General features: G+C 66.1%; 45 protein-coding genes (1 of these 45 running past the window's edge). 19 read left to right on the plus strand and 26 right to left on the minus strand.

Features of this window, described 5'->3' with window-relative positions:
* Window positions 1–18 precede the first annotated feature (18 nt).
* From fhuE to H4O11_RS07315, 5 genes are all read right to left on the minus strand, one after another.
* A complete protein-coding gene (gene fhuE, locus H4O11_RS07295) occupies window positions 19–2,184 on the minus strand; it encodes a ferric-rhodotorulic acid/ferric-coprogen receptor FhuE (RefSeq protein ID WP_182338739.1) in 2,166 nt (721 codons plus the stop codon).
* 179 nt (window positions 2,185–2,363) lie between these two features.
* The gene (locus tag H4O11_RS07300) at window positions 2,364–3,101 is read right to left on the minus strand and encodes an endonuclease/exonuclease/phosphatase family protein (RefSeq protein ID WP_182338858.1); all 738 of its coding nucleotides are present in this window, start codon (window positions 3,099–3,101) and stop codon (window positions 2,364–2,366) included.
* Window positions 3,102–3,153: 52 nt separating this feature from the next.
* On the minus strand, window positions 3,154–3,984 hold the full coding sequence (locus H4O11_RS07305) for a thiol:disulfide interchange protein DsbA/DsbL (protein WP_182338740.1): 831 nt from the start codon (window positions 3,982–3,984) through the stop codon (window positions 3,154–3,156).
* Between the two features lie 100 nt (window positions 3,985–4,084).
* The gene (locus H4O11_RS07310; protein ID WP_182338741.1) at window positions 4,085–4,747 is read right to left on the minus strand and encodes a thiol:disulfide interchange protein DsbA/DsbL; all 663 of its coding nucleotides are present in this window, start codon (window positions 4,745–4,747) and stop codon (window positions 4,085–4,087) included.
* Window positions 4,748–4,849: 102 nt separating this feature from the next.
* Window positions 4,850–5,647: a c-type cytochrome gene (locus H4O11_RS07315; RefSeq protein WP_182338742.1), complete on the minus strand. Its 798-nt coding sequence runs from the start codon at window positions 5,645–5,647 to the stop codon at window positions 4,850–4,852.
* A 125-nt stretch (window positions 5,648–5,772) separates the two neighbouring features.
* On the opposite strand from H4O11_RS07315, the gene yihA reads away from it, so the two are divergent.
* Window positions 5,773–6,372 (plus strand): ribosome biogenesis GTP-binding protein YihA/YsxC, encoded by a 600-nt coding sequence (gene yihA / locus H4O11_RS07320; protein WP_182338743.1) that lies wholly within the window; start codon window positions 5,773–5,775, stop codon window positions 6,370–6,372.
* Between the two features lie 51 nt (window positions 6,373–6,423).
* Here the strand turns inward: yihA and H4O11_RS07325 are convergent, their stop codons facing one another.
* The 3 genes from H4O11_RS07325 to H4O11_RS07335 all read right to left on the minus strand — a co-directional run bounded on the left by H4O11_RS07325 (window position 6,424) and on the right by H4O11_RS07335 (window position 9,069).
* Window positions 6,424–7,395, minus strand: coding sequence for an MBL fold metallo-hydrolase (locus H4O11_RS07325; RefSeq protein ID WP_182338744.1), 972 nt, complete (start codon window positions 7,393–7,395; stop codon window positions 6,424–6,426).
* A gap of 141 nt (window positions 7,396–7,536) precedes the next feature.
* Window positions 7,537–8,364 (minus strand): helix-turn-helix domain-containing protein, encoded by an 828-nt coding sequence (locus H4O11_RS07330; protein ID WP_182338745.1) that lies wholly within the window; start codon window positions 8,362–8,364, stop codon window positions 7,537–7,539.
* 3 nt (window positions 8,365–8,367) lie between these two features.
* Window positions 8,368–9,069, minus strand: a complete 702-nt coding sequence (locus H4O11_RS07335) for a VIT1/CCC1 transporter family protein (protein WP_182338746.1) — start codon at window positions 9,067–9,069, stop codon at window positions 8,368–8,370.
* Window positions 9,070–9,222: 153 nt separating this feature from the next.
* On the opposite strand from H4O11_RS07335, the gene H4O11_RS07340 reads away from it, so the two are divergent.
* The gene (locus tag H4O11_RS07340; protein ID WP_182338747.1) at window positions 9,223–10,587 is read left to right on the plus strand and encodes a glutamate--cysteine ligase; all 1,365 of its coding nucleotides are present in this window, start codon (window positions 9,223–9,225) and stop codon (window positions 10,585–10,587) included.
* Between the two features lie 151 nt (window positions 10,588–10,738).
* Here the strand turns inward: H4O11_RS07340 and H4O11_RS07345 are convergent, their stop codons facing one another.
* Window positions 10,739–11,791 (minus strand): NAD(P)-dependent alcohol dehydrogenase, encoded by a 1,053-nt coding sequence (locus tag H4O11_RS07345; protein ID WP_182338748.1) that lies wholly within the window; start codon window positions 11,789–11,791, stop codon window positions 10,739–10,741.
* Window positions 11,792–11,894: 103 nt separating this feature from the next.
* Between H4O11_RS07345 and H4O11_RS07350 the strand changes: the two genes are divergently transcribed.
* A complete protein-coding gene (locus H4O11_RS07350) occupies window positions 11,895–12,782 on the plus strand; it encodes a LysR family transcriptional regulator (RefSeq protein WP_182338749.1) in 888 nt (295 codons plus the stop codon).
* A 174-nt stretch (window positions 12,783–12,956) separates the two neighbouring features.
* On the plus strand, window positions 12,957–13,661 hold the full coding sequence (locus H4O11_RS07355) for a DUF4097 family beta strand repeat-containing protein (protein WP_182338750.1): 705 nt from the start codon (window positions 12,957–12,959) through the stop codon (window positions 13,659–13,661).
* A gap of 333 nt (window positions 13,662–13,994) precedes the next feature.
* Here H4O11_RS07355 and H4O11_RS07360 read toward each other — a convergent pair whose 3' ends face one another.
* Window positions 13,995–22,649, minus strand: coding sequence for a glycoside hydrolase family 94 protein (locus tag H4O11_RS07360; RefSeq protein WP_246333333.1), 8,655 nt, complete (start codon window positions 22,647–22,649; stop codon window positions 13,995–13,997).
* A 238-nt stretch (window positions 22,650–22,887) separates the two neighbouring features.
* Here H4O11_RS07360 and H4O11_RS07365 point away from each other — a divergent pair, with 238 nt between their 5' ends.
* The 3 genes from H4O11_RS07365 to fghA all read left to right on the plus strand — a co-directional run bounded on the left by H4O11_RS07365 (window position 22,888) and on the right by fghA (window position 25,268).
* On the plus strand, window positions 22,888–23,163 hold the full coding sequence (locus H4O11_RS07365; RefSeq protein WP_182338751.1) for a metal/formaldehyde-sensitive transcriptional repressor: 276 nt from the start codon (window positions 22,888–22,890) through the stop codon (window positions 23,161–23,163).
* A 90-nt stretch (window positions 23,164–23,253) separates the two neighbouring features.
* Window positions 23,254–24,363 carry an S-(hydroxymethyl)glutathione dehydrogenase/class III alcohol dehydrogenase gene (locus H4O11_RS07370; protein ID WP_182338752.1) on the plus strand — a complete coding sequence of 370 codons (1,110 nt, stop codon included), beginning with the start codon at window positions 23,254–23,256 and terminating at the stop codon, window positions 24,361–24,363.
* Between the two features lie 80 nt (window positions 24,364–24,443).
* The gene (gene fghA / locus H4O11_RS07375) at window positions 24,444–25,268 is read left to right on the plus strand and encodes an S-formylglutathione hydrolase (protein ID WP_182338753.1); all 825 of its coding nucleotides are present in this window, start codon (window positions 24,444–24,446) and stop codon (window positions 25,266–25,268) included.
* A gap of 88 nt (window positions 25,269–25,356) precedes the next feature.
* Here the strand turns inward: fghA and H4O11_RS07380 are convergent, their stop codons facing one another.
* The 6 genes from H4O11_RS07380 to H4O11_RS07405 all read right to left on the minus strand — a co-directional run bounded on the left by H4O11_RS07380 (window position 25,357) and on the right by H4O11_RS07405 (window position 31,174).
* A complete protein-coding gene (locus H4O11_RS07380) occupies window positions 25,357–26,217 on the minus strand; it encodes a PA4780 family RIO1-like protein kinase (RefSeq protein WP_182338754.1) in 861 nt (286 codons plus the stop codon).
* A 132-nt stretch (window positions 26,218–26,349) separates the two neighbouring features.
* Window positions 26,350–26,685, minus strand: coding sequence for a hypothetical protein (locus H4O11_RS07385; RefSeq protein WP_182338755.1), 336 nt, complete (start codon window positions 26,683–26,685; stop codon window positions 26,350–26,352).
* A 127-nt stretch (window positions 26,686–26,812) separates the two neighbouring features.
* Window positions 26,813–27,754, minus strand: coding sequence for a DegV family protein (locus H4O11_RS07390; RefSeq protein WP_182338756.1), 942 nt, complete (start codon window positions 27,752–27,754; stop codon window positions 26,813–26,815).
* Between the two features lie 90 nt (window positions 27,755–27,844).
* Entirely contained in the window at window positions 27,845–28,474 is a 630-nt protein-coding gene (locus H4O11_RS07395; protein WP_182338757.1) for a 2-hydroxychromene-2-carboxylate isomerase, read from the minus strand.
* A 19-nt stretch (window positions 28,475–28,493) separates the two neighbouring features.
* Window positions 28,494–29,708 carry an amidohydrolase family protein gene (locus H4O11_RS07400; protein ID WP_425506018.1) on the minus strand — a complete coding sequence of 405 codons (1,215 nt, stop codon included), beginning with the start codon at window positions 29,706–29,708 and terminating at the stop codon, window positions 28,494–28,496.
* A gap of 62 nt (window positions 29,709–29,770) precedes the next feature.
* Window positions 29,771–31,174: an amidohydrolase gene (locus H4O11_RS07405; RefSeq protein ID WP_182338759.1), complete on the minus strand. Its 1,404-nt coding sequence runs from the start codon at window positions 31,172–31,174 to the stop codon at window positions 29,771–29,773.
* A gap of 229 nt (window positions 31,175–31,403) precedes the next feature.
* Between H4O11_RS07405 and H4O11_RS07410 the strand changes: the two genes are divergently transcribed.
* The 3 genes from H4O11_RS07410 to H4O11_RS07420 all read left to right on the plus strand — a co-directional run bounded on the left by H4O11_RS07410 (window position 31,404) and on the right by H4O11_RS07420 (window position 33,875).
* Complete coding sequence (locus H4O11_RS07410; protein WP_182338760.1) at window positions 31,404–32,444, plus strand: glycoside hydrolase family 43 protein; 1,041 nt, start codon at window positions 31,404–31,406, stop codon at window positions 32,442–32,444.
* A gap of 70 nt (window positions 32,445–32,514) precedes the next feature.
* The gene (locus H4O11_RS07415; protein WP_182338761.1) at window positions 32,515–33,291 is read left to right on the plus strand and encodes an AMP nucleosidase; all 777 of its coding nucleotides are present in this window, start codon (window positions 32,515–32,517) and stop codon (window positions 33,289–33,291) included.
* A 44-nt stretch (window positions 33,292–33,335) separates the two neighbouring features.
* Complete coding sequence (locus H4O11_RS07420) at window positions 33,336–33,875, plus strand: DUF924 family protein (protein ID WP_182338762.1); 540 nt, start codon at window positions 33,336–33,338, stop codon at window positions 33,873–33,875.
* A gap of 65 nt (window positions 33,876–33,940) precedes the next feature.
* On the opposite strand, the gene grxD is transcribed toward H4O11_RS07420, so the two are convergent.
* A complete protein-coding gene (gene grxD / locus H4O11_RS07425; RefSeq protein WP_182338763.1) occupies window positions 33,941–34,867 on the minus strand; it encodes a Grx4 family monothiol glutaredoxin in 927 nt (308 codons plus the stop codon).
* 59 nt (window positions 34,868–34,926) lie between these two features.
* Here grxD and H4O11_RS07430 point away from each other — a divergent pair, with 59 nt between their 5' ends.
* Entirely contained in the window at window positions 34,927–35,703 is a 777-nt protein-coding gene (locus tag H4O11_RS07430) for a polysaccharide deacetylase family protein (protein WP_182338764.1), read from the plus strand.
* A 53-nt stretch (window positions 35,704–35,756) separates the two neighbouring features.
* On the opposite strand, the gene H4O11_RS07435 is transcribed toward H4O11_RS07430, so the two are convergent.
* The 3 genes from H4O11_RS07435 to H4O11_RS07445 form a co-directional block, all read right to left on the minus strand.
* On the minus strand, window positions 35,757–36,401 hold the full coding sequence (locus H4O11_RS07435) for a methyltransferase domain-containing protein (protein WP_246333334.1): 645 nt from the start codon (window positions 36,399–36,401) through the stop codon (window positions 35,757–35,759).
* 70 nt (window positions 36,402–36,471) lie between these two features.
* Window positions 36,472–37,083, minus strand: a complete 612-nt coding sequence (locus H4O11_RS07440) for an SGNH/GDSL hydrolase family protein (protein ID WP_182338766.1) — start codon at window positions 37,081–37,083, stop codon at window positions 36,472–36,474.
* A 5-nt stretch (window positions 37,084–37,088) separates the two neighbouring features.
* A complete protein-coding gene (locus H4O11_RS07445) occupies window positions 37,089–38,366 on the minus strand; it encodes a pyridoxal phosphate-dependent aminotransferase (RefSeq protein ID WP_182338860.1) in 1,278 nt (425 codons plus the stop codon).
* A 120-nt stretch (window positions 38,367–38,486) separates the two neighbouring features.
* On the opposite strand from H4O11_RS07445, the gene rsgA reads away from it, so the two are divergent.
* The gene (gene rsgA, locus H4O11_RS07450) at window positions 38,487–39,584 is read left to right on the plus strand and encodes a ribosome small subunit-dependent GTPase A (RefSeq protein ID WP_246333335.1); all 1,098 of its coding nucleotides are present in this window, start codon (window positions 38,487–38,489) and stop codon (window positions 39,582–39,584) included.
* A gap of 78 nt (window positions 39,585–39,662) precedes the next feature.
* A complete protein-coding gene (locus H4O11_RS07455) occupies window positions 39,663–40,916 on the plus strand; it encodes a flavohemoglobin expression-modulating QEGLA motif protein (protein ID WP_182338768.1) in 1,254 nt (417 codons plus the stop codon).
* Between the two features lie 316 nt (window positions 40,917–41,232).
* Here the strand turns inward: H4O11_RS07455 and H4O11_RS07460 are convergent, their stop codons facing one another.
* The 4 genes from H4O11_RS07460 to H4O11_RS07475 all read right to left on the minus strand — a co-directional run bounded on the left by H4O11_RS07460 (window position 41,233) and on the right by H4O11_RS07475 (window position 47,089).
* Complete coding sequence (locus H4O11_RS07460; RefSeq protein WP_182338769.1) at window positions 41,233–43,542, minus strand: TonB-dependent receptor; 2,310 nt, start codon at window positions 43,540–43,542, stop codon at window positions 41,233–41,235.
* Between the two features lie 246 nt (window positions 43,543–43,788).
* A complete protein-coding gene (gene phbB, locus H4O11_RS07465; RefSeq protein ID WP_182338770.1) occupies window positions 43,789–44,529 on the minus strand; it encodes an acetoacetyl-CoA reductase in 741 nt (246 codons plus the stop codon).
* Window positions 44,530–44,559: 30 nt separating this feature from the next.
* A complete protein-coding gene (locus tag H4O11_RS07470; RefSeq protein WP_182338861.1) occupies window positions 44,560–45,888 on the minus strand; it encodes a CitMHS family transporter in 1,329 nt (442 codons plus the stop codon).
* Window positions 45,889–45,943: 55 nt separating this feature from the next.
* Entirely contained in the window at window positions 45,944–47,089 is a 1,146-nt protein-coding gene (locus tag H4O11_RS07475; protein WP_182338771.1) for an OprO/OprP family phosphate-selective porin, read from the minus strand.
* A gap of 315 nt (window positions 47,090–47,404) precedes the next feature.
* On the opposite strand from H4O11_RS07475, the gene H4O11_RS07480 reads away from it, so the two are divergent.
* The 4 genes from H4O11_RS07480 to H4O11_RS07495 all read left to right on the plus strand — a co-directional run bounded on the left by H4O11_RS07480 (window position 47,405) and on the right by H4O11_RS07495 (window position 51,265).
* Window positions 47,405–48,103, plus strand: a complete 699-nt coding sequence (locus tag H4O11_RS07480) for a response regulator transcription factor (RefSeq protein ID WP_182338772.1) — start codon at window positions 47,405–47,407, stop codon at window positions 48,101–48,103.
* Window positions 48,069–49,484, plus strand: coding sequence for a sensor histidine kinase (locus H4O11_RS07485; RefSeq protein ID WP_246333336.1), 1,416 nt, complete (start codon window positions 48,069–48,071; stop codon window positions 49,482–49,484). The genes H4O11_RS07480 and H4O11_RS07485 overlap by 35 nt, the downstream gene beginning before the upstream one ends.
* On the plus strand, window positions 49,484–50,536 hold the full coding sequence (locus H4O11_RS07490) for an ABC transporter substrate-binding protein (RefSeq protein ID WP_182338863.1): 1,053 nt from the start codon (window positions 49,484–49,486) through the stop codon (window positions 50,534–50,536). The genes H4O11_RS07485 and H4O11_RS07490 overlap by 1 nt, the downstream gene beginning before the upstream one ends.
* Window positions 50,537–50,611: 75 nt before the next feature.
* A complete protein-coding gene (locus H4O11_RS07495) occupies window positions 50,612–51,265 on the plus strand; it encodes a response regulator (protein WP_182338773.1) in 654 nt (217 codons plus the stop codon).
* Window positions 51,266–51,275: 10 nt separating this feature from the next.
* Here H4O11_RS07495 and H4O11_RS07500 read toward each other — a convergent pair whose 3' ends face one another.
* Window positions 51,276–53,921 carry a hybrid sensor histidine kinase/response regulator gene (locus tag H4O11_RS07500; RefSeq protein ID WP_182338774.1) on the minus strand — a complete coding sequence of 882 codons (2,646 nt, stop codon included), beginning with the start codon at window positions 53,919–53,921 and terminating at the stop codon, window positions 51,276–51,278.
* 102 nt (window positions 53,922–54,023) lie between these two features.
* Window positions 54,024–55,184 carry an OprO/OprP family phosphate-selective porin gene (locus H4O11_RS07505; protein ID WP_182338775.1) on the minus strand — a complete coding sequence of 387 codons (1,161 nt, stop codon included), beginning with the start codon at window positions 55,182–55,184 and terminating at the stop codon, window positions 54,024–54,026.
* Between the two features lie 208 nt (window positions 55,185–55,392).
* Between H4O11_RS07505 and H4O11_RS07510 the strand changes: the two genes are divergently transcribed.
* A complete protein-coding gene (locus tag H4O11_RS07510; protein ID WP_182338776.1) occupies window positions 55,393–56,736 on the plus strand; it encodes a dicarboxylate/amino acid:cation symporter in 1,344 nt (447 codons plus the stop codon).
* Between the two features lie 167 nt (window positions 56,737–56,903).
* Window positions 56,904–57,671: the 5' portion of an NADP-dependent malic enzyme gene (locus H4O11_RS07515; RefSeq protein ID WP_182338777.1), read on the plus strand. It continues 1,524 nt past the right edge of the window; the window shows 768 of its 2,292 coding nt (coding positions 1–768); the start codon lies at window positions 56,904–56,906; the stop codon falls past the right edge of the window.

Consider the following 57,671-nt stretch of genomic DNA (forward strand, 5'->3'; position numbering starts at 1 on the left):
TACCGGGCCCGCGTGGGGTCAGAAGCTGTAGGTGAACGTCAGCGAGCCATTGCGGCCGTCGCCGTACGCACCGTAGCCGGTGATCTGCGAGAGGTACTTCTTGTCCAGCAGGTTGTTGAGGTTGGCCTGCACGCTGAACTCCGGCGAGATGCGGTAGCGCATGAAGGCACTGACCAGTGCGTAGCCTTCCTGCTCGAAGCGGCCAATACCCGGGATCGGATAGTAGATGCGGTTCTGCCAGTTGGCGCCGCCACCGACGGTCAGATCCTGCAGTGACTGCGGGGTGTAGCTGGTGAACAGTTTGAGCGTGGTCTGCGGCAGGTTGGTGTTGATGTCCGCTCCGTCGATATCCTTGGCCACGTAGCGCGATGCACCGAAGGTCGCGTTCCAGCCCGGGGCCAGTTCACCGTTGAGCTCCAGCTCGACGCCACGGCTGACGGTGCCGCGCGCGGCGATGTACGCGGTTTCGAGTTCGTTGCCGTCGACCTTGTCCATCGTGGCCTGGCCGACGTTGTCCTGCTCGATGCGGAACACGGCCAGCGAGGCGTTCAGGCGGTTGTCGAACCACGCCCCCTTGACGCCGATTTCGTAGCTCTTGCCGTCGACCGGGTCCAGGTAGCTGCCCTGCTTGGTGCGCAGCGTCTGCGGCTGGAAGATTTCGGTATAGCTGGCGTAGGTGGAGTACGTGTCGTTGAGGTCATAGACCAGGCCGGCGTAGGGCGTGGTGACCTTGTGCGAACGGTCGGCGTCTTCGCCCTCGCTCTTCCAGTCGGTGTAACGGGCACCGAGGATCAGCTTCAACGGATCGGCCAATGAAAGGCGGGTCGCCGCGTAGCCGGCCTTCTGGGTGATGGTGCCCTGGCTGGCCAGGCTCAGCGGATTCCAGTCCGGTTCCGGGAAGTTGCCGGTCCAGTTGAGATAGTTGTCGATCGGGCCCCACGCTGTATCGGTGCCGCCGACCTGGAAGTCACCGTAGTTGGCGTACTCGCGCTTGTTGTAGCTCAGGCCGGCCATGAACTGGTGCTCGCGGCCGAACAGCTGGAACGGGCCTTCCACGAAGCCGTCCACGCCGTTGACCTTGCGCTCGGTGTTGTACAAGCCGGCCATCGGCGTGATGCCGCTGCCGGTCACCTTGTCGAAGGCGGTGTACGACGGGTAGAACAGCTTGTCGTTGGCGTTGGTCTTGTCGTGGGTCGCGCCGATCTTGACCTTCCAGTCATTGGCGAAGGCGTGTTCCAGCGTGGCGAACAGGCGCTTGCTGGTGGTATCCCAGTAAGTCCAGCCCGGGTTCGCACTGAAGGATTCGTCGTAAGGGGTCGGCGTGCCGTCGGAGTACCACATCGGGAAACCACCCCAGGTCGCGCCGTTGGCGCGCTTCTGCTGGTAGTCGTAGCCCACGCTCAGCTGGGTGTCCGGGGTCAGGTCGGCGTCGATCACCGCATAGCCCAGCGTCTTGTGCTGGTCGTAGCGGTCCATCTGCGATTCGGTGTCCAGGTAGCTGCCGATCACGCGCGCACGCACCGAGCCGCTGGCATTCAGCGGCGTGGTCACATCCACCGTGCTGCGGGTGCGCCCCCAACTGCCGACGTTCACCGACACGCTGCCGGTCAGCTCGGCACTGTCGGCATGCTTGCGGATCAGGTTGACCGACGCCGACGGGTTGCCGGCACCGCTGAGCAGGCCGGTGGCTCCGCGCACCACTTCCACGCGGTCGTACAGGGCCAGGTCCAGGCCGGAATCGCCGTAGCTCCAGTTCTGCACCATCTGCGTGGGCAGGCCGTCGAACTGGTAGCTGTCGATGTAGAAGCCGCGCGCGTAGAACTCGGTGCGCTCGGTATCGGACTGGGTGCTGCTGACGCCGGTGGTGTTGGCCAGCACGTCGATGATGTCGTCGAGGTTCTGGTCCTCGATGCGCTGGTGGCTGATGATGCTGATCGACTGCGGAATCTCGCGCGGCGCCAGGTCGAAACGCGTACCGGCGGACGTGCGGCGGACCGAGTAGCCTTCCGCGCGCTCGCCCTTGACCACGATGCCATCCAGCGTGGTGGCGCTGGCCGATCCTGCATCGGGCATGTCCTGCGCAGAAGCGGATGCGGCCGCCATGGTGCAAAGGGCCGCCAGCAGTGCCTGGGGCAGGCGGTGGGGTGCGGGAGAGCGGGACAGCAGCGTCGAAGAACGGTTCATGGTCATTACCGAAGCGCAAATGATAGAGGGGGCGTGTTTGCGCACGGCCCTGTGCGATCACGCTCCATTCATGATAATGGGAGTGATTCGCATTAGCAATGAAACGAAAAAGGGGACGGAGGGGATTAAGGCGTTTCTGGCATGGCCCGAAACGCCTTAATCCCCTCCGTCCCCTTTTTTCAGCGCAGGGCGCTTTCCGGGACGTCGATGGACATGGCCAGCGCGAGGTGGTCGGAGAAGGCGGCCGCCACGGCTTCGACGCTGCGTTGCTTCAGGTTGCTGCTGACCAGGATGTGGTCGATGGCACGGTCCGGCCGCCAGCTGGGGAAGGTCGGCACCACGCATCCCGGTGGCTGCAGGGTGGTCTTCTGGTACAGCACCTGCATTTCCGGGCGTTCGGCCAGGCAGTTGAAATCACCCATCAGCACGGCGTTCGGATGGTCCGACAGCATCTCGGCAATGAATGACAGCTGCGACAGCCGTGAGCCGGCTCCCAGCGACAGGTGCGCCACGGCCACTGCCAGTCCCTCGGCACCGTCGCCGAACTTGGCCAGCAGCACGCCACGCCCCCCAATGCGGCCGGGCAGGGCATGGTCCTGCACTTCCACCGGCTCCAGCTTGCTCAGCAGGCCGTTGGCCGAAGAGGCCACCCCGCCCATGCGCCGGTTCGGCTGGTGGCTCCAGTAGTTGAAGCCCGCGCGCTGCGCCAGGTAGTGGGTCTGGTTGGTGAAGCCCGAGCGCAGGCTGCCCGGATCGGCTTCCTGCAGGCCGACGATATCGTGGCCGCGGGCCAGCGTGGCGATGGCATCCAGGCTGCTGCGCTTGCGGCCCGCCGGCAGTGCATGCGACCAGCTGCGGGTCACATAGTCACTGTACCGGCGGGTGCTCGAGCCGGCCTGGATGTTGGCCGTCAGCAGGCGCAGGGTACGTGAGTGGGGGGAGGTCACGACGGTATGCGCGTTGCCAGTATCAGTTTCCGGCCTTGGCCGCACGCTCGCGCGCGATCAGGTGGTCGGCAATGCGCAGGTAGTCCTGGAACGACTTGCCCTTCACCAGGTACTTGCCATCGATGATGATCGACGGGGTGCCGGAGATCTGGCTGCGCTGGGCGAACTGCTTGGCGGCGTTGGTCTTCGCATTGACCGCAAAGCTGCTCATGGTGGCGGTGAACTGCTTGGCATCCACGCCGTGCTTGGCGTAGAAGCCGGCGATGTCGTCCACCGAATCGCGGCCACGCTCGCCCTTCAGGGTCTGCTCGGCATGGATGGCGGCGTACAGCGCTTCGTGGGTCTTTTCCTGCACGCCCAGCGTCTGCGCGGCATAGAACGCGCGGCCATAGTCGTCCCAGGTACCGCCGAACATGGCCGGCACGTAGACGAAGTTCACGTCACCCGGCAGACCGGCCTTCCACGGGCCGACCAGCGGCTGGAACGCGGCGCAGGCGGGGCAGACGTAGCCGAAGATCTCCACCACTTCGACCTTGCCGGTTACCGGCTGGAACGGCTGGCCATTCTCGATGACCACGTAATCAGTGCCGGCCACCGGCTCCGGACCGGTCAGGCGCATCGGCGTGGCGGCAACTGCCGGCGCGGCTTCGCTGCCAGCGGCCTGTTCGGCACCTGCAGCCTGCTCGCTGCCTTCAGCCGGCGTGGTGCCCGCGTCGGTGGCATCGGCCGGTGCGGTCTCTGCGGCGGGGGTGGTGTCGGCCGGCGCGGTCACGTTGGCGGTGCCATCATCGGCCTTGCAGGCGGCGAGGATCGGCAGCAGCGCCACCAGGGTGAGGGCGTAACGGGTCTTCATCGAAGCATCTCCAGCGATGGTTGAAGCCGGCGCTGGGCACCGGCCAGGAACGAATGATGACACGCGGAGGCATCGCCGCCGCGTGTGGGTGGCGCGCGGTTCAGCGGCCCTTGCTGGAGCCGGCTGCATCTCCACGGGCCTGGGCGATCAGCGCCGAGGCGATGCGCAACTGGTCGTCGGCACTGGTGCCCTTGACCAGGTACTGGCCATTGATGATCAGCGCGGGCGTGCCGGGCGTCCTGGTGCGCTGGGCGAATTCACGCGCAGCCTTCACCTTGGCCTGCACGGCGTCGCTCTTGAATGCCGCAATGAATGCCGCTTCGGTCACGCCGTACTGCGTGTAGAACGTGGCCAGCTCTTCGGGCGACACGTTCTGCATCGGCAGGCTGCGATCTTCGTGCAGGGCCTTGAACACGGCCGCGTGGCTGCGCTTGGCCACGCCCAGCTGGTCGGCCGCGTAATAGCCCTGGGCCCAGGTGTCCCATGGGCCGCCGAACGCAGCCGGCACCGGGGTGAAGCGGACGTCCTTGGGCAGCTTGGCCACCCAGGCCTGCAACTGCGGTTCGAAATGCGCGCAATGCGGGCAGGTATAGCCGAACACTTCGGCCACTTCGATCTTGCCGGCCAGCGGCTGCAACGGGCCCGGGTCGGCGATGCGTTCGTAATCGCGGCCTTCCTGCAGGGCAGGGCCGGTGGGTGCCGCGGACAGGGCCAGCGGCATCAGCGCCAGCAGGGACAGCAACAGGCGGGGAATCAACCTCATCGACATGCATCTCCATGGAAACGATGGCCGGCGGGCGCCGGCGCGGAGATGAACATACCTCAGGCTGCTGCCAGGGTGGTTACCGGGCAGGATGGGCGGTCGTCAGGGAGCGGCCGTCGGCGTGCTGGCCGGCGACTGCGCGGCCACGTCGTCGGCGCGGTCGTGCAGGCCCTGCAGGTAGCTGCCCAGCGCCTGGACTTCCTGTTCGGTCAGCTTGGAGGCCACCGTTGCCATGATCTGGAAGTGGGCCTTGTCGGTCTCGCCGGTGTGGCCTGCCTGGTATTCCTGCAGGCGGCGCGCGACATAGCTGGCGTGCTGGCCACCGATGTGCGGATACGCCGGGCCCGGGTTGCCCGCGCCGGTGGGGCCGTGGCAGGCCATGCAGGCCGGCAGGCCGCGCGCGACATCACCGCCGCGGTAAAGCTGCTGGCCGATCTCGTAGAATTTCAGGTCCTTGTACGGGCCCTCGGTGACCGCCGTGTCGTCGGCGATGCCGGAGGCGGCCTTCTGGGTGGCGAAGTACGCACCGATATCGCGCATGTCCTGTGGGGTCAGGTCCTTGACGAAGGGGACCATCGCCACCGATGCACCGGAGGTCCGCTGGCCGGTGGCGATCAGCGCCATCTGCTGGGCGGTGTAGCGTTCGCTCTGGCCGGCGATGCTGGGATACATCTCGACCGTGGCATTGCCATCGACGCCATGGCATGCCGCGCAGGCGGATGCCTTGCCCTGGCCGGCCGTGGCATCGCCCCAGGTGGTCTTGCTGAAGTCGACCTCCAGCGATGCGGTCTGGATCGGACCGTTGTCCGGTAGCGGGGTGATGCTGGTCTGCGCCCAAGCGGCGGCGGCCAGGATGGAGACTGCAACTGCGGAAACGGCAACAACGCGAGCGTGGCGCATGCTAAAGCTCCGTTCTGGTCCGGCCAGGCCCTCCGCCCGGATGTACCTGATTATCAACGGCTGTTCCCGGCACGGTCAATCGACGGGTCCGGGCGCGCGGCGTCGCAACATGCGATCCTATACGCATGTCTCTTCTCATCGAACGCGCCCACTACTACGTTTCGGCCCACAACGCGCGGCAGCTGCCGCCCGATGAAGGCGCCGAAGTGGCTTTCGCTGGCCGCTCCAATGCCGGCAAATCCAGCGCCCTCAATGCCCTTACCCGCCAGAACGCGCTGGCACGCGTGTCCAAGACGCCCGGCCGCACCCAGCAGTTGGTGTTCTTCCAGGTCACCCCCGAAGCCCACCTGGTCGATCTGCCCGGTTACGGCTATGCCAAGGTGCCGCTGGACCTGCAGGCGCACTGGCAGGCCTTCATCGACCAGTATTTCCGTACCCGCAATGCACTTCGGGGCCTGGTGGTGGTGATGGATATCCGCCATCCGCTGAAGGATTACGACCGCCAGATGCTGGCCTATGCGGTGCAGCGCGGCCTGCCGGCGCATGCCCTGCTGACCAAGGCCGACAAGCTGAGCCGCAGCCAGCAGAACCTGTCGCTGCAGAAGGTCCGCAAGGAGCTGCACGCGGCTTTTGGCGAGACCGTGAGCGTGCAGGTGTTTTCCGGCGAAAGCCGGCTGGGCGTGGACGAAGCGCGCGGCATCATCGGCGGCTGGCTCGGTCTTTAACGTTACGATCGCCGGGCCTGGCCCGGCGCTACCGGTGGGTTTCCTGCCGCGTTACAGCGGCGAAAATTCCGCTGGCACCCATGCATAGGCATCACCATCGCGGCGCACGTGGCCCAGCCCGGGGAATGGCAGGTGCGCGCCAGCGACCCACCACTTGCCGTCGCTGGCCTGGGACAGCATCGCGCGGCGGCTGCTGATCGCGGCCTGGCGGTCGCTGTCTGCTTCAAACGATGCGTCCGGGTGGGCGAACTGCACGCCGTGGTAATGCAGCACATCGCCCCATACCAGTAGCGACTGGCCCTGGCTGTCGAAGCGGAATGACACATGTCCCGGCGTGTGGCCATGGGTGTCCAACGCCATGGCATGGCCCGGTAGCGCCTGCCCAGGCTGGAACAGGCGCAGGCGTCCTGCTGCCTGGTAGGGCGCGGCGGCAGTGCGTGCCAGCGCGAAGGCGAAGCGGACGCCCTGCGGTGCGCCGGCCTCGGAAGCGGGATCCAGCCAGTAGCCTGCATCGGCCTGTGATAGCCAGACTGTCGCGTTGGGGTAGGCCACTTCGCCCTGGGAATCGAGGATGCCGCACAGGTGGTCCGGATGGGCGTGGGTAAGCAGCACGTCATCCACCTCCGACGGATCCACGCCTGCAGCGCGCAGGTTGGCCAGCACCTGGCCCAGGCCGGGGCCGAAACACTGTGCGGTGCCGGCGTCGACCAGCGTCAGGTGGTCGCCGTCGCGGACCAGGAAGGCATTGACCGCAGTCTGCAGGCCTTTGTCGGTTTCCGGGACGTAGCGGTTTTCCAGCGCGTGGTCGACCACGGCGGGCTGTACGCCTACCAGTTCCTTCCGGCCCAGCCTGACGATGCCGTCGAACAGCGCAGTGACCTGCAGGGCGCCTATCCGCTGGCGGTACACGCCGGGCACCTGCTCGGTGGGCGCAGTCGCGTGTGCGGCGGCCATCGTGGCCAACGGCAGGCAGGACAAGGCAAGCGACAGGGCGCTGCGCAGGGGGAAGGACGGCTGGGGCATGGCAGGGTAGGGTCCGGTCTGGCGGGGTATGCCGCATGCCGCCATCGTGGCATCCGTTGTGCGCGCGATGCGCTCAAGGTGCTGCGCGTAACGCTCGCACGCGCCAGTGGCTGCACGAGGTTGCCGGCCAGCCGCCGGGCACTACCTGAGCTCGGCCGGTTGCAATCCGTAGCGTTCGACGAAGCGCTTGTTGAAGCTGGCCAGCGAGCGGTACCCGGCACGTGCGGCCACTGACTTCAATGGCAGCGTGGTGGTGTACAGCAGCTCCATGGCGTGGGCCAGCCGCGCTTCGATGCGCAGCTCACGCAGGCTGCTGCCTTCGGCTGCCAGGTGGCGGCGCAGCGTGGCACCGCTCAGCCCCAGCGTTGCTTCCAGGTCGCGGGATTGCCAGTCGCGCGCCGGCTCGGCGGCGATGTGGTCGCGGACCTGTTCGCTCAGCGTCGGCTGCGGTGGCAGCAGCAGGCTGCCATGCCCCTGCCGGCTCAAGGTGATGACGAACGTGGCCAGTGCCAGCCGTGCCTCGCTGTAATGGCCTTGCTGCAATGCCTGCCGCCAGCGCCGCAGCAGCGTGCCATGCTCCTGCAGCGGCAACCGTGCAAGCGTCGCGCCGGGAGCGGGCAAGGGCTCGTTCCACAGCGTGCGCGCCGCTGCCAGCGCTTCGGCGCAGAACGGCACGATGGCGCTGAGGTAGCGGCCGGTATGCGGGTCAGGCATGTTGACCACATCAATGCGGCAGCGCCGGGTGATCAGGAAGATATCGCCCGGCACGAAGCGCAGTGACTGGGTCGCCGTGCTGACGTGCTTCTGTCCTTCCAGCAGGATGGCGAACTGGGCCTGCGCGATTTCCACGGAGCGTGCACCGTGTTCGCGCAGGGCGGTGATGCAGGCGTAGCCTTCCGCGCGGTCGCAGCCGGCCAGGCTGGCCATGTCGGCCAGCAACCGGGCGCTTTCGGAAAGCGGCAAGGTCATCGGTTACACCCGGACATCGAACAGTTGCCCGACCAGGGCGGCGGCGGCCATCGCCAATACGCCCCAGAAGGCCACCCGCAGCGCACTGCGCCAAGGGCTTGCGCCACCGGCGCGGGCCGCCAGTGCACCGGTGACGCACAGGCCAGCCAGCGTCGCGGCAAAGGTCGCCCATGCCACCTGCCCGGCCGGTGCGGACAATGCGGCCAGCACCGGCAGCGCCGCACCACAGGTGAACGCACTCGCTGAGGCCAGCGCCGCCTGCAGGGGACGAGCGCGCAAGGTGTCGCTTATGCCAAGTTCGTCGCGCGCATGCGCACCCAGCGCATCGTGCGAGGTGAGCTGTTCGGCCACTTGCCGGGCCAGCGTGGCATCCAGCCCGCGCTGCCGGTAGATCGCCGCCAGCTCTTCCAGTTCGCTGTGCGGGTCTTCGTGCAGTTCGCGCTGCTCCACGGCCAGGTCGGCCGATTCGGTATCGGCCTGCGTCTGCACGGAGACATATTCGCCGGCAGCCATCGACATCGCGCCGGCGACGGTGCCTGCCACGCCGGTGGCCAGCACCACGCTGGGCGATGCCCCGCTGGCGGCCACGCCGACCACCAGGCCGGCCACCGAGACGATTCCATCGTTGGCGCCGAGCACGGCCGCGCGCAGCCAGCCGACGCGGTCGGAGCGGTGCAGTTCCGGGTGGCGGGAATGGTGGCTCATCGCGCCCAGTGTACGGGGGTCAATACCCTGCCGATAGGATGCTGAAGTCCGTCACGGACGCGTGACGCAGGCAGGCCGCACGCTATAGTGCGCCCTTGTGATGCCGGGGCCCAAGCCCCATTCCATCCGCCTCCCCACCAGCGAGCCAGTCCCTTGTCGAGCCCAAGCCACGTCGCGCAGACGCCCATCACCGATCGTTCGCAGCTGGTGGAGGTGATCGCCTCGGGAGAGAAACCGCGCGCTGCCTGGCGTATCGGCACCGAGCATGAAAAGTTCGGCTTCCGCCTGGATGACCTGCGTCCGCCGACGTTCGATGGCGAGCGCGGCATCGAAGCGCTGCTCAACGGCCTGCAGCGTTTTGGCTGGCAGCCGGTGCAGGAGAACGGCCGCACCATCGCCCTGCTGCGCGATGGCGCGTCGGTGACGCTGGAACCGGCCGGCCAGCTGGAACTGTCCGGCGCGGCGCTGGAAACCATCCACCAGACCTGCGTGGAGACCGGCACCCATCTCAATGAAGTCGCCCAGGTGGCCGGCGACCTGCAACTGGGCTTCCTCGGCATGGGATTCCAGCCGAAGTGGGCGCGCGATGAGATGCCGTGGATGCCGAAGGGCCGCTACCAGATCATGAAGCGCTACATGCCCAAGGTGGGTTCGCTGGGCCTGGACATGATGACCCGCACCTGCACGGTGCAGGTCAACCTGGATTACGCCACCGAGGCGGACATGGTGAAGAAGTTCCGCGTGTCGCTGGCGCTGCAACCGATTGCCACCGCGCTGTTCGCTGATTCGCCGTTCTCCGAAGGCAGGCCGAACGGCTATCTGAGCTATCGCTCGCATATCTGGACCGATACCGATGCCGATCGCACCGGCATGCTCGATTTCGTCTTCGAAGATGGCTTTGGTTACGAGCGCTACGTGGATTACCTGCTCGACGTACCGATGTACTTCTCGTACCGCGACGGCACGTACCACGATGCCAGCGGCCAGAGTTTCCGCGATTTCATGGCCGGCAAGCTGCCAGTGTTGCCCGGCCAGCTGCCGACGCTGATCGACTGGGCCGACCACATGACCACCGCCTTCCCGGAAGTGCGGCTGAAGAAATACCTGGAAATGCGCGGCGCCGACGGCGGGCCATGGAGCCGCCTGTGCGCGCTGCCGGCGTTCTGGGTCGGCCTGCTGTACGACGACGAAGCGCTGGATGCGGCGTGGGACCTGGTGCGTGACTTCAGCCTGGTCGAACGCCATGCACTGCGTGATGGCGTGCCGAAGCTGGCGATGAACCTGCCGTTCCGCAACGGGACCGTGCGTGACCTCGCACGCGAGGCGGTGAAGATCGCGGTGGGAGGCCTGAAGCGCCGTGCGGCATTGAATGCCGATGGCATGGATGAAAGCCATTACCTGGACGTGCTGCAGGAAATCGTCGAGTCCGGCCTGACCCCGGCCGAGCGCAAGCTGGCGCTGTTCCATGGCCGCTGGAACGGCGACGTGGACCACGTGTTCCGCGAGTTTGCGTATTGAGCGACCGCTTCGCTCGCCGGGCATGGCCCAGCGCTACAACGCCGGGCATGGCCCGGCGCTACAACAACTGCTTCGATGGCCCGGCGCTACCGTTGGACCCGATCGCCCCGGCATTGCCGGGGTTTTCCGTTTCCGCGCCTGGAAGAACGCATCAGGCCTTGATCGATGCCATGTCGATCACGAAGCGGTAGCGCACATCATTCTTCGCCATGCGCTCCCATGCTTCGTTGACGTTCTGGATGTCGACCATCTCCACGTCGCTGACGATGCCATGCTCGGCGCAGAAGTCCATCATTTCCTGCGTCTCGGCCAGGCCGCCGATCGCTGAACCGGTCAGGTGCTTGCGGCCGAAGATGACGCTGACGCCGGCCAGCGGCGGGTCCAGTTCAGTCAGCACGCCAACCAGGCACATGGTGGCATCGCGCTTGAGCAGGCCCATGTACGGGTTGGTGTCATGGCTGACGGGGATGGTGTTGAGGAGGAAATCGAAGCTGTTGGCATGCGCCTTCATCTGTTCTGCATCGCGCGAGACCAGCACTTCGTCCGCGCCCAGGCGCTTGGCATCGGCACCCTTTTCCGGGGTGGTGGTGATCATCACCACGTGCGCGCCGAGTGCCTTGGCGAACTTCACGCCCATGTGGCCCAGTCCGCCCAGTCCGATCACGCCGACCTTCTGGCCGGGACCGACCTTCCAGTGGCGCAGCGGCGAATAGGTGGTGATGCCGGCGCACAGCAGCGGCGCGGCGGCCTTCAGGTCCAGCTTTTCGGAGACTTTCACCACGAAACGCTGCTCGACCACGATGTGGTCCGAATAGCCACCGAAGGTCAGTTGGTCGCTGCCACGCTCGGTGCTGTTGTAGGTGAAGGTGGGGCCGTTCTCGCAGTACTGCTCCAGGTCATGGTCGCAGGCGCCACAGTGGCGGCATGAATCGACCAGGCAGCCGACACCGGCGAAATCGCCGACTTTCAGCTTGGTCACTTCGGCGCCCACCTCCACTACCTTGCCGATGATCTCGTGGCCGGGAACCATCGGGTACAGCGCGCCACCCCAGTCGTCACGGGCCTGGTGCAGGTCGGAGTGGCAGATGCCGCTGTACAGGATCTCGATGCGGACGTCGTTGGCACCGACGGCGCGGCGTTCGAAGGAGAACGGCACCAGCGGCGCGGTGTTTGAATGTACGGCGTAACCTTGGGCGAGGGACATGGGGAATCCTTGGCGGGTTTGTCGAAAGGCGCTTTACAATACGCTCGCACTGGCGGCGCAGATAGGCCGTTGATCGGGATGATTCATCAAGGCAGGCTGCATAATGGCGACCGACAACCTCACCCATCTGGCTGCCTTCTCCGCGGTGGCACGGCATCGCAGTTTCCGCCGGGCCGGCGCCGAACTGGCTTTGTCCACATCGGCGGTCAGTTACGCCATCCGGGCGCTGGAAGAACGCCTGGGGGTGGGCCTGTTCCATCGCACCACGCGCAGCGTTTCCTTGACCGAAGCGGGACAGCGCCTGATGGAGCGCCTGCAGCCGGCATTGGGGCAGGTCAGCGACGCGCTGGAGGAAATGAACCAGTTCCGCAGCACGCCGGCTGGCCTGCTGAGGATCAATGCCGCACGCGCAGCGGTGCCGACCCAACTGAGTCCACGGCTGCTGCGTTTCCTGCAGGCGCATCCGGACGTGCGCGTGGAGGTGACTGAAAACGATGGGCTGGTGGACGTCGTCGCCGAAGGGTTCGACGCCGGCGTGCGGCTGCATGAGTTCGTGCCCGAAGACATGGTGGCGGTGCCGTTGGGCCCGGCATTGCGTGGAATGATCGTGGCCGCGCCGGAGTATGTGGCGCAGCATGGCGTGGCGTTGCATCCGCGCGACCTGCTGCAACACCAGTGCATCCGTTTCCGTTTCGCCAGCGGGCACCTTTACAAATGGCAGTTCGCGCGCGATGGCGAGGCGATGGAGATCGACGTGCAGGGCCGGTTGACCCTGAGCGAGCAGGGCACCATCGTGCGCGCGGTGCTGGATGGCCTGGGCGTGGCCTATGTGCTGGAAGATGCTGCGCGGCCCTTCCTGGACGCAGGCCAGATGGTTTCCATGCTGGAAGACTGGAGTCCGCCATTTGCCGGCTTCGTGCTGTATTACCCGCGCCAGCGGCAGATGGCCTCGGCGCTGCGTACGTTCGTGGACATGCTGCGGGAAGGCTGAGTCCTGCAGCGCGTGCCGCATCGCCGGGGCACGACCGGAAGCAACGCTGCCGCGCCCATGGCATGACGATGGTCCCGGTGACCGAAGGCAGATGTCGGCCGATGCCCGGGTGTGGTGCACTGGTCTACAGGATGCCAGGGGTCCGGCACCGTTCATCACCAAGGAGCAATCAGCATGCGCGTATCGCAATCCATCCTGTGGCTGGCCCTGCTGGCGGCCATGCCTGCCATGGCCCAGCAGAACCTGAGCAAGGTATCCGATGACATCCAGACGCAGGCCGGCCAGCAGTATGGCAAGCTGAATACCGTCAGCGGTGACATCCGCGTGGCCAGCGCCACCCAGGCCGGCAGCCTTAATACCGTAAGCGGCGACATCACCGTGGAGGGTGATGCGAAGATCGGCAAGGCGGCCACGACCAGCGGCAACGTGGAGATCGCCGATACCGTCAAGACCGGCCGATTGGAAACCGTCAGCGGCAACCTGAAACTGGGCCGCAACGTGGAGGTCGATGGCGGACTTACCTCGGTCAGCGGCAACATTTTCGTCGACCGCGGCAGCAGGATCGCCGGCGATGTTTCCCTGGTCAGCGGCAGCATCGGCCTGGTGCAGACTGAAGTGAAGGGCGACATCAACTTCGTCAGCAGCGACGTGACCGTGGGCGTGGGCTCGCATGTCAGCGGGCGGCTGCATCTCAAGAAACCACTTTTCAGCAATCTCCCGCGCCCGCCGCGCGTGGTGATCGGCCCCAATGCCATCGTGGACGGCCCGCTGGAATTCGGATTGCCGGTGACGCTGTACGTGCACACCACGGCCCGGATTGGCGCAGTCACCGGTGCCAAGGCCATTCCGTTCTCCACCCCCAGCCCGCCGAAAAACTGATCGTCCGGCGCGGTCGATTGCCCCTGCCTGGAAATGCATGGCCAGGTTACCTGGCACGCCATGGTCCTGGTAATGGGGGAAGGCCGGGGTGGCGATGGTTCCGCTTCGCGCACGCGCGATACCAGACAGCCGGATCCTTGCCGTTTGCAGTGAGCATGGCCTCTATCCTGCGCACGGCATGCGCGGTCTCCGCTCCCGCCGTGTCGGCCAGTAGTTCACCCGCCAGCACCGTGAAGTGCGGCCAGAACTGGGCATCATGCCTGGCCTTGGCCAACCAGGGGGGGAGCATCTGCGACAGGTGCTCCAACCGCGCATCCAGTTCCGTCCGGGTTCTCATGCCGGCGTGCCCGGCCAGGCCACCCGGGCGTGGTGGACGACGCCATCGTCGACGAGTGGTATGTGCAGTCCTGCCTGCTGCACGCCATCGAGCATCATGCCGGCCGGTCCACCGTCGCGCTGTTCGACGTGGATGATGTACAGGCTGGAACCAAACCGGTAGCGAAGCGTGTACTCCGGCCACTCAGGGGGCAGGCAGGGAGTCAAGGCAAGCTGGTCGCCGTGACGCTGCAGGCCCAGCAGGGATTCGGCCAGCAGGCGGTACATCCAGCCCGCCGAGCCGGTGTACCACGTCCACCCGCCGCGCCCGACATGCGGGGCGACGGCGTAGACATCGGCCGCCAGCACATACGGCTCCACCTTGTAGGTCGCCATCGCCTCGGCATCGGCTGCGTGGCCGATGGGGTTGATCATGCGCGCCAGGTCCCATGCCATCGCGGCGTTGCCTTGCTGGGCAAATGCCATCGCTGCCCATACCGCGGCATGCGTGTACTGGCCTCCGTTCTCGCGCACGCCGGGTACGTAGCCGCGAATGTAACCGGGGTCCTTGGATGTCTTGTCGAAGGGCGGATCCAGCAACTTCACCAGCCCTGCCTGGCGATCCACCAGATGGCTGGCCAGCGATGCCATGGCCGTGTTTCCGCGCGTGGGATCGGCTGCGCCCGACAATACCGACCAGCTTTGCGATATGGAGTCGATCCTGCATTCATCGCTTTCGGCCGATCCCAACGGCGTGCCATCGTCGAACCAGGCACGGCGATACCACCGTCCATCCCAGGCATGGGTTTCCAGGTTCCCGCGCAGGCTCTGTGCCTGCTCGCTGCAGTACGCTGCAAACGTTTCATCGCCACGTGCACGCGCCACCTCCACGAAGCGCTGCAAGGTATCGAACAGAAAGAAGCCCAGCCAGACACTTTCCCCGCGGCCCTGGCTGCCCACGCGGTTCATGCCATCGTTCCAGTCGCCGGTTCCGATCAATGGCAGCCCGTGCTGGCCAAGCAGCTCGCAGCCGTGCCGCAGCGCAAGCACGCAATGGTGGTAGAAGGACTGCCGGAGATGGGACGCCACGGGCATGTCGTAGTACGACTCTTCATCGGAATTGACCGCGCGTCCATTGATGAAGCGGACGTCCTCGTCCAGCACGCTGGCATCGCCGGTGACCTGAAGGTACCGACACGCTGCCTGGGGCAACCACAGGAAATCGTCCGAACAGCGTGTGCGAACGCCACGCCCCTGCGGGGGGTGCCACCAATGCATCACGTCGCCCTGTGGGAACTGTTGCGCCGCGCACAGCAGAAGGTGGGCGCGGGTCAACGCCGGTTTCGCATGTACGCTGGCCATGGTGTCCTGGAGCTGGTCACGGAAGCCGAACGCACCGCCTGACTGGTAGTAGCCACTGCGGGCCACGTAGCGACAAGCCAGTGTCTGGTACATGAGCCAGCCATTGACCAGGACATCCACGCTGGGATCCGGCGTCTGCACCTGCACGACATCCAGCAGGCTGCGCCAGTACGCACCCAGCGCCGCCAGCGCATCGTGGGCAGGCTGCGGGCCCTGCACCTTGCGCGCCAGCTGCAATGCTTCGTCACGGTCCTTGCCCATGCCGAGGCGGAACACCGTCTGCTGTTCCTGACCGTCGTCCAGCAGCAGCGGGGCCTGGATCGCGGCACACGGGTCCAGGCCCACGCCCAGCCGGCCGGAGAGGTGCTCGCGACGCATCGCGGCCGGGTCGCCCATGCTGCCATTGCGGCCCAGGAATTCGGTGCGGCTGGCGGTGTAGCTGCAGCCGCTGGCATCGGTATCGAAGAAGGCGACACGGCCGCTGAACTCCGTGTTGTAGGGGTTGCGGGCAGTAAGCACGCCACTGGCGGCATCCCGCTCGCAGACGATATGCATCTGCGACTTTGCGTGGACGTCACCCAGTATCCACTCCACGTACCCTGTCACCGACAGCCGGCGTGGTCGACCTGAAAGATTGCGTACCTTCAGCACCGAGTACTTGACCGCGTCGGCCACCGCCACGTAGATCCACAGTTCGGAGGCGATGCCGTCCTGCATGTGCTCGTATACGCTGTAGCCGAAGCCATGACGCGTGCGGTATGCACCGCGCCCACGGCAGGGCAGCGGCATCGGCGACCACACGCGCCCGCTGTCATCGTCGCGCAGGTAGAACGCCTCGCCACCGCTGTCGGTGACCGGATCGTTGTGCCACGGCGTCAGCCGGAACTCGTGTGCATTCTCGAACCAGGTGTAGCCAGCCGTGCTCTCGCTGACCACCGTTCCCAGCTTCTCGTTCGCCAGCACGTTGGACCACGGTGCCGGCGTGGGCATGCCTTCGCGCGTGGTGATGACGTACTCGCGGCCATCGGCGCTGAAACCGCCGGTACCGTTGTCATGGATCAGTGCGTTGCCTGCTGCCTGGAACGGGCTGGAAGGGTCTACTGCATCGGCGTCGCGCGCAGGCGGCAGGCCATCCGCTGGCTGCAACGGGTCGTCGTCGAGCGGCTCCTGCGCTGCCGCCTCGGCCAGCAGGGCAGGCGGCATTCGCCCGGCGGGCTCGTGCCGGCCGACCTGCGTGGCCAGGGTGCCGTGCTGGTCGCTGACGATCACGCGGGCCACCGATTGCAGCAGGACGCGATCTTCGTGCGGCATCTGATGTCCAGGCCGCACGAAAATGCCGCCCGGTCGATCCAGCACATTGGCCTCTGGATCGGCCGAGATCATCCCCAGGATGCGGTCCTGCAGTTGCTGGCGATAGCCCGGCTGGCTTTCATTCCAGATCACCAGGTCCGCGCGCAGGCCCTTCAGGCGCCAGTACGCATGCGCCTGGACCATCTGCCGGACCAGTTCGATGTTGTCGGCATCGGATATCTGCAGCAATACGATGGGCAGGTCGCCGGAAATCCCATGGCCCCACAGTCCCGACTGGCCTCGCTGGTTCTGCAGCAGTACGTCGGTGTCTGCGCGCAGCAGCGGGTTGGCGTAGACAATCAACCCAGCCAGTCGTTCATACAGCTGCGCGTCTGCCTGGGAGGCGTTGATCTGGCGCCGCACCACCTGGCTGTGTGTCCAGGCAAGGTCGAAGACACGATCCGCCAGGCGGCGATCGCGATACTTGTCTACCAGTGCCACGCAGCCATCACGATCGGCGCCGACGCCGTACACCATGTCGACCATCGCACTCTGTCCCGGCGCCAGTTCGATCCGGCAACGGATCGCCACGACAGGGTCCAGTACCGAGCCTTCGCTGTCGGAAAGCACGTCGTCGGTGGAAAGGGCGCGCGGTGCGCGGGGCGTGCTGCCACGCCCGAGGAAGCGCGCACGGTCGGTCTCGTAGGAAATGGCGCTGATGTCGGCGTCGTGTACGGCCACCAGGTGGAACATCCACGGCGGCACCTCGTCGTGCGAGCGCGGCCGGCGCGTGCACAACAGCGCCTGTTTCCCACGCACGATCTCGGACTGCACGAACAGGTTGCTGAAGGCAGGATGCAGTTCGTCGCCGATGGCCGGCGCCAGGACCACCTCCGCATAGGTGGTGATTTCAATGACGCGTGCATGCCGGCTGCGGTTGCACAGGCGCAGCCGGCGCAGTTCGATGTCATCTTCCGCGGATATGGCGATCTCCAGATGCGTCTCGTAGCCATTCTTGCGTCCGCGGAATTCGACCTTTGCATCGGAGAATATGGCTTCGTATTGCTCCACTGGTACGCACGTCGGCTGCAGCGATGTCGACCAGAACTCACCGCTGGCCACATCACGCAGATAGCAGAAGTGCCCCCAGTGGTCACGGGTTCCATCCTCCCGCCAGCGCGTGATCGAGATGTCGCGATGGCGGCTGTAGCCGCCGCCGGCGCTGGTCAGGAGGCTGTGGTAGCGGCCGTTGGAAAGCAGTTGCACGGCCGGTCGTGAACTTCCGGGATTATGGAAGATGCGCAGCTGTGTCTCGGTATCCGCTGTGGTGGCGCGCTCTTCGAGCGCTTCGGCCTTGTGCGGATGGAAGATGCCGCTTCGCGGAATACGTTCCTGCAACAACAGCAAGGTCGCCTGGAACTCGACATCGGCAACGAAGCGCCGCTGCATCGGCTGCTGGTGGAGAAGGTATAGCAGCGACAGGAACCCCATGCCCTGGTGGTGGGCCATGAACGAACGCACCACCGCATGCTGCTGCCCGTGCGGCACGCGCGTGGGTGTGTAATCGATCGCCTCGTAGAACCCGAAATTACCGGTGAAGCCCAGCGTGGCCAGGTGCTGCAGGTTCAGGCAGGCGGCCTCCGGCAAGACCATCAATGCCATCATGCTGGCGTAGGGGGCAATCACCAGGTCCTTGCCAAGCCCGCGCTGCAGGCCCAGTCCCGGTACGCCGAACGCGCGGTACTGGTAGTTCAGGCGCGTGTCCACGGTGTTGTACCCGGATTCCGAAATGCCCCACGGAACCTTGTGGTAAGCACCGTATGCGATCTGCGCCTCGACGGCATGCCGTGCGGTCTCATCCAGCAGCGTGTCCGGATAGCTGGGCATCACCAACTGCGGCATGAGGTATTCGAACATCGAGCCGCTCCACGACAGCAGAGTTGCATTGCCGTTGACCTCGGTCAGCAGGCGACCCAGCGCAAACCAGTTTTCCTGGGGCAGCTGGCCTTGGGAAATGCCGACGAAGCTGCTCAGGCGCGCTTCTGATGCCAGCAGGTCGTACAGACCGCTGTCCAGGCGGTGCTCATCCACGTTGTAGCCGATCGCCAGCAGGTGGCGGGAGCGGTCATAGAGGAATCCGTGCTCCACCAGCGAGAACTGGCCGGCCATATGCGCCAGTTGCTCGAGCGCAGCGATGCAATCGCGTGCACGGCCACGGGCCGGCAGGTTGGTGGATTGCCCCAGCAGCGCGCGCAACGATGGGATAGGGGTGTCCGCCATGGCGTCGCCGTTCATGTCGTCCGGCGATCCTGCGCCAGCGAAGAACTGGAGTTCGGCCAGTGCCGAGCGGCATGCATCGACCAGTGCTGTTGGCCAATGCGGCGTGTGCAGGTCTTCGGGCTCATTGGCCGGCCAGGCCACCGCAATGGCGTTCGCGTATGTTGCCAGCCCGGCAAGCATGCGTTCCGCATGGCGCAGCGTGGCAGGAGGGTGTGCCAATGCCTGCGCCAGCGTGGTTTGGAAGTCGCCCACCGCCCTCGACAGCGCGTCACCGTCAAGTTCCGCTTCATGGCGTGCTTCTTCCAGCACGCCGAGGGTATCTGCCAGTCCGTTGAAGGTACTGGGTGCCAGCACCGGCGTATCGGCCAATGCGAGCAACCCCTGGCGCAGGGTCAGCAGGTGGCCGGCCAGGTTGCCGCTGTCGACTGTGGAAATGTAGGCGGGCGGAAGCGGCAGCAGGGTTTCAGTGTCGTACCAGTTGTAGAAGTGCCCGCGGTGGCGCGGCAGCGTTTCCAGTGTGTCGAATACCTGCCGCGTGCGCTGCATGACCCCCCGGGCCTGCAGGTAGCCGAAATCGTGGGCTGACAGGTTGGCCAGCAATGACAGGCCGATATTGGTCGGCGAGGTGCGGCGTGCCACCACCACGGTGGGATGCTCCCTGACATTGTCCGGTGGCAGCCAATGGTCTTCCGCGCGTACGTAAGTCTCGAAGAAGGACCAGGTCCGCCGTGCCAGCCTGCCCAGGAAAGCCAGCTGGGTGGCGGACAGGTTGGCGGCACGACGTGCGGGTGGCCGCCCCAGCCAGGCCATCAGCACGGGCGACGCCAGCCACGCCAGCAGGAAGGGCGCGGCCAACCACAGCGAGGAGGGTTGTCGGAAGGCCAGCAGCGCCGCAACGGCGATGGCGAGCAATGCGGCCGGCGCCATGCTGCGCAGCTCGGCCTGCATGCCGTCGCCCAGCACGCGTTCTACTTCGCTGGACGGATTCCACTGGAGCAGGAACCTGCGCGTGACCAGCCGCCGCCACAGCGTGCGGATGATCGCCGCCAGGCTGAAGCATGCCTCGTAGGGCAGGCATGCGAAGTTGATCGCTGCACGCAGCAGTTGTTGCAGGGTGGAGCGGCCGACCTGCACAAGATGGGCTTTCGGTGGCATGTCGACCGGCAGGGCCGCGACATCACGCAATGCAGGTACCAGCACTGGCAGGAGCCACAGGCCCATCAGCCAGGTGGTCCAGGCGAGCGGATCGGCAGACAACAGCCAGCCCAGCACCAACAGTGCCGTGGTAGCGGCGGGCACCAGGCTGCGCCGCAGGTTGTCCAGCAGTTTCCCGCGCGACAGCCATGACAGCGGGTTGCGCTCGTAGCTGCCATCCCTGCGCGGGACCCATGGCAGCAGCCACGGCAGCAGCTGCCAATCGCCGCGTATCCAGCGGTGGCGTCGCTTGACGTCCACGGCATAACGGGTGGGATAGTCCTCGAACAGGCGCACGTCGCTGATCAGGCCGGCGCGCGCATAGCAGCCTTCCAGCAGGTCGTGGCTGAGGATGCGGTTGTCCGGGAAGCGGTCCGCCAGTGCGAATTCGAACGCTTCCAGGTCGTAGATCCCCTTGCCGACGAAGGAGCCTTCGCCGAACAGGTCCTGGTACACATCCGAAACGGTGCGCGTGTAGGGGTCCAGGCCGGCCTCGTTGCCGAACATGCGTGCATAGCGCGAACTGCGCCGTCCACCCAGGCTGGTGCCGACGCTGGGCTGGAGGATGCCGTAGCCACGGACCACGCAACGCCGGGTGGGATCGAAGTACGCCTTGTTGAGCGGATGGGCCAGCGTTCCGACCAGTTCGCATGCGGCATCGCGGGGCAGGCGGGTATCGGTGTCCAGGGTGATGACGTAACGCACATGCGCCAGCACGCCGATGTTGCCGGTGACCTGCACGAAGTCATCGGTGGCACCGCTACGCAGCAGGCGGTTGAGTGCGGCCAGCTTGCCGCGCTTGCGCTCGTGGCCCATCCAGCGCTTCTCGCCACGGTTCCACTGGCGTGGCCGATGGAACAGGAAGAACAGATCATCGGAGCCCTCGCCTGCACGCGTCGGACCGTAGCGATGGTTGAGCTGTGCGATCTGGTGCGCTGCGCGCTCCAGCAATCCGGCGTCGGTTGGCAACGATGCCTGGTCGGCATCCAGGAAATCTGTCAACAACGCGAAGTGCAGGTGCTGGTCGCGGTTGGCCAGGAAGCGGACTTCCAGCCCTTCGACCAGGTTGTCCACGTCGGCCGGACTTCCCAACATGCTGGGGACGACCACCAGCGTGCGCGAGCCTGGCGGGATGCCCTTGGAGAAGTCCATCCGTGGCAGCCGCTGCGGGCGGACCAGCAACGTGGCGGCCCAGTTGACCAGCATGACGCCGAGTTCACTGGACGCAACGATCGCCAGCATCACCACCAGCCCCAGCAGCATGCCGTGCAGGGCGGGTGCGGTGGCCACCAGGCCCCAGCTGAACAAGCCGACGATGAGGGCGATCGGGCCCAGGTAGGCAAGCAGGGGGATGCGGCGTGGGCGCAGTCCAATCGGTCGGCCTGCAGCAACGGAGGCGGTCAACGCTGTCTTCAGTTGCGTTACGCCATCGTCCACCAGATAGAAGCCCACATGGGCCTGGAAAGCTGCCGGATCGACCCGGGCCGCTGCCTGTGCCAGTTCCAGCGCGGTATCTGCGACTTTCCTTTCATCGATCCCGCCCAACCGCGCGATCCTTTCGACCACGTGGCGGTAGCTGTCGCGGGTGCTGAAATCCATCGATGGATAGGTAAGGGAGGGATCCCGGCGCAGGCTATGTTCGACCACGCTCATGCTCTCGACGAATTCCCGCCAGTCCATGTTGGCCAGGAAGCGCAGGCTGCCGATGCTGTTGCTGATCGAGACCTGGTCCGCTGCCTGTTGCTGGCTTTCCAGGTGCACCAGTTCCTCGATGCGATGGCCATCGGCAGCGGCCCATTGCTCGAGCCAGGTGATCGGCATCGAGAACACTCCGCCACGCCCCTGGAGCCCTCGCGCCAGTTCGGAGACGAACGCTCCCGACAGGGGAGGCCTCGAGCGCGCCAGGTCGGCGATCACGAGCACGACATCCTTCGGGCTTTCCGCGGCTGTCTGGTTCAACTGCCCGGCCCACTTGCCTGCCAGCCTGCGATCAGTGCCATCGTGCATCAGCCGCGCCGCCATGCGCCGCAGGTTGTCGATCAATGCCAGCCGCAGCATGATCGGAATCGCCCACAGCTCCCCGAGCTTCAGTGGCGTGATGGACTGGTAGGCGGCAATGAAACGGCTGATGGTTTCGCCATCGATGCGGCCATCACCATGCGCGATGGCCTCCAGGGAAAGGTCATATACCCGCGGCAGGCCTGCCGATTGCCCTCGGGCCAAGGAAGGAAGCTGGCGACTGTAACCTTCGGGAAGGTGCCGGCGCGCGGTATGGATCTGCTCTTCGACAAGATAGTAGTTGTCCAGCAGCCATTCGCCAGCGGGCGTGATCCGCATTTCATCGCGCACCATGGCGGTGAGCAGGCTGAATACATCGTCGAGCAGGCCTTCATTTTCTGCCAGCCGGCCCAGCAGGCGTTCGTGGCCGGGCTGCGCATGCACGGTGTGCTCGCGGGCCAGTGCGCGGCCGTGCGTCTCCATCTGCTCGACATTGAACAGGGACGAGCGAAGTGGCTCTTCGACCTTGTTTGGCCGCTTGGTTGCCATCGGGCGCCAACGCCATGAACGGCGGCGCTGGCGTAACCAGTGCCTGAGAACCCGCAGGACTTGAAGCATGGGCAATCCTGTTGGGGGCGACGACGACCGCGGGAGACCTATCCTTGTTGCACCATTGCTGCGACAGGGGCGTGAGGGTGGCATGACCGGCACATGCGCGGCTGGGCATGTGGCATGGCGGTGATATGGCGTATACTATCCCCCAGTATAGTTCCTTGGCTGCATGCCCATGCCGCACTCGCCGGAAGAAAAGAAGAAGGTCCTTGCCCGCGTGCGCCGCATCCGCGGCCAGTGCGATGCGCTGGACCGCGCGCTGGAATCGGGAGCCGACTGCGGCCCGGTGCTGCAGCAGATCGCCGCCATCCGCGGGGCGGTCAACGGGCTGATGTCCGAGGTGATGGAGGCGCACCTGCGCGAGGAATTCGGCCAGCCGGCCGCATCCGATGCGCAGCGCGCCGAACGCGTGCGCGACATGGGCGCGCTGATCCGCTCCTACCTGAAATGAATCCTTCCCGCCGCGTGCGGGCGCCGTAAACAAGCGCGCAACACGCGCATGCCTACCCTTGTCCTTGCCTGTTCCCTGGAGAATCCCGCCATGAAGTCCCGCGCCGCCGTCGCCTTTGGTCCCGGCCAGCCATTGAAGATCGTCGAGATCGACGTCGCCCCGCCGAAGAAGGGCGAGGTGCTGGTCAAGATCACCCATACCGGGGTCTGCCACACCGATGCCTTCACGCTGTCCGGTGATGATCCGGAAGGCCTGTTCCCCGCCGTGCTCGGGCATGAAGGTGCCGGCATCGTGGTGGAGGTGGGTGAAGGGGTGACCAGCGTACGGCCGGGCGACCACGTGATTCCGCTGTACACCGCGGAGTGTGGCGAGTGCCTGTTCTGCAAGAGCGGCAAGACCAACCTGTGCGTGGCCGTGCGTGCCACCCAGGGCAAGGGCGTGATGCCCGATGGCACCACCCGTTTCAGTTACAACGGCGAGCCGATCTACCACTACATGGGCTGCTCCACCTTCAGCGAGTACACGGTGGTGGCGGAGGTGTCGCTGGCCAGGATCAACCCGGAATCCAATCCGGAACATGTATGCCTGCTCGGCTGCGGCGTTACCACCGGTATCGGCGCGGTCCACAACACCGCCAAGGTGCAGGAAGGCGACAGCGTGGCCGTGTTCGGCCTGGGCGGCATCGGCCTGGCGGTGATCCAGGGGGCACGCCAGGCCAAGGCCGGGCGCATCATCGCCATCGACACCAACCCGTCCAAGTTCGAGCTGGCGCGGGAGTTCGGCGCCACCGACTGCATCAACCCGAAGGACCATGACGCGCCGATCCAACAGGTGGTGGTGGAGATGACCGGCTGGGGCGTGGACCACAGCTTCGAGTGCATCGGCAACGTGGAGGTGATGCGTGCGGCGCTGGAATGTGCGCATCGTGGTTGGGGCCAGTCGGTTGTGATCGGCGTGGCGGGGGCGGGCAAGGAGATCTCCACCCGTCCCTTCCAACTGGTCACCGGGCGCACCTGGAAGGGCAGTGCATTCGGCGGCGTCAAGGGCCGCAGCCAGCTGCCGGGCATGGTGGAAGACGCGATGAAGGGCGATATCGAGCTGGCCCCGTTCGTCACCCATACCATGGACCTGGAAAAGATCAACGAAGCCTTCGACCTGATGCATGAAGGCAAGTCGATCCGCTCGGTCGTGCATTTCTGAGTGGTGGCCGGCCAGCGGCCGGCACTGCCCGTACTCAACGCGGCGCGCCTGGTGCAGGGCGCCGCCTGCAGGGGAAAGACATGGAACGCATTGAACACCGCGCCTGTTCCGGCGGCTGGCAGGACGTGTACCGCCACCGCTCCGAGGTGCTGGGCTGCGAGATGAACTTCGCCATCTACCTGCCGCCGCAGGCTGCTGCCCGGAAGCTGCCGGTGCTGTACTGGCTGAGTGGGCTGACCTGCAACGAGCAGAACTTCATCACCAAGGCCGGTGCGCAGCGCTATGCGGCAGAGCACGGCATCATCCTGGTGGCGCCCGATACCAGTCCGCGCGGCGATGAGGTGGCCGATGCCGAAGGCTACGATCTGGGCAAGGGGGCGGGGTTCTACCTCAATGCCACCGAGCAGCCGTGGGCGAAGCATTACCGCATGCACGACTACATCGTCGACGAGCTGCCGGCGTTGATCGAAGCCAACTTCCCGGCTACCGGTGCACGTGGCATCAGCGGGCATTCGATGGGCGGGCATGGCGCGCTGGTGGTGGCGCTGCGCAACCCGGGCCGCTACCGCAGCGTGTCGGCATTCTCGCCGATCGTCGCACCGAGCCAGGTGCCATGGGGCGAGAAGGCCTTCACCGCTTACCTCGGCGAGGACCGCAGTACGTGGCTGCAGTGGGACGCCAGTGAACTGGTGGCCCTTGCCAGCGAACGGCTGCCGCTGCTGGTCGACCAGGGCGACGCGGACGATTTCCTCGGCGGCCAGTTGCAGCCGCAGCGCCTGCAGGCTGCCTGCGAGGTGGTGGGCCACCCGATCGAACTGCGCATGCAGCCCGGCTACGACCACAGCTACTACTTCATCGCCAGCTTCATCGGCGACCACATCGCCCACCACGCCGAAGCGCTGTAGCTGAAAAAAGGGGACGGAGGGGATTAAGTCGTTTTTGGCCAAAAGAACGCCAAAAACGACTTAATCCCCTCCGTCCCCTTTTTCTTCGTCAGTCGTCGTCCTGTTCGGCGGCTTCGCGACCCTGCTGGCGGATCAGTGCTTCTTCGCGCGCGTCGTTGATCGCGTGGCGCACGCTGTCCAGGTCGATGGTCGATTCGTCATGCACGAAGGTGCCGGTCAGCGGGGAGTCCGGCAACAGGTCGCCAGCCTCGAACAATGCCCACATTTCTTCGCCATACCAGCTGTCCAGCAGCTCCGGGGCAAAGCGGCCGAGATAGGCGGTGAGGTTGTTGACGTCGCGCAGCAACATGCTGCGGGCGTTGTTGTTGCCGGCGGCGCTGACGACCTGGGGGAAGTCGATCACCACCGGTCCATCCGGGCCGACCAGCACGTTGTAGGGCGACAGATCGCCATGGATGAGCCCGCAACACAGCATCTGCACCACCTGGCGCACCAGCACCTGGTGGAAGTCACGGGCCTGGTCCGGTTCCAGTTCCACTTCTCCCAGCCGCGCGGCGGAGAAGCCGTCGGCATCGGTGACCAGCTCCATCACCAGCACGCCGTGGAAATAACCATGGGGTTCGGGCACGCGCACGCCGGCATCGCGCAACTGGTACAGCGCATCGACTTCGGTGTTCTTCCAGGCCGTTTCCTGCTGCTTGCGGCCGTACTTGCTGGCCTTGCCGACTGCACGCGCCTCGCGGCTGCCACGCACCTTGCGGCCTTCCTGGTATTGCACGCGTTGCTGGAAACTGCGCTGGGCCATGTCCTTGTAGACTTTGGCACAACGGACATCATCACCACTGCGCACCACGTACACAGCTGCTTCTTTGCCGCTCTTCAGCGGGCGCAGCACCTCATCGATCACGCCATCGTCGATCAGGGCCTGCAGGCCTTGGGGGGTCTTCACGGAACCTCGTTGATGCGGCTGGCACCAACGGCCCGCCTCGGGGAGGGCATTCTCGCAAAAAAAGGGGACGGAGGGGATCAAGGCGTCATTGGCGGCGCCAAATGCGACCTGATCCGCTCCGTCCCCTTTTTGTCAGCGGACGTCGCGGAGGGTCCAGTGCGGTCCTGCGAGCAGGCGCAGGCGCTCCTTGAGGATCTCTCCCTTGATGGTGGTCCTGGCCTCCAGCTTGATCTGCAGGTCGTCCTGGCTGCCGGTCACGGTGGCGTTGGGATCGGTGACGCCCCACTGCTCCGGGACGGCGTCCGGGTCCGGCTGCTTTGCCTTCCACTTCTCGAACAGCGTGGTCGAGGCCAGGGCGTCCTGGAGGTCGCTGGCAAAGCCATCGGCGCTCTGCGACTTGAAAGCCAGATCCGGGTCCTGGCCGCGTGCCTTGGCCGGGTCTGGCAGGGTGATGTAATACGTGGTCATTTTTTCCTCCATTCAATGATGCAAAGCCTTGCAGGCGCGGGGTGCAAGCCGCGTGCAGGCCATTCCGGCAAGGGTCCGAAGCCAGCGTGCGCCGCTGATCCTGACGGGCAGCCGACCTGGCCCGCACTTATTCAAAACGATGTGGTCCATCAGCGAAGCCAACGGTCAGTGCCCCCTTGCCGACATTGACCATGCCGGTAAGGCTCATGACCGATTCGTACACCTGCACGCCATGTTCGGCGCACACCTGCCGCAGCTGCGCGTAACCGGGCAGGGCGCGCAGTTCATCCAGCTCACCGCCATAGCTCAGGCAGACCGCAGGGGTCATCAGGCCCGCGCGCACCCGCTGCCCGACCACCTCGAACAGCCGGGACACCGCGTTGTCGAACCCCTTGATCTTGGCCACCGGTCCAGTTTCCCCACGGTACCCATGCAGCACTGGTTTGATATCCAGCGCACTGCCCAGCGCAGCGCTGAGCAGGCCGACGCTGCGGTCGCCCTTGTGCCGCGCGCGGGCACGCATGTAATACAGGTCGCGGGTGACCATGTAGCCGTGCACGTTGCTGGCCAGTTCTTCCAGCCGTTGGCGGATCTGCTGCACGCTGGCGCCGCTGTCGCGCAGGCGCACCGCTTCGATGGCGGTCACGGCCTGGGCGGCGAACAGGTTCTGGGTGTCGATCACCCGCAGGGCGAACGGCGAGTTGAAGCCTGCCGCCTGGCGTACGGGCTTGTAGTCGTTGAGGATGGCGAAACTGGCCTGCAGCGCGTTGTCGTGGATTGGGCTGCGGGTCTTGGTGATGGTCAGGCAGAACACGTGGTCGTAATCGATGACCAGGCGTTCAAGGAACAGGTCGCGGATCTGTTGCACGCTGAAAGGAATGGTTTCAGCCTCCGCTCCATGCTCCGCGACATGGGCGTGCAGGAAGCTCAGCGTGGCCTGCTCGTCGCGGTGGTCGGCGAGGATCGCTTCGCCGATGCGCACGGTAATGGGCAGCAGCACGATCCTGTGCTGGGCGATGAACTCCTGCGGCAGGTCGCAGGCTGAGTCGACGACGATTCCGATGCGCATCCGCAGGCCCCCTCCAGGCTGATTGAATGTCCCGAAGTGTGAAAGCTATCGCAATTTGGCCCGGCGCGCGCGCCCGCCGCGGCGTTCCGCTCAGCGTTTCCGCTGTACAGCCACCGGCAGGTCCAGCAGTTGTTGCCATTGCGGCTGCCGCAGCACGCCCGGGTCGTCCAGCACGGCCACCATCAACGGGTGGGCGTCGTTGCCCCAGAACAGTTCACCGTCGATGGACAGGGTAGGCACCCCGAATACGCCGGCCTCGATGGCGGCCTCGGTGTTGCGGCGCAAGGCATCCTTGACCTCCGCTGTCCCGATGGCAGCCTCCAGGTTGCCCACCCCCAGCGTCCTGGCCAGCCCGGCCAGCGCCGCCGCATCGTCGGCGGCGCGGCCATCCTTCCATATCCAGTTGAAGATGGCATCCACCGCCGAGGTACTGGAACCGGCTGCGATGCATGACCGCAGTGCCGGCAGGGGATTGAACGGATGCGCTGGAGGAAAGCGCAGGGGCACGCCTTCCTGCCCCGCCGTCCACAGCAGATGCCGGTAGAAGAAGCGACGCTTGACCGGGATTTCGGCAGGCCCGAGGTTGCCCACGTGCTGCAGCACGGCCCCCAGCGCGATGGGAACCGGCTGGATGCGCGCGAATTGCGGCAGGGCCTTCAGTTTCTGCCAGTGCAGGTAGGCAAAGGGCGAAACGAAATCGAAATACCAGGGCAAGGGCATCGCGGAATCTCCGAAGGGATCAGGGCGAGGCGGCACGCTGCAGGTAGCGGTCGCGCAGCTCGGTCTGGCGCGAGCGCATCGGCATCGCCCGGCCGCCCAGCCACACCTGCTGTGCGTAATGTGCCACGTCCAGCGGATCGCCTTCCCACAGCACCAGGTCGGCCAGCTTGCCCGGCTCGATGCTGCCGATCTGCCCACCCACGCCCATTGCCTCGGCCGGCACGCGGGTCAGCCCGGCCAGCGCGTCGGCCCATGGCAATCCATGGGCAACGGCATTGCCGGCCAGTTGGCGCACTTTCCGCGCGTTGTGGGAGGCATCACCGCCCTGGGTAAAGCTGACCTGCACTCCGTCCCGCTGCAGGCGCGCAGCGTTTTCCAGCGTCGCACCGATCTGGTCGAAGGTGGTGGGAAGGTTGCCGAGTCCGTCCACGAACACCGGCACACCCGCCTGTGCGAGCTGCGGAGCCAACTGCCAGGCCTCCGCGCCGCCGGCGATCGCGATCTTGACCTTTTCCCGTGCGGCCCAGCGCAGCAGTTGGCGGATATCCGAGGCACGGTCCACCTCGACGATGACGCGGCCATTGCCGGCCAGGTAATCCGCCAGCGTACGGCGCCCGGCCGGGGTGAGCAGGGCGTGTGGCGAATCGGCGCCCACCCGCCCGCGTGCCTCGTCGATCATCTGCTGCAGCAGCATCCATTGCGCGGCACGCGATTGCCCGGTCAACTCTGCCGCCGCCGAACCCAGGCGCAGGTACAGCGCACGCGGGCCGATCGGGTCGGCGCTGCCATCCAGCCGCACCACGCCTCCCTGGCCGGCCACGAAGCCGCCGCCGGTATGTGCGCCGAGGGCGGTGAAGCCGATGCCTTCCATCCGCGCCACCGGCACCAGGATCGAGGCCGGGTTGTAGGCCAGGGTGACATCGAACTCCGGACGCAACGGCTGCGTGCCGATCTTCAGCGTGCTGTCCACCGTGCTCGATTCGCCGGACACTTCCTCGATGCCGATCTCGGTGATGCCGCCGAACAGCGCAGGCGTCAGCGGACGCCCGTTGGCCTCTACCACCGCCATGCCGGACGGGGCCGCCAGGCCGGTACCGACGGCCTGGATCACGCCGTTGCGCACCAGCACGTCGGCATTGTCCAGGCTGCCACGCGCGCTGGCCGTATGCACGGTGGCATTGCGGATCAGCACGTCCTGCGCGTTCGTGCTGCCTGCTGCACAGGCCAGCAGCATCACGCCCACGGTAGCGCCGAGCCGTGCCCGGCGGCTCCTGACCCTGCTGAACAAGCAGCCCATCACCGCACCTCCTGGCCAAGACGGAAATCCGACGCCGGTTTGTCCGCAGGATGGGCGCGGTCGTAGTAGCGGTAGCCATCGATGAACACCTGGTCGGCCAGCGCATAGGAACTGAACGGGTTGCCGTTCCATATCACCACGTCGGCATTCTTGCCCGGTTCCAACGTGCCGGTCTGAGCTTCGATACCCAGTGCCTTGGCGGCGTTGCCGGTCATCCAGATGATGGCGCGTTCCGGCGTGATGGCCGGCATGTTGGCGCGTCGCGCGGCGGCGATCACCTTGGCGGCCTCCTGGTTCAAGCGCTGGATGCCTTCGGGTGAATCCGAGTGCACGATGGCGCAGCTGTTGGCTGGCCGGTCCACCAGCGCGATGTTCTCCTGGATGCCGTCGAAGGCTTCCATCTTGAAGCCCCACCAGTCGGCCCACAGCGCACCGCACACGCCTTTTTCGGCCAGCCGGTCGGCCAGCTTGTAGGCTTCCACGCCGTGGTGGAAGGCGGCGATCCTGAAGCCGAACTCGTCGGCCAGGTCGAGCATGGTGGCCATCTCGTCGGCGCGATAGCAATGGATGTGCACGCGGATGTCGCCCTGGATGGCGCCGGCCAGCGTGTCCAGCTTGAGGTCGCGCTTGCCGCCGCTGTCGCCGGCGCTGTCTTCCTTGTCGCCGCCGAACCAGCGCTTGCGCTTGGCCGGTTTGGCAGTGTTCTTGGCGATGTACTCGCTGGCATCGATGAAGGCAGCGCGGTAACCGGCCACGTTGCCCATCCGCGTGCCCGGCGCAGTGCCCTTGCCGCCGTAGACCCGCTTTGGGTTCTCGCCGCAGGCCATCTTCATGCCCCAGGGCGCACCGGGAAACTTCATCGCCTGGTAGGTGGTGGTGGGGACGTTCTTCAGTACCACGCCGCGCCCACCGACCAGGTTGGCCGAGCCGGGCAACACCTGCATGCTGGTCACGCCGCCGGCCAGTGCTTCGGCGAAGCCGGGATCCTGGGGCCACACCGAATGTTCCGCCCAGACGTTGGCGGTGACCGGTGCGGTCATTTCGTTGCCATCGCTATGGGCACCGACGCCGGGGCTGGGGTAGACGCCCAGGTGCGAATGCACGTCGATCAGGCCGGGGGTGACCCAGCGACCGCGCGCGTCCACCCGTCGTACATCGGCACCTGCCTGCAGCGAACGGCCAATTTCCGACACCTTTCCATCGCGCAGCAATACGTCGGCGTCGTCCAGCCGTTCACCGGTGCCGGTCAGCACGGTCGCATTGTGGATCAGCACGGCCTGTCCGCTGCGTGCCTGGTACGTGCTGGGATACGGATCCTGGATGAAGCGCGATGCGCCGAAGGCCGGCGCAGCGGCCAGCGACAGCAGCGCCAGGCCGATGCCGGCGCGCAGCAGGTTGTTCATGGTTCCCCGAAGTGTGGCGGTGCAGGCTCTCGACGCTAGCGGAGAGCACCGGCGCCTGCCAAGTGACTTTTGACCTGGCAAGGCATGCCTGGCAGCCACCGCAGGCCGATCCCGAAGCCCGGCACCGTGGCTCATTACCCGAGGACTTCGACGTTAAAGTCCAATTGTATTACAAATAATGCCGGGCTAGACTCGGGCCCATCGCTAACCACTCGTCGGGTGCCAATGCATGAAAGCTCTACGCGGAGTATTGCTCGCAGCAGGTCTGTTCGCGGCTGCAGTCTCATCCGGCAAGCAACCGGATCCGCCCGGACAGGTACGCCCCGGCGAGAAGCCGGTCAATGCGGCATACCTGTTCGCGCACATGACCGATGACGATTACGGTCGTCTCTATTACAGCGTCAGCCTTGACGGCCTGCACTGGACCCGCCTCAATGGCGGCAAGCGCATTACCGACGATTACCGTGGCCACCCGGACATCGCACAGGGCCCGGACGGTACGTATTACATTGCCGGCAACCAGAGCGATGCGGCGCCGGACATCACCATCTGGTCTTCGCGCGATCTCATCCAATGGGAGCGCTACAGCACCTATACGCCCGACCTGAAGTCGACGCCAGGCTATTCGCAGGCGCTGCAGCGGATCGGCGCCCCGAAGCTGTTCTTCGACAAGGCATCCCGGCAGTTCGTGATGACCTGGCATACGCCCCACCTGGAAGGGACGCCGGAAGACAGTGAACGCTACTGGGCGAGCCAGCGCACGCTCTACGTGACATCCCGCGACCTGAAGACGTTCTCGGCGCCCCCTGAGCGCCTGCTCGACTGGGACATGGGCACCATCGATGTGTTCCTGCGGCAGGAGGAAGGCAAGTACTGGGCGATCCTCAAGGACGAAACCTATCCCACGCTGGATTGGGTCACCGGCAAGACCATCCGCATTGCCAGCTCCGATTCGTTGCTTGGACCCTACAAGGACCTGAGCCTGCCGATCAGCCCGAACTTCCGCGAAGCGCCGATGCTGGTCCCTTCGCCGGATGGCAAGGCCTGGTATCTGTACTACGAACAGTACCCGGGCGTTTCCTATGGCCTGTCGGTTGCCAGCAAACTGTCTGGCCCGTGGTATCAGGTCTCCGGCTACACCTTCCATGACGACTGGGACAAGTACGCCCTGCCGCCGAAGGTCAGGCACGGCACCATGATCACGATTTCCCGCGGGCAGTATGACGCGCTGGTGCAGAAATTCGGATTGGACAAGCCCGGCAGGCCATAGCTGGCGCTCGACTCTTCGGCGCAGGTCTCGCAGAATTACGCCCTGTCGTTCGCGCAGGGCCGCTCCACTGATGAAGACCAAGCAGGACATCGTCGACAACTGGCTACCGCGCTATACCGGGGTACCGCTGGACCAGTTCGGCCAGCACGTGCTGTTGACCAACTTCAGCGGTTACCTGCATGCGTTCGCACAGCTGACCGGTGCACCCATCGTCGGCCTGGACCGGCCGATGGCCAGCGTCACGGCCGACGGCATCACCCTGATCAACTTCGGCATGGGCAGCCCCAACGCAGCCATCATCATGGATCTGCTGTCCGCGGTGATGCCCAAGGCAGTGCTGTTCCTGGGCAAGTGTGGTGGACTGAAGCGCAAGAACCAGCTTGGCGACCTGGTGCTGCCGATCGCCGCGATCCGTGGCGAGGGCACCTCCAGCGACTACCTGCCGCCGGAAGTCCCGGCGCTGCCTGCGTTCGCCCTGCAGCGTGCGGTCAGCACGATGATCCGCGACCTCGGCCATGATTACTGGACCGGGACCGTGTACACCACCAACCGCCGGGTGTGGGAGCACGACGAAGCCTTCAAGGAACGCCTGCGGGCGATGCGCTGCATGGCCATCGACATGGAGACGGCCACCGTGTTCGCGGCAGGGTTCGCCAACCATATTCCCACCGGGGCCTTGCTGTTGGTGTCCGACCAGCCGATGATTCCCGACGGGGTGAAGACCGAGGCATCCGACGCCAAGGTCAGTTCCCGGTTCGTGGACAACCACATCCAGGTCGGCATCGAGGCACTGAAGCTGATCCGCCGCAACGGCAAGTCGGTCCGCCACCTGCGATTCGACGAATGATGAGCGGTTGGCGGCGCACCCATGTACAGCCCGTGGAGCAGGACATGGAAATGGCAGCGCAGGTAGTGGCGTTCTGGACCGAGGCTGGCCCAGCCAAATGGTTCGTGCGCGACGATGCATTCGACGCGCGGTTCCGCGAGCTGTTCCTGGAGGAGCACCACGCGGCCGCATCCCGTGCACGCGAACATTGGCTGGCTACCGCCGAAGGGGCGTTGGCGCTGCTGTTGCTGCTGGATCAGTTTCCGCGCAACTGCTTCCGCGGCACGGGGCATTCGTACGCCACCGACGGGCTGGCCCGGCACTACGCCATGCGTGCGGTCGAAGAAGGACTGGACCTGCAACTGGTACCGAAACTGCGGGCGTTCATCTACCTGCCGTTCGAGCATTCCGAGGACCCGCTGGACCAGGACCGTTCGGTGGCGATGTTCGATGTGCTGGGTGACAAGGAGTACCTGCAGTTCGCCGAACTGCATCGCGACATCATCCGCCGCTTCGGCCGGTTCCCGCACCGCAACGCGGTGCTGGGGCGCATTCCTTCACCGGAAGAACTGGATTACCTGGCCGAGGGCGGGTTTTCGGCGTGAACCTGCGCGGGTGACGGGCATGGCCCGTCACTACCGGGGGCGGGTGCGCGGTGGGCGGGGCCGGGTCAGTACTTCGGCACGCCGTTGTCGACCTGGTCCGACCAGGCATCGATGCCCCCGGTGACGTTGTGCACCTTGCTGAAGCCCAATGCACGGAACTGTTCGGCGGCCTGTGCGCTGCGTCCACCGTGGTGGCACAGGAATGCCAGCGCGGTGTCCTTCGGCAGGGCTTCCAGTTCGGCGCGGCCCTGGCCGTCGAATACCTTGAACGGAACACCGACGGCCGCGATGGCGCGTTCTTCCGGCGGACGCACGTCGACCAGCAGCACGCTGCCGGCACGCACCAGGTCGTCGGCATCGCGTACCGACAGCTCGGCGATCGGCTTGGGCGCGTTCGGGTTGTCGATGGCCAGGCCCTTGCCACGGATATCGTCCACCCAGTCGATGGTGATGCCATCGGCACGGCGTGCGCTGGCCAGGTCGAACTGCACGCGCAGGCCATTGGACTCGGCTGCGATGGCGTTGTCATCATGCGGCGCCAGCTGGAAATTGGGCTGGAAGCGCGCATCGATGCCCAGCTGCAGCGAAGCACCGGGAGAGTCGGCCAGCGCGCCCTTCAGCATCTCCACGGCAGCCGGGGTGACGGTGATGTTCGGCGGGGTACGGTCCGGGGCGGCCAGGCCGAGCACGTTGCTCAGTTCGCCGCTGGAGGCCATCTGCAGGATGATGTCGCTGCCGCCGACCAGTTCGCCGTCGATGTACAGCTGCGGGATGGTCGGCCAGTCGCCGTATTGCTTGATGCCTTCGCGGATGTCCTGGTCGGCCAGCACGTTGACGTGGCCGAACTCCACGCCCAGGTCCTGCAGCGCGCCGACGGCCTTGGCGGAGAAACCGCACTGCGGCATGCTCGGCTGGCCCTTCATGAACAGCACGACGCGGTCGGTGGCGAGGATGGTTTCGATGCGCGAGCGCAGGGCGGGGTCGAGGGACATGGCGGTGGAAATCCGGTGATAGCGAAACGCCGATTCTACCCGCCATGGCATCATGGGGCATGACCCCCGCAGAAACACTGCATCGCATCCCGTCCCGGCCCTGGCGCTGGGTTCCGTGGCTGGCGGGATCGCAGCTGGGGGTAGTGCTGGCGTGGCTGCTGGCGGGCTGGCCCTGGGGGCTGGCGCTGATGCTGGCCAGCCATGCGCTGTTCCTGGTGCCGGTATTCCGGCCCAACAGCCGGTTCTATGCGCCAGTGCTGGACCGGCTGCCCGCTGCCGGCAAGAGCGTCTGGCTGACCATCGATGATGGCCCCAGTGCGGAGACGCCACAGGTCCTGGACCTGTTGGACCGGCACCAGGCACGGGCGACCTTTTTCCTGGTGGGGGACCGGGCACTGGCCCGGCCGGAGCTGGTCCGGGAAATCGTCCGCCGTGGGCATGGGATCGGCAACCACAGCCACAGCCATCCGCAGGCACGTTTCTGGCGGCTGGGACCGGTGGCGATGAGCGAAGAAATCGAATCTGCGCAGCGGGCCCTGGCTTCCATCACCGGACAGCCGCCGCGCTGGTACCGTTCGGTGGTGGGCATGACCAATCCGTTCGTGGCGCCGGTGCTGCGACGGTTGCAGCTGACCCGCGTGGGCTGGAGCGCACGCGGCTACGACGGCGTGGCCTGTGAACCGCAGGTCGTGCTGGCGCGGTTGTTGCCGGGATTAAAGGCGGGCAGCATCGTGCTGCTGCACGAAGGCGCGGCGCACGGGCGCAACCTGGAGATCATCGAGGGCGTGCTGCAGGCATTGCAGCAACGCGGCCTGCAGGCACGGTTGCCGGATTGAAGGCCCGCCGAGCGTGGCCCGGCGCTACGGGAACGAACGCCCGTGCCCCACCATCACGGCCGTTCGGCGACCAGCAACCAACTGTTGAACGGCGTGCGTCCATGCAGCGGACGGGCTGCCGTTGCCTGCAGTCCCGCAGCACGCAACGCCTCGCGCAGATCCGCTTCCACCGGGTAGTGGTGCGGGCGGGTGCGCATCCAGCCGATCCGCCAGGCCAGTCGGTCGCCCAGCCGGGTGATCTGGTCACGCCCGTCCTTGTTGGCCAGCGGCGTACGCAGGATCAGTCGCCCGCCGGGAGCGACAGCGGCGGCGGCCCTGGCCAGCAGGCGATGCTGCGCGGGCAGGTCCAGGTACTGCAGGACATCCAGCAGGGCGACATGTCCGGCATGCGGTGGGAGTGGTCCGCGCAGATCGAGCGATTCGAAGCGAACCTGTGCCAGGCGGGAGGTTGCCGCCGCGCATGTCGCCTGCCTGATCTTTGCCGTATCCACGTCCACGCCGGTGTAGGCCTGGCCCCGCGCATGCTGGCGCAGCACGTGCGCCAGCAGCCCGAGCCCGCAGCCCAGGTCCAGCACTGGCAGGTGGTCCGTGGGCAGGGCATCGAGCACGCCGCGGTACAGCGGATCGCCGGTGAGCTTGAAGCGGACGTAATACTGGTTGCGGCGGTTGCCCCAGCGCGAAGCGGGACGGAATGCCATCGCGATCTGGCGGGCCTGCGTGGCAGGCAGGGTAGGTGACGGCCGCGGGGAATCGTGGCCGTGCAACGGGTCAGTCCGTTGTCCGCAGCAACCGTTCGGCCAGCGGCTGCGCGCGCTGGCTCCACAGTGTGTACATCCTTGCCGATGGGTGCAGGCCGTCATCGGCCAGCATCGCTGGCTCGGCGCCGTGCAGGCGGGACAGGTCGGTGATGTCGACGAAGGCGATGCCACGGTGGCTGCAGGCATCGCTGGCGGCCGCATTGTAGGCATCCAGTTCGGCAGCAATCCGTGGGCGGTCGCGGCCTTCGGCATAGGGTGTGACGCCCCAGTCCGGAATGGACAGCACCAGCACACGGGACGTGCGCCCTCCGGCGAAGCCGACCGCGCGCTGCAGCAGGGCGTCGAACTGCGCGCGGTAGTCATCCACGCTGCGGCCGCGATACTGGTTGTTCACGCCGACCAGCAGGCTGACGAAATCGAACGGTCCCCGTGGTGCCTGCGCATCGATGCCGGCGTCCAGCTCGTCAGTGGTCCAGCCGGTGGTGGCGATGGTCAGCGGGTCATCCAGCGCGACGTTGCGGTCGCGCAGCGACCTGGCCAGTTGTTGTGGCCAGCGTCCCGCCACCGGTACACCTTCGCCGATGGTGTAGGAATCCCCCAACGCCAGCCAGGACAATGCCATCGGGGTCAGGCCACGGCCGAGCGGCGCGGTTTCAGCGGCACCACCTTGCGGTTGGCTTCGGCGCGGCGCGCCAGGGCACGGTCGATACGCGAGAAGACATCGCGCATCACCGACGCTTCCGGCAGCAGGGTGACGCGGAAATGATGGCGGTACGGCACGTTGAAGCTGGAACCGGGAACCACCAGCACGCCTTCCTGGTTCATCAGGTCCAGCGCGAAATCATGGTCGTCGAAGCCCTTGGCCGCATCGCCGACCACGGCCGGGAAGGCATACAGGGCGCCTGCCGGTGCCACCAGCGAGAGATGCTCGCTGGCCTCGCAGGTTTCGATCACCGCGCGGCGGGTTTCGTAGAGGCGGCCGCCGGGCGTGCACAGCGGGGTAATGGTGTCGGGTCCGTTGACGGCCGCATCGATGGCGTACTGGCCTGGCACGTTGGCGCACAGGCGCAGCGCGCTGAGCAGGTCCATCGCGGCGCGGAACTCGCCCAGCCGCGCTGCTTCGCCGGACAGCATCGCCCAGCCCACGCGCCAGCCACAGGCGCGGTGCACCTTGCTCAGGCCACTGAAGGTGAGGCACGGCTGGTCGCCGGCCAATGGGGCGACCGGCTGGAACCGTGCATCGTCGTACAGGATCTGGTCGTAGATCTCATCGACCATCAGCAGCAGGTTGTGCTTGCGCGCGATGGCCACGATGCGCTCCAGCAGCTCGCGCGGGTAGCTCGCGCCGCTGGGGTTGTTCGGGTTGATCAGCACGATGGCGCGGGTGCGCGAGGACACCAGGGCTTCGATCTCCACCGGATCCGGCTGGAAGCCATTCTCCGGGGCGCAGCGGTAATACACCGGGCGGCCATCGTTGAGGATGGTGGCGGCTGACCACAGCGGGTAATCCGGCGACGGCACCAGCACTTCATCGCCGGGGTTGAGCAGGGCGCGCAGGGACAGGTCGATCAGTTCGCTGACGCCGTTGCCGACGAACACCCGGTCCGGGTGCGCATCCGGCGCACCGCGGCGCGCATAGGCTGCCGCGATGGCTTCGCGTGCGACCGGCAGGCCCTGCTGGTGCGTATATGGGTCGGTGCGGCCCATGTCATCGGCAATGGCACGCTGCAGGTGCTCGGGCGCCCGGAAACCGAAATTGCCCGGGTTGCCGATGTTGAGCTTGATCAGCTTGTGGCCCTGCGCCTCCAGTTCCCGCGCTCGTCGCGCCAGCTCTCCGCGGATCTCGTAGCGCACTTCGGAAAGGCGCTCGCGGATGGCCAGGGGCTTGGGCGTGGGAGTGGGCATGGCAGGCGGGCCGTCGATGGGCATGGAAGGCCCATGGTAGCTGAATTGCTGCAATGCATGGCAAGCCATGCCGCCGCCGCCGTGCCCTGCCGGACGCCCCATCCCGGTAGAATGCCGACGATGACCGATACCCCCGATTACCCCGCGCTGCAGACCATCGGCTGGCCGTGGCCAGGCGCTCCGCTGCAGGCCGACCAGGCCGATTGGCACGCCGCCATGTCCGCCCATCCGCAGGCGCGTCCGGCGCGGGTGATCGAACAGCACCGCACGCACTATGTGGTGGCGGATGGGCCGGATGCGTCGATCAAGGCCGAATCCCTGCCGGAATGGCAGCGTCCCCGCTTCCCCAGCCACGAACGGCCGGCGGTGGGGGACTGGGTGCTGCTCGACGGCATCCGCATCGTCGCACTGCTGCCCCGACGTACCTCGATCAAACGCGGCGCGGCTGGCGAGCATTACCACCAGCAGGTCATCGCGGCCAACGTCGATACCGTGTTCATCGTCTGTGGGCTGGATGCGGACTTCAACCCGCGCCGCATCGAACGTTATCTGCTGCTGGTCGGTGGCGGTGGCGCTGAACCGGTGGTGGTGCTGACCAAGGCCGACCAGACCGACTACACCGATGATGCGCTGGCGGTGCTGGAGGAGCTGAAAGTGCAGGGCATCGCGCTGCGTGCGGTGAACGGACTGGATCCGGACAGCGTGGCGACCCTGCATCCCTGGCTGCACGCAGGCCGCACGGTGGTGCTGGTGGGGTCCTCTGGCGCGGGCAAGTCCACGTTGACCAATACGCTGTTGGGCGAACAGCGGATGAAGACCAATGCAGTGCGTTCGAATGATTCGCGAGGCCGGCATACCACCACGCACCGCGCGTTGATGCCGTTGCCGATGGGGGCCTGCCTGATCGACACGCCCGGCATGCGCGAGCTGAAACCGACCGGCGAGGAGACGCTGGCCGAGGGCGGCTTTGCCGATATCGAGGCGTTGGCCGCGCAATGCCGCTTCCGCAATTGCCTGCACCAGCAGGAGCCCGGATGCGCGGTGCGTGCCGCCATCGATGAAGGCGAGATCGAAGAAACCCGTGTACTGAACTACTTCAAGCTGAAGGAAGAAGTAGCGGCTGCCGCGGCGAAACTGGCGATCCGCCAGGCCGAGACCGCGCAGGAGCGCCGCACGGCGGCGCGGCGCGGCGCAGGCAAGCCACGCCGGTCCCCGTAGCGCGTAGCGCCGAGCCATGCTCGGCGGCCTTCCGTCTGGCCTGGCGCTACCCGACTGCGGTGGCGGTATAGTCCGCCCATGGACCCGGCAACGACACTGGATCGTGAGGTGGCCCACCATGCCGCGTTGGATGCGCGCCTGGTCGCGGCCGTCGGTGGCATCCGCCTGCTGGGCCTGACCAGTTGGCCAGCGGCCGTGCAGCCGCCGTTCCTGGAAAGCGTGGCTCGTGGCCAACCGCGGCTGCCACAGGTCGATTACCCGAAACTGGATTTCAGCGACGAACGGCGTGCACTGGCTGCCTTGGCCGCCGAGTGCGACACCGACCACCCGTTGGGACACTACGTGCGGCAATCCGCGCAGAGCTGGGACGTGGCCGCGCGGTTGCTGGAAAACCTGGGCACGGCCGAGGTCGATGCCTGTTCGGTGCAGTTGTTCGGCTCGCCCGAACAACCCTTGCCTGGCAGCGGTCCAAGCACGCGCGAGGCCGCACGCCATTTCATCCAGATCGCCACCGAGCTGGACCATGAGCTGCTGGCGCCGGAAGAGCAGGTGCCGGTATCGGCTACTGCCCTGCAATTGCAGCTGCAGGGCGACCTGGATGCCTTCTTCGATTCGCGCATCATCCAGGTGCAGCTGGATCCGGACCTGGTGTCCAAGGCGGCGGCCGGCCCGACCCGCATCCGCCTGCGCACCAGTGCCCGGTTCAGCGCTTACGACCGTGCGCAGCTGTTCCACCATGAAGCGCTGGTACATTCCCTGACTGCCCTCAATGGCCGCCGACAGAGCGTCCTGCCCAGCCTGGCGCTGTCGTCGCCGCGGGTGACGGCTACCCAGGAAGGGCTGGCGACGTTCGCCGAGCAGATCACCGGCAGCATCGACATCGAGCGCTTGAAGCGCATCAGCCTGCGTACCGAAGCGATTGCCATGGCTCGGGAGGGAGCGGACTTCATCGAGGTATTCCGCTACTTCTGTGCCGCCGGGCAGAATCCGGAAGAGAGCTTCGCTTCCGCGCAGCGGGTGTTCCGTGGCGTGCCCCCTGTGGGTGGGCTGGCCTTCACCAAGGACACGGTGTACCTGCGTGGGCTGGTGTCGGTGCATACCTTCTTCCGCCATATGCTGGCAGAGGACCGGTTGCAGGTATGCCGGTGGCTGTTCGCCGGCAAGATGAGCCTGGCCGATGCGATCGCCTTCGCGCCGCTGTTCGAGGCAGGCACCCTGCAACCGCCGCGCTGGTTGCCGCACTGGGTAAGCCGGGCCAACGGACTGGCGGGCATGCTGGCGTTTTCGTTGTTCGCCAACCGGATACGGATGGATCAGTTGGCGCCGGAGTGAAATGCGTTGGCGGGATGATGCGCTGGCGCCTCGATTGATATCGCTGGGCGGCGGTGGGGCACCCTGGCCAGGACACGCCGTAAACCCATCCATGAAGTGACCGCCTGAAGTTGGACAGGTGGGGAATCAGGCGGCCAACCCACCCCGCCCCACCTTCGACAGGTCCACGTGGCGTCGCGTAGCGCCGGGCCATGCCCGGCGGAATGGGGTGGGATGGGTAGAGCCGGGCAATGCCCAGCTCTTTGCTTTTGCTCTTGCCTTCCATTGCCACCGCGCCCCGCTGCGTTACTGATACGCCGCAGCGCCCGCTTCTGACTTAGAACTCCGCTGCCACCGTCATGAACACCTGCCGTGGCGCGCTGGCGTGGATGGCATAACGCGTTCCGGTCGGGTCGGTAGGGGCGAACGAACTCAGCTGGCCGGCATAGCGCTTGTTGGCCAGGTTGGTGGCGTTGAGCGATACCTTCAGGTCGCGCAGGCCCATGCCCGGCCCGAACGAATACCCCATGCCGGCATCGAAGGTGGTCACGCCCGCTACGGACTGGTCGTTGGTGTAGGTGTAGTAGCGCTTGCCGGTGTACTTCGCGCGCAGGCTGGCGAAGAAGCCATCGCGGCTCCAGCTGAGTTCGCTCGAGGCCATCCGCTGTGGCGTGTCCACGGTGATCTTTCCGGCCACCGGCACGATCTCGCCAGCAGAGGTGTAATCATCCTCGTAGGTGGTCTTGTTCCAGGACAACGCGTTGTACCACTGCAACCCGTCCATCGGCTTGAGGATGAAGGTCAGCTCCGCGCCACGGCTCTTGACCGACCCGACGTTGATGAAGCGGGTGATGCATTCCGGGCGGGTACCGACTTCGATGCTGGTGCAGGGGTTGAGCGACAACAGACGGTTGTCGAACAGCACGTGGTACGCCGCCAGCGAGGCCTGGTATTTCTCGCCGAAACGGCGGAAACCCGCCTCGAAGGTGCGCGACTTCTCCGGCTCCAGGTCATCCACGCTGGCCGCGAAGGATTCGGGCGACACCTGCAGCGGGCCGCCGCTGCCGCCGCCGACGAACGCAGCGATGTTCTCTGCATAGGAGGCGAACACTTCCTGGTCCGGCGTGAGCTTGAAACTTATGCCACCCTGCGGCAGCACCGATTCCTTCGCTGTCAGCGTGCCCGAGGCATAGCTGGATTCGGTACCCGGCTTGGCCCGGGCGGTCATCCGTGTGTTCGGGTTCTTGACGCCGATGTCCACGGTCATCCGTCCGTCAAGGAAGCGCATGCGGTCCTGGACGTAGAACTGGCGCGTGCGGATGTCGAAGTCCTGGTCGAACAGGCGGCGATCCGGATGGTTGAGGTAAGTGTCGTCCAGGAATGGGCCGTCGATGTAATAGAAGTTGCGCTCTACGTTGTGGTCGTTCTTTTCGTACCACAGGCCGGCTTCCAGCTCATGGATGCCCACGCTCCAGGTCAGTGCGGCGGTCAGGCCCTGGCGGTTGATGGTGTAGTTGGTGCTGCGGATGGAGATCGGGATCTCGCGGTCGGTACCCGGATGCGACGGCTGGCCCGGCGCCCACCAATGGCCCTGTCCGCGGTTATCGTGGTGGTAGGCCAGCAGTTTCAGGCCGCCGTTGTCGCCCAGCTTCAGGTCGGCGTCCAGCGAGTACAGGTTGTCATCGCGCAGCGCGCGGCTCTGATAGTACGCATCATCGATGCTGTCGACGCCACCGCTGAACGCACAGCGTTGCGGGTCAAGGGTGGCCGGCGCGCAGTAGGCTGCCGCCAGCGCACGATCCCAGTCCGGTGCATAGATATTCCAGTCATAGCCCAGTCCACGTTCCAGCATGTTCCTGGACAGATAGGCATAGTTCGCCTGGCTGGCGCGCGAGGTAGCGGCGAACGCGCCGAACCGATGGTCGCCTACCTGCCATGCCGCCTTGGCGTTGAACTGGCGGGTGGTCTGGTTCTGGTACGGCGCTGCCCACATGTCCGCGTCCTGGTGCACGCCGGAGACATAGGCAGAGAAGTCGTTGATGTCGCCGGTGTCCACGCGCAGGTAACCACGCCGCTGGTTGTCGTCGCCGACCGTGACGCTGGCACGGCCGCCGGATTCGGTGGAGGGGTCCATCGAGAAATACTGGATCGCGCCGCCAAGGTTGCTGGTGGACGCCACGCCCAGCGAGCCGATGCCCTGCGACAATTCAGCACCAGCGAGGTTTTCGGCGATCAGTGCCCGCGCGATGCTCAGGCCGTTGTAGTTGCCATAGCTGTTGTCGCCCAGCGGAATGCCATCGAGCGTATAGCCGAGCCGGCTCTTGTCGAAGCCGCGCAGGCTGATGGTCTGCGATTCTTCGTTGGCGCCAAAGGCATCGTTGGACTGCACCGACACACCCGGCAGGCGGTCGAGGATTTTCTGGCCGCTGGTACCGGGCGGCAACACCTCCTTGTCTGCCGCGGTGATGCGCTGGACCTGGCGGGTTTCGCCCTGGCCGATGACCGAAACGGCATCCAGCGTCCGTGCATCCAGCGTGGCATCGGCGGAGGAAGCGGCTTCCGTGGCAACGTCATCGTTGCTGGAAGCGTTGGCGTTGGCGGTGCATAGCGCAATCGCCATGGCGATCGTCAGGGGTCGGGTCTGCATGTCGGTCCGTTGCATGGGGGAGGGCCTGCGTACTGCAGGTCGCTGACCACTGTGCGGAACGGAAATGACGACTTTTTGACGTTGCTGCAGTGCGCACGCTGAAATGAGACATGCATCAACTGGAGGGGTAGTGACGGGCCATGCCCGTCACGGGAAAGCAGCGGGGCATGGCCCCGCTCTACCGGGGGTGGTGACGGTACCGGGTAGTGACGGGCCATGCCCGTCACAGGACGCAGCGGGCCCGCATCAGCCCATGTACAGGCCGCCATTCACCGGGTAATCCGCGCCGGTCACATAGGCGGCGTCATCGGAGGCCAGCCAGCCGCACAGTGCGGCGACTTCTTCGGGCTTGCCCAGGCGACGGATCGGCACCGAAGCGGCCAGCCGATCCAGCACGTCCGGCGGGAAGCTGCTGATCGACTGGCTGGCGATGTAGCCGGGCGAGATGGTGTTGACGGTAACCCCGCGCGCCGCGACTTCAGCGGCAAGCGCGCGGCTGAAACCATGCATGGCCGCCTTGGCGGTCGCATAGTTGACCTGGCCGATCTGGCCCTTGTGCGCGCTGACCGAGCCGATGTTGATGATGCGCCCCCAGCCACGGGTGGCCATGCCATCCACCACCTGCTTGGTGATGTGGAAAAGCGAGTTGAGGTTGGAGGCGATCACCGCGTTCCAGTCTTCGGCGGTCATCTGCCGGAACAGCACGTCGCGGCTGCCACCCGAGTTGTTGACCAGCACGTCGACATCGCCGACATCGGCGCGGACCTTGGCGAACGCGGCGCTGGTGGATGCCCAGTCAGTGGCATTGCCTTCGGAGGCGATGAAGTCGAAGCCGAGCTCGCGCTGTTCGCGCAGCCAACCGGTCTTGCGCGGCGAGTTCGGCGCGCAGCCGGCGACCACGGTGTGGCCAGAGCGCGCCAGGGTCTGGCAGATGGCAGTGCCGACACTGCCCATGCCGCTGGTGACGTATGCGATGCGAAGCGTCATTGGAATCTCCAGGTACGGGTCGGGGCCGCGTCAGGCGGCCAACGGATACAGTGCGAACAACAGGCTGCCGAACATCAACAGCAGCGAGATCATCACGGCCCACTTCAGGGTGAACTTCTGGTGGTCGGCGAACTCCACCTTGGCCAGGCCGACCAGCAGGTAGGTGGACGGAACCAGCGGGCTGAGCAGGTGTACCGGCTGCCCTGCCAGCGAGGCACGCGCCATTTCCACCGGCGTGATGCCGTAGTTGCCGGCCGCCTCGGACAGGATCGGCAACACGCCGAAGTAGAAGGCATCATTGGACATGAAGAAGGTGAACGGCATCGAGGCCAGCGCGGTGATGACCGCCAGGTAAGGGCCCCAGCTCTCCGGGATGATGGCCAGGAAGCTGTGCGACATCGCCTCGACCATGCCGGTGTTGTTGAGGATGCCGGTGAAGATGCCGGCGGCGAAGATCAACGACACCACCGACAGCACGTTGCCGGCATGGTTGACCACGCGACGGCGCTGCTCGGCCAGGTTCGGGTAGTTGATCACCAGCGCGATGGCGAAGCCGACCATGAACAGGATCGGCATCGGCAGCAGGCCCATGATCAACGCGGCCATCAGTGCGGCGGTCAGGCCAAAGTTGACCCACAGCAGCTTCGGACGCTTGGTGTCTTCGGCGTCTTCCACGGTGGGCAGGGCATCGCCGTCGTCGGACACGCTGGAATCCATCCACGAGCCCCCTTGCGGCAGGGTCACCACGCCCAGGCGACGGCGCTCCTTCATGCCCAGGTACCAGGCCAGCGCCAGGATGCCAGCGCAAGCGATGATCATGGACGGGATCAACGGCACGAACACGTCGGCGGGATCCACGTGCAGGGCGGTGGCGGCGCGCGCGGTCGGGCCTCCCCATGGAGTGAGGTTCATCACGCCGCCGGCCAGGATGGTCACGCAGGTCATGTTCAAGGCGCTCATGCCCAGCCGCCGGTACAGCGGCAGCATCGCCGAGACGGTGATCATGTACGTGGTGGAACCATCGCCATCGAGCGATATCAGCATCGCCAGGACGGCGGTGCCCATCACGATCTTCAGTGGATCACCCTTGACCACGTTGAGGATCACCCGCACCAATGGGTCGAACAGGCCGGCGTCGATCATCACCCCGAAGTAGAGGATGGCGAACATCAGCATGACGCCGGTGGGCGCGATTTTCTTGATGCCGTCGAGCATCATTTCGTCGATGCCGGCGCCGAAGCCACCAAGCAGCGCGAAGATGATCGGAACGGTGATCAGTGCGACCAGCGGCGACAGTCGCTTGCTCATGATCAAGTACATGAACGTAATGACCATGCCAAAGCCGAGGATGCTCAGCATCATCTGCGGACTCCTTGCAGGTTGGATGTGGAAGGGGGAGGGGAGGACAGGGGGATCAGAAATCGAACTGCAGGCGACCGGTCAGCGCGCGCGTGCGGTCGACCGTGACGTCGGCCAGGCGGTCGCGGTTGCGGCTCTCGATCAGGTTGAGCATGAAGCGCAGGTTGTCGCGCAGGTACCAGTTGCCGCCCAGCGTCCAGGCTTCGGTGCTGCCGTCACGCAGGTCCGGCAAGCCGTCCAGGTGCTGGTCGCCGCGCATCTGGTCATAGCGCAGGGCGAGTTCGAAGGCGCCTGCCTTGTGCTGGATGTCCTTGACCCGCGCGAAGCGGCCGGTCTTGCGGTCGTATGCACGCGACTCACCGGTCACGAACCAGCTGAGCATGCCGTAGCCGGCCAGTACCTTGCCGCGCTGCAGCCCGTCGTCGAAAGTGGCACCACTGAATTCGCCCTGCCATGACAGCGGACCGCGGACCTGCGCGTACTCCAGCGACCACTTGTTGACATCGGTATCGCGGCCATTGGAAAAATCGACCAGGGTCAGGCGGCTCTCGTCGGAGAGGTGTCCGGCCGCGCGCGGGCGTACCTGCAGCGCCGGGGTACCGCTGCCGCCGGGGTTGTCATACAGCTCGCGGGCCAGCGAAATGCCCAGGTGCAGCACGTCGCCGGATGCCGGCGACGGGGCCCAGGTGGCGCGTCCACCGGCGGCGCGTCCTTTTACCTTCCACGCATCGATGCTTTCCAGGCTGTAGATGCTGGCCGCCCAGGTGAAGTCACCAGGATTGGCCTGCCACGAGGCACCCAACCGGTACAGCGGCGCCAGCGTGGTGCCGGCATTGCCCCGTTCCAGGAAGCTGCCATAGTTCGAACCGGTACGGTCATCCAGCGAGAAATACTGCTTGAACTGACCCACGGTGAGCCTGCCTGCATCGCCGAAGCCACGACTGACGAATACATCCTTGGCTTCGACGCGGTCGCCGGAAAAATCGGCTTCCATCTTGTAGTCCACCACGAAGAACCTGCCGGATACGTCAAGCCAGGCGCGGCGTATTTCGGTGTCATCCTTGTTGGGCGTGCCGCGGTTGTCGTTGTCGAACGTGGCGAAATCCAGGTGCAGGCGCCCACCAATCGCGGCGGTGACCGGGCGGTCGTCTTCAGCCGCCCGGGCCGGTACGGCTGCCGCCAGCAGGACACAGGTAGCCATTGCATACGAACCGACAGCGGCACAACGGACAACAGGACGTTCCACAAACCCTCCCAGGTGCGCGCCAGGCGCGCGGCCAACGTGGGCACCCGGTGCAGGTGCGAGGGGCGCAGTCTGGTGGGCGCAAGCTGTCATCCGCCTGTCAGCGGTTTGTGCGGTGCAGCGTAAAACCCGCCGCTGCGCTCGCCGGGCATGGCCTGGCGCTATCCCCGGGCGGCGCATCCCGGTAGCGCCGGGCCATGCCCGGCGGACTGCCCGCCGCGCGCCATCCCGCTTCACGCGGTAGCATTCGCTTCCCCTCCCACCGTTGTCCCCATGCGCCTGCTGCTGGTCGAAGACAATCCGGACCTGGCCGATGCGATCGTTCGCCGCATGCGCCGCAATGGCCATGCCGTGGACTGGCAGTCCGATGGCCTGGCCGCAGCCAGCGTGCTGCGCTACCAGAGTTTCGACCTGGTGGTGCTGGATATCGGCCTGCCCAAGCTGGACGGCCTGCGTGTGCTGGCCGGCATGCGCGAGCGCGGCGACAGCACGCCGGTACTGATGCTCACCGCACGCGATGGCATCGAAGACCGGGTGCAGGCGCTGGACGTAGGCGCCGATGACTACCTCGGCAAACCGTTCGATTTCCGCGAGTTCGAAGCACGCTGCCGGGTGCTGCTGCGGCGCGCGCGCGGGCACGCCAGCGACGTGGTGCATATCGGTGGATTCCAGTTCGACAACGCCGCGCACCGGGTCAGCCTGGATGGCGAGGCGATCGAACTGCCCAACCGGGAGTTCCGCCTGCTGGAGATCCTGGTCGGTCGGCTGGGGCAGGTGGTCGGCAAGGATGAAATCGGCAACGGGCTGTTCGGCTTCGACGACGAAGCGGGTCCCAACGCCATCGAACTGTACGTCGGGCGCCTGCGCCGGAAGCTGGCTGCCGCCCCGCTGCGCATCGTCACCGTGCGAGGGGTGGGTTACCTGCTGGAGGCGGCCGATGCCGCCGGACCAAGTGCCGACGATGGTGGCTGAGCGCCAGGCGCCGCCCTCGTTGCGCCGCACCCTGACGCTGTACCTGGGGGTGCTGCTGGCGGTGTTCGCGGTAGCCCTGTTGTTTGCCGCGCGCGATTACGGCCAGCGCGCCGCCAACCGTTCCTACGACCACCTGCTGGTGTCTTCGGCGCTGTCCATCGCCGATTCAGTGGCGCTGGTGGAGGGGCAGTGGCAGGTCGACCTGCCGTATGCCGCGCTGGACCTGCTGGCCATGGCGCCGGAGGACCGGGTGTTCTACCGGGTAGCTGACAGTCGCGGCAAGCTGATCACCGGTTACGGCGACCTGCCGGCCGCGCCACGCAGCAGTGGCAGGCCGGGCGACGCGCCGCGGCTGTTCGACGCGCCCTACAGCGGCGAGCCCGTGCGCTTCGTGGTGGTGGCGCGCAACCTGGCCTCGCCATCGGCGCAGGGCGAGGTGCAGGTGCAGGTGGGCCAGACCCGTCGTGCACGCGAAGCGCTGGCGCAGGAAATGGTCAACCGCGCGCTGTTGGCGATCAGCGTGTTGTCGCTGCTGTCGCTGGCCCTGGTGGGGGTTGGCGTGCATCGTGCCTTCCGCCCGCTGGTGCGGGTGGAGCGCGAGCTGTCGCGGCGCGAACCTTCCGACCTGCGGCCGCTGGACGCGCACGTACCGCGCGAGATGGACCAGATGGTCGCCGCGCTGAACCGCTTCATGGGGCGGCTGTCCAGCAGCAATGAAACGCTGCGCGCGTTCATGGCCGAAGCGGCGCACCAGATGCGTACCCCGTTGGCCGCATTGCGTGCACAGGCGCAGCTGGCGCTGGATGACGAGGACCCCGAGGACATGCGGCGCAGCCTGTTGGCCATCGAGCGCAATGCCAGCCACATGAGCCGCCTGCTCAACCAGCTGCTCAGCGATGCCAGCGTGATCCATCGCTCCAACCTGCAGCGGTATGCGTCGGTGGACCTTGCCGAGACCGTGCACCAGGCGTTGTACGAGGCGTTGCCGCAGGCCGAGCCGATCCCGCGCGTGCAGCTGGCGATGACCACCGGCCCGGTCTGGGTGCAGGGCGATGCCCTGTTGCTGCGTGAAGCCATCAAGAACCTGGTCGACAACGCAGTGAAGTACAGCGGCGCCGCACCGCTGCAGGTGGCATTGACGGTGGATGCCGGCCATGCCGTGTTGACCATCGCCGACCATGGGCCGGGCATCGCACCGGGTGATGCCGGGCGCGTGTTCGAGCGTTTCGCGCGTGGCGACGGCGTGGCGGCGGGAGGTGCCGGCCTGGGGCTGGCAATCGTCAAGCGGGTGGTCGATGGCCATGGCGGGCACATCGATCTGTCCAACCGGCGCGAAGGCGGCCTGGTGGCCACCATCCGCCTGCCGAGGAGCCTTTCATGATGCGCCTGGCCTGTGTGCTGCTGCTGGCGTTGGCGACCTTCCTGGTGCATGCCGCGCCTGGCGATGTGCAGCGCTTTCCTGCTACCGCCGAGCGGACGGCGCAGTTGCACATCCACGGCAGCACCGATATCGAAGTGTTCGCGGTGGTGATCGCCGACTACCAGCGCCAGCACCCGGGTACCGAGGTGGTCTACGAGGACATCATCACCCAGGACCTGCATGCGCGTTACCTGCACGACCATGGCGGTGCAACGGCACCGGACCTGCTGATCTCCAGCGGCATGGACCTGCAGACGAAGCTGGTCAACGACGGGCATGCGCAGGCCCATCGCTCGCCGCAGACCGAAGCGTTGCCTTCCTGGTCGCAATGGCGCAACGAGGCATTCGGCATCAGCTACGAGCCGGTGGTGATGGTCTACAACACCCGCGCATTGCCGGCGGCACGCGTGCCACGGACCCGTCGCCAGCTGCTGGACCTGCTGCGCGCTGCGGATGCCCCGCTGCAAGGGCGGGTAGGAACCTACGACATCAACCGCAGCAGCGTGGGCTACCTGCTGGCGACCCAGGACGCACAGCGCGGCAGCATGGCCGGCGCGCTGCTGGGCGCGCTGGGCGACAACCGGGTGCTGCTGGAAGAACGAACCGGGGTATTGCTGGACAAAGTGAGCAGTGGCGAGCTGGCACTGGCCTACAACGTACTGGGCTCCTACGCGCAGGCGCGCATCGACGACGGTGAGCCGCTGGGCATCGTCGAACCCGAGGACTACACGCTGGTGATGCTGCGCACTGCGCTGATCCCGCGCAGCGCACGCAACAGCACCGAAGCACGCCGGTTCCTCGACTACCTGCTGTCGCCGCGCGGCCAGCAGGTGTTGTCGCGCGAGGCGAAGCTGATGCCCATCGTGCGTGGCAGCGATGGCCGCAACGGCAGCCCGGGGCGCAACCTGAGGCCGATCCAGCTGGGTCCTGGCCTGCTGGTGTACCTGGATGCGCTCAAGCGCCAGCAGTTCCTCGATGCGTGGAACAGCAGCGTGCGGCCAAGCGCCCGGTAGCGCCGAGCCACGCTCGGCGGCGGTGCGCGAAAGGCCGCCGAGCGTGGCTCGGCGCTACTGCCTACAATGCAGGCCATGAATGAAGTAAACCTGCTGGTCGCCGATGACCATCCCCTGCTGCGCGCGGCGGTCGTGCATTCACTGCGGCAGGGCCTGCCGCAGGTCAGGGTGCGCGAAGTCGCCAGTGCCGAAGCCCTGGAGCAGGCGCTGGACCAGCACCCGGATCTCGACCTGGTACTGCTGGACCTGACAATGCCGGGCGCGCACGGTTTCTCGGCGCTGCTGCATGTGCGTGGCGCGCATCCGGACATCCCGGTGGTGATCCTGTCCTCCAACGACCACCCGCGGGTGATCCGCCGGGCACAGCAGTTCGGTGCGGCTGGTTTCATCCCCAAGTCGGTGCCGCCGGAGACGATCGGCGAGGCCGTGGTGGCGGTACTGGAGGGGGGATCATGGTTTCCGGCGATGGCCGCTGAACGTTCGGAGGCCGATGCCTTGCTGGCCAGCCGGTTGGCCCAGCTCACGCCACAGCAGTTCCGGGTGCTGCTGTGCCTGGCCGATGGCCTGCTCAACAAGCAGATTGCCTACACGCTGGGATTGGCCGAAAACACGGTGAAGGTGCATGTGACCGCCATCCTGAAGAAGCTGGAATGCCACAGCCGCACCCAGGCGGCGGTGCTGGTGAAGGCGCTGGAGCCGGAAGGCGACGTCGGTGCCGGGTTGGCCTAGGGAATGCCGGTCAGCGGTGGTGGCGCAGCAGCAACTGGGTCATCAGCGCGCGTAGTGCCGGCGGCCGCACCGGCTTGGACAGGAAGCCCCAGCCGTTCTCCTGTGCATATGCCTTCAAGGCGTCATCGCGCTCGGCGGTGACCAGGATCACCGGAGGCCGCGCCTGCCAGTGTCCGCACAGCCGTTCGTACAAGGTGGGGCCGTCGAACTCGCCCATGCGCACGTCCAGCAGCACCAGTTCCGGCACGGCATCGGCCGCTGCTGCCTGCAGCGCGGCCAGCGGACCATCGGCCAGCTGCACATCGCAGGCCCACCGCTCAAGCAGTGCGCGTGTTGCCGCCACCACGTGGGGATCGTCATCGATGGCCCACACCCGGCGGCTGCGCAGGGGACCGTCGGCGGTCGTTTCCACCACATGGTCGGGGCTGGGTTCGGGCAGCACCACGTCGGTCGGGGATCCCAGCGGCACGGCTACTTCGAACAGGCTGCCGCTGCCCAGCGTGGAGCGGACCTGGATCGGATGGCCGAGCAGGCGGCCGATGCGCTCCACGATGGCCAGGCCAAGTCCCGCGCCACGCTCCTGCCCATCATGCAGCCGGCGGAATTCCTCGAAGATCTCCCGGTGCAGGCTTTCAGGGATGCCGGGTCCCTGGTCGTGCACCTGGATCCACAGCCGCGCACCGTCACGGCGACAGCCCAGCAGCACGCGGCCACGCTGGGTATAGCGCAGGGCATTGGACAGGAAATTCTGCAGGATGCGCCGCAGCAGTGCCTCATCGCTGACCACGACTGCGGTGGTGGGCACCCAGTGCAACTGCAGGCCGCGGCCTTCGGCTGCGATGCCGAACTCGCGTGCCAGCGTCTCCAGCAACGGGCCCAGGTTGAAGGCCCGCACGCGGGTGGAGAGGCTGCCTGATTCCAGCCGTGAAATATCCAGCAGGCTGGCCAGGATCGCATCCTGCGCCGACAGCGCTGCCTCGATATGGTCGACGGTCTGCTGTTGTTCGGCGTCGACCAGCTTGCCGCGCAGTACCGACACGAACATGCGGGCGGCATTCAGTGGCTGCAGCAGGTCGTGCACGGCCGAGGCAACGAACCGGGTCTTGTAACGGTTTGCCTGTTCGGCCTCGCGCCGCGCATCGTCGAGATCGCGGGTGCGCTCGGCCACGCGGTGTTCCAGTGCATCGGCCAGCGAGCGCAGTTCGCGCGCGGCGTTCTTGTAACTGGTGATGTCGGCATAGCTGGTGACGAAGCCACCATCGGGCAGCGGATTGCCCCGGATCTCCAGCACGGTGCCATCGTCTTTCTCGCTTTCGCGCATGTGCGGCCGGCCGCTGCGCAGGTGGTTCAGGCGCCGCTCGATGGCCTCGTCGATGGGGCCGGGGCCCAGCAGCCCACGTCGCGCGTTGAAGCGGAATATCTCTTCGATGGGGCGCCCGACCTGGACCAGCCCGGGCGGAAACCGGAACAACTCCAGGTAACGTGAGTTCCACGCCACCAGCCGCTGCTGGCCGTCGATGATGACCACGCCCTGTGGCAGGTGTTCCAGGCTGCGGCTGAGGCCGCTGTCTGCATCCTGCGCCGCCTCCAGCAGTCCATCCTGTGCGGTGCGCAGTTCCTGCGCATGCTGTTTCAGCAGGGTTTCCAGTTCGCGCCGGCTGCGCTGGCGATGGGCAGCCAGGCGCCGGCGCTGCTGCACGAACAGCACCAGGAAACCGAGTGCCAGCCAGGCCGCGCCTGCGCCGATGGCGGCGCTGCGTGCCACCGTACCGGCGGCACCTGCGTCATGCAGCAGGTGCAGGTGCCAGTCTTCTTCCGGCAGGTCGATGGTCTGCCACAGCACGGGCCGGGGCAGCGCAGGGTCGGCCATGTGCACGATGCGTCCGCCATCCTCCAGCACCCGTTCGGTGCGCGCACGCAGCGGCTGCAGTGAACGATCGGCATACTGCCGGCTGGCCGCCATCTCATTGCGTTCGGGGCGCCCCAGGTCGCGCAGCAGGCGATAGCGCCATGCATCCTGGTTGGCCAGGAACACCACGTCGTGGTTGTCGCTGGCCAGGACGATGTCCGGGCTGGCCAGCCACTCCTGTTCCAGTGCGGACAGTTCGATCTTGATCACTATGACGCCCAACGGCCTGCCAGCGGCATCGTTGATGGCGTGGGAAAGGAAATACCCGGGCACGCCGGTGGTCATGCCGATGCCGTAGAAGCGGCCATGGCCATTGGCCATGGCCTGCAGGTAGTACGGCCGGTAGCTGTAGTCCTCGCCGACATTGCTGGACGGCTCGGCCCAGTTGCTGGCCGCGACCGCCACGCCATCGCGGCCCACCAGGGTAAGCGTGGAGGTGCGGGTGACCTGGTTGGCCCGGGCCAGCTTGAGGTTCAGCCGCTGGCGCCCGGCGGCATCAGGTGGAGTGCGCAGCGCCGTCGACAGGTCCGGGTCCAGTGCCATGACCTGCGGCAAGGTACCGAAGCGGTCGATGCGCTGTTGCAGGCCCTGGGCATGCAGTTGGAGCTGGCGCTGCACCTGCGCGCTTTCGCCGGCCAGCGCACGCTGTCCGGCGAAGTGCCCGGCAGAGGCCGCGCACAGGATCGTCCCACCGATCATCACCAGCAGGGTCGTCAGCAGCGTGCGGTAGCGACCGAGCCGGTACATGCAGCCAGTTTACGGCCAGAGCGGGCCTACGCGCCGTTGCCGTTGATCCGCCAGGTGCAGGCGCGGGTCCATGACCCGCTCCTGCACCTGGCAGGCGTGCGCTCAGAAATGCATCTGCGCGCGGACTTCGAAGATCTCCGGCGTGGTATGGACGCCCTGGCGGCTGGCGTCGGCCTTCACGTAGTTGGCCTGGAACTTGAAATGGCTGGTCAGGTACCAGTTCGCGCCGATGGTCCAGTTGTGCTCGCGGCCGCCGAACACGTCGGCGTCATCCAGGTCCAGGCGGCTGTAGCGGGCCAGCAGCTCCACTGCACCGTAGTCGCGCGCCGGCTTGATGTTGGCTACGCTACCCGCGCTGTACGGGCGCGATTCGCCGGTCAGCACCCAGCTGGCCATCGCATACTGGCCATTGCCGGTGTAATCCGACTTGCCGTCGCGGCTGATGGTGGCCTGCAGGGCTTCGGCCTGCACCGAGAACGGTCCGCGGATCCAGATGCCTTCCAGGCCGACGCGGTCGATCTTGTCGGCGGTTTCCAGCGCGCCGGAGTCGACCAGGCGCAGGTCGGTCAGGCCGGCCTCCGGGCGTGCGCGCAGGCGCGCGGTGGCTTCGTGATGCACGTCGCGGCCATCACGCCAGCCGCGCGGGTTTTCCTGCGACAGGGCCAGGCCCAGGTGCAGCACGTTGGCTTCGGCCTTGACCGGGGTCCATACCGCGCGGACTGCCTGCATGGTGCCGGGATTGTCGCCCTGCAGGTCCTTGCCGCCATACACGCCGGCCTGCAGCAGGTAGGCCGGGCGCTCCAGCACCCAGTCCACGCCGGTGCGGCGGCCTGCGTAGAACGCCTGCACGGGCAGGGCGGTCTCCATGAAGCTGCCGGCACGCGAACTGGTCACCGCATCCAGGCCAACCGGTGTCTTCATGTAGCCGAAGCGGAACTTGCCGATGTCCTGCCCGAACAGCGCCTTGCTCTCGAGACGCACGAACACGTCCAGCCAGGTATCAGCCTGGAAGTCGTAGTACACCATCGCGTCATACACGCCCTTTTTCTTCAGCGTGGCGCCGAATTCCTTGCGGCGCACGGCATCGGCGTTATCGATGTCGCCGGAAAAATTGTTCCAGTCGTAGGCGATGTTGGCGGTGGCGGCCAGCTCGGTGTCGTCGGCAAAGGTGACCTTGGTTGGCCAGTTGTCGAAATCCGCGGCCGAGGCCAGCAGGGGGCTGGCGGCCAGGGACAACGCAAGCAGGGTGGGGGATTTACGCATGTGGGGGGTATCTCGTTTTCGGTTTTTGGGGGGCCTTGCGGCGGGGCGCAGTGTAGGGGCAGATCGGGAAACACACCTTCCTGAACCGGGGAGGTAGTACCAATAGGTTATCTGCTGCGGGCTCCGGGGCGCGTACAAAGACTGCCATCGAATGCTGCGCTGCTTTGTGATGGTGGCGTTTGCGTCAATCCCATTGCCGGAGCCCGCCATGCACGTTCCTACCGCCTCCCCGCTACCCACCCGGCCATTGCCGTTCTATCGCCAGCTGTATTTCCAGGTGGTGGTCGCCATCGTGCTGGGTGCCATCCTGGGGCATTACGAGCCGTTGATCGGCGAGAAGATGAAGCCGCTCGGAGATGCCTTCATCAACCTGGTGAAGATGATCATCGCACCGGTGATCTTCCTGACCATCGTCACCGGCATCGCCGGCATGACCCACCTGCGCACGGTGGGCCGGGTGTTCGCCAAGGCGATGGCGTACTTCCTGTTCTTCTCCACGCTGGCGTTGATCGTGGGCATGATCGTGGCGCACGTGGTACAGCCCGGCGCCGGCATGAACATCAATCCGGCCGACCTGGACCAGACCGCAGTCAACAGCTACGTGGAGAAGTCGCACGACCTTACCCTGGTCGGTTTTGCGATGGACATCATCCCCAAGACGCTGGTCAGCGCGTTCGTGGATGGCAACATCCTGCAGGTGCTGTTCGTGGCGGTGCTGTTCGGCATCGCGCTGGCATTGGTCGGTGAAAAGGGCAAGCCGGTATTGTCCTTCCTCGAAGCGCTGGTCGCCCCGGTGTTCAAGCTGGTGCATATCCTGATGCGTGCCGCTCCGATCGGTGCCTTCGGTGCCATCGCCTTCACCATCGGCAAGTACGGCGTCGGTTCGCTGATCAACCTGGCCTGGCTGGTGGGCTCGTTCTACCTCACCGCCTTCCTGTTCGTGGTGGTGGTGCTGGGCGTGGTCTGTCGCCTGTGCGGCTTCTCGGTGCTCAAGCTGGCCCGCTACCTGAAGGCCGAACTGTTGCTGGTGCTGGGCACCTCTTCGTCCGAATCCGCGCTGCCGTCGCTGATGGAAAAGATGGAGCGTGCCGGCTGCAGCAAGTCGGTGGTGGGCCTGGTGGTCCCGACCGGCTATTCCTTCAACCTGGACGGCACCAACATCTACATGACCCTGGCGGCGCTGTTCATCGCCCAGGCTACCAACACCGAACTGAGCCTTGGCCACCAGATCGCGCTGCTGCTGGTCGCCATGCTCAGTTCCAAGGGCGCCGCAGGTGTTACCGGTGCGGGCTTCATCACCCTGGCCGCCACCCTGGCGGTGGTGCCGGAAGTGCCGGTGGCCGGCATGGCGCTGATCCTCGGCGTGGACCGCTTCATGAGCGAATGCCGTTCGCTGACCAACTTCATCGGCAATGCCGTGGCGACCGTGGTGGTCTCGCGCTGGGAAGGCGCGCTGGACCGCGACCGCCTGGCACTGGCACTGGACGGCCGCGAAAGCGAACTGCCGCCGCCGGTGGATGCCGCACTGCCGGTCGCGGCTACCGAAGCCTGACCCCCCTCAGCTAGCGCCGAGCCTCGCTCGGCGGCAGGTTGGATCCCGTCCGGATGTTGCGTCGCAACATCCGGACGGCGGCCATGGCGACAGCCACGCGACAGGTCCTGACCATCCAACGGGGGTATGATCCCCTGTCCCCCTTGCCCATTCATGTGCCCCAGTCGATGTCCAACGAAGATTTCAAGCAGGCCGCCCTCGATTACCACCGCATGTCGCCGCCCGGAAAGATCAAGGTGACCGCGACCAAGCCGATGCTGACCCAGCGCGATCTGTCGTTGGCCTACTCCCCGGGCGTGGCCTATGCCTGTGAAGCCATCAAGGCTGATCCACAGATGGCCAGCGAATACACCGCGCGCGGCAACCTGGTCGCGGTGATCTCCAATGGCACCGCCGTGCTGGGCCTGGGCAACATCGGGCCGCTGGCCGGCAAGCCGGTGATGGAAGGCAAGGGTGTGCTGTTCCAGAAATTCGCCGGCATCGATGTGTTCGACATCGAAGTGGACGAGATGGATCCGGACAAGCTGGTGGACATCATCGCTTCGCTGGAGCCGACCTTCGGTGGCATCAACCTGGAAGACATCAAGGCACCGGAGTGCTTCATCGTCGAGCGCAAGCTGCGCGAGCGGATGAAGATCCCGGTATTCCACGATGACCAGCACGGTACGGCGATCATCGTCGGGGCCGCCGTGCTCAATGCCATGGCGATCACCGGCAAGAAGATCGAAGACGTAAGGCTGGCGACCACGGGCATGGGCGCTGCCGGCATTTCCTGCGTGAACATGCTGGTGCAGCTGGGCCTGAAGCCGGAAAACATCCTCGCCTTCGACCGCGAGGGCGTGATCCACACCGGCCGCACCGACCTGGACCCCGAAAAGCAGCGCTATGCGCGCGATACCGACAAGCGCACCCTGGCCGAGATCGTCGACGGCGCG

This window comes from Stenotrophomonas tumulicola (assembly GCF_014117215.1).
GTDB classification, from domain to species: Bacteria; Pseudomonadota; Gammaproteobacteria; order Xanthomonadales; family Xanthomonadaceae; genus Stenotrophomonas; species Stenotrophomonas tumulicola.

Bases quoted from the DNA above. Each gene is read 5' to 3' on its own strand.
- H4O11_RS07390 (WP_182338756.1), bottom strand. From the start codon at position 27,754: ATGCGCATCGGAATCGTCGTCGACTCAGCCTGCGACCTGCCGCAGGAG.
- H4O11_RS07385 (WP_182338755.1), bottom strand. From the start codon at position 26,685: ATGACCACGTATTACATCACCCTGCCAGACCCGGCCAAGGCACGCGGC.
- H4O11_RS07500 (WP_182338774.1), bottom strand. From the start codon at position 53,921: ATGTACCGGCTCGGTCGCTACCGCACGCTGCTGACGACCCTGCTGGTG.
- H4O11_RS07430 (WP_182338764.1), top strand. From the start codon at position 34,927: ATGACCCCCGCAGAAACACTGCATCGCATCCCGTCCCGGCCCTGGCGC.
- H4O11_RS07405 (WP_182338759.1), bottom strand. From the start codon at position 31,174: ATGAACAACCTGCTGCGCGCCGGCATCGGCCTGGCGCTGCTGTCGCTG.
- fghA (WP_182338753.1), top strand. From the start codon at position 24,444: ATGGAACGCATTGAACACCGCGCCTGTTCCGGCGGCTGGCAGGACGTG.
- fhuE (WP_182338739.1), bottom strand. From the start codon at position 2,184: ATGAACCGTTCTTCGACGCTGCTGTCCCGCTCTCCCGCACCCCACCGC.
- H4O11_RS07440 (WP_182338766.1), bottom strand. From the start codon at position 37,083: ATGGCATTGTCCTGGCTGGCGTTGGGGGATTCCTACACCATCGGCGAA.
- rsgA (WP_246333335.1), top strand. From the start codon at position 38,487: ATGACCGATACCCCCGATTACCCCGCGCTGCAGACCATCGGCTGGCCG.
- H4O11_RS07325 (WP_182338744.1), bottom strand. From the start codon at position 7,395: ATGCCCCAGCCGTCCTTCCCCCTGCGCAGCGCCCTGTCGCTTGCCTTG.
- H4O11_RS07480 (WP_182338772.1), top strand. From the start codon at position 47,405: ATGCGCCTGCTGCTGGTCGAAGACAATCCGGACCTGGCCGATGCGATC.
- H4O11_RS07335 (WP_182338746.1), bottom strand. From the start codon at position 9,069: ATGAGCCACCATTCCCGCCACCCGGAACTGCACCGCTCCGACCGCGTC.
- yihA (WP_182338743.1), top strand. From the start codon at position 5,773: ATGTCTCTTCTCATCGAACGCGCCCACTACTACGTTTCGGCCCACAAC.
- H4O11_RS07315 (WP_182338742.1), bottom strand. From the start codon at position 5,647: ATGCGCCACGCTCGCGTTGTTGCCGTTTCCGCAGTTGCAGTCTCCATC.
- H4O11_RS07445 (WP_182338860.1), bottom strand. From the start codon at position 38,366: ATGCCCACTCCCACGCCCAAGCCCCTGGCCATCCGCGAGCGCCTTTCC.
- H4O11_RS07460 (WP_182338769.1), bottom strand. From the start codon at position 43,542: ATGCAGACCCGACCCCTGACGATCGCCATGGCGATTGCGCTATGCACC.
- H4O11_RS07360 (WP_246333333.1), bottom strand. From the start codon at position 22,649: ATGGCAACCAAGCGGCCAAACAAGGTCGAAGAGCCACTTCGCTCGTCC.
- H4O11_RS07435 (WP_246333334.1), bottom strand. From the start codon at position 36,401: ATGGCATTCCGTCCCGCTTCGCGCTGGGGCAACCGCCGCAACCAGTAT.
- H4O11_RS07355 (WP_182338750.1), top strand. From the start codon at position 12,957: ATGCGCGTATCGCAATCCATCCTGTGGCTGGCCCTGCTGGCGGCCATG.
- H4O11_RS07345 (WP_182338748.1), bottom strand. From the start codon at position 11,791: ATGTCCCTCGCCCAAGGTTACGCCGTACATTCAAACACCGCGCCGCTG.
- H4O11_RS07420 (WP_182338762.1), top strand. From the start codon at position 33,336: ATGGAAATGGCAGCGCAGGTAGTGGCGTTCTGGACCGAGGCTGGCCCA.
- H4O11_RS07475 (WP_182338771.1), bottom strand. From the start codon at position 47,089: ATGGCTACCTGTGTCCTGCTGGCGGCAGCCGTACCGGCCCGGGCGGCT.
- H4O11_RS07470 (WP_182338861.1), bottom strand. From the start codon at position 45,888: ATGCTGAGCATCCTCGGCTTTGGCATGGTCATTACGTTCATGTACTTG.
- H4O11_RS07395 (WP_182338757.1), bottom strand. From the start codon at position 28,474: ATGCCCTTGCCCTGGTATTTCGATTTCGTTTCGCCCTTTGCCTACCTG.
- H4O11_RS07505 (WP_182338775.1), bottom strand. From the start codon at position 55,184: ATGCGTAAATCCCCCACCCTGCTTGCGTTGTCCCTGGCCGCCAGCCCC.
- H4O11_RS07510 (WP_182338776.1), top strand. From the start codon at position 55,393: ATGCACGTTCCTACCGCCTCCCCGCTACCCACCCGGCCATTGCCGTTC.
- H4O11_RS07365 (WP_182338751.1), top strand. From the start codon at position 22,888: ATGCCGCACTCGCCGGAAGAAAAGAAGAAGGTCCTTGCCCGCGTGCGC.
- H4O11_RS07400 (WP_425506018.1), bottom strand. From the start codon at position 29,708: ATGCTGCTGGCCTGTGCAGCAGGCAGCACGAACGCGCAGGACGTGCTG.
- grxD (WP_182338763.1), bottom strand. From the start codon at position 34,867: ATGTCCCTCGACCCCGCCCTGCGCTCGCGCATCGAAACCATCCTCGCC.
- H4O11_RS07485 (WP_246333336.1), top strand. From the start codon at position 48,069: ATGCCGCCGGACCAAGTGCCGACGATGGTGGCTGAGCGCCAGGCGCCG.
- H4O11_RS07415 (WP_182338761.1), top strand. From the start codon at position 32,515: ATGAAGACCAAGCAGGACATCGTCGACAACTGGCTACCGCGCTATACC.
- H4O11_RS07370 (WP_182338752.1), top strand. From the start codon at position 23,254: ATGAAGTCCCGCGCCGCCGTCGCCTTTGGTCCCGGCCAGCCATTGAAG.
- H4O11_RS07455 (WP_182338768.1), top strand. From the start codon at position 39,663: ATGGACCCGGCAACGACACTGGATCGTGAGGTGGCCCACCATGCCGCG.
- H4O11_RS07410 (WP_182338760.1), top strand. From the start codon at position 31,404: ATGAAAGCTCTACGCGGAGTATTGCTCGCAGCAGGTCTGTTCGCGGCT.
- H4O11_RS07495 (WP_182338773.1), top strand. From the start codon at position 50,612: ATGAATGAAGTAAACCTGCTGGTCGCCGATGACCATCCCCTGCTGCGC.
- H4O11_RS07305 (WP_182338740.1), bottom strand. From the start codon at position 3,984: ATGAAGACCCGTTACGCCCTCACCCTGGTGGCGCTGCTGCCGATCCTC.
- H4O11_RS07330 (WP_182338745.1), bottom strand. From the start codon at position 8,364: ATGACCTTGCCGCTTTCCGAAAGCGCCCGGTTGCTGGCCGACATGGCC.
- H4O11_RS07310 (WP_182338741.1), bottom strand. From the start codon at position 4,747: ATGAGGTTGATTCCCCGCCTGTTGCTGTCCCTGCTGGCGCTGATGCCG.
- H4O11_RS07350 (WP_182338749.1), top strand. From the start codon at position 11,895: ATGGCGACCGACAACCTCACCCATCTGGCTGCCTTCTCCGCGGTGGCA.
- phbB (WP_182338770.1), bottom strand. From the start codon at position 44,529: ATGACGCTTCGCATCGCATACGTCACCAGCGGCATGGGCAGTGTCGGC.
- H4O11_RS07490 (WP_182338863.1), top strand. From the start codon at position 49,484: ATGCGCCTGGCCTGTGTGCTGCTGCTGGCGTTGGCGACCTTCCTGGTG.